Raw genomic sequence first — 55,984 nt, forward strand, 5'->3', positions numbered from 1 at the left:
CTCCCACCGCCGCCGAGGTGATGGCCGGGCGGAATCCGGAAGTCTCCTACCCCTGGATTCCCAGCTTCGGTGTCGACCTGGCGCTGCGCGCCGACGGAATCGGTGTCGTGTTCACCTATATCGCGCTGATCATCGGTTCGGTCGTGTTCATCTATTCGACGCGCTATCTCAGCCCCGGACGCAATACGAGCTTCTATTGGCTGATGGTGATCTTCACATTCTCCATGGTCGCCCTCGTGCTCACCAACGATGTGCTCGTGCTGTTCGTGTGCTGGGAGCTGACGTCCCTGGCGTCGTTCTTCCTCATCGCCCGGTCCGGATCCCCGGGGCAGGCACCGGCCCTGCGGACGATGTTCTTCACCTTCATCGGCGGCCTCAGTCTGCTGGTGGCCACCGGAGTGATCATCGCCGTGACCGGGACGACGAACCTCGCCGAAGCGATCAGCTCCCCGGTGTGGGCGGGCCAGCCCGAAGTCACGACGCTCGTGGCTCTGCTCGTCGGCGTCGCAGCCATGACGAAGTCGGCTCAGTTCCCGTTCCACCCATGGCTGCCCGATGCGATGGCCGCCGCCACCCCTGTTTCGGCCTATCTGCATGCCGCAGCCGTCGTCAAGGCCGGCATCTTCCTCATGCTCCGGTTCTCACCGACCTTCCACGCCACACCGGCATGGAACGTCCTGCTCGTGACGGCAGGACTCCTCACTGCCTGCCTGGGCGGCTGGTTCGCGCTCAATCAACATGACGTGAAGAAGCTCATGGCGTATTCGACCGTGTCCCAACTCGGTCTCATCACCGCGGTCATCGGCGTCGGCACCGAGGCCGCGATCGCCGCCGCCACCCTCCACGTCATCGCGCATGCACTGTTCAAGTCGGGTCTGTTCATGATGGTCGGCGTCGTCGACCACCTCGCCGGTACCAGAGACCTCGCACGGATTCCGAAACTCATACGCACCGCCCCTGCGGCGTTCACGGTGATGATCATCGGCTGTGCGTCCATGGCCGGGATTCCGCCGCTGTTGGGATTCGTGTCCAAGGAGGCTCTGTTCACTGCGCTGGGGGAGACCCCGGGCGGGCCCTGGGCCGGTTGGGTGGCTCTGTTCGTCGCCGTGGGTGCCTCGGTGCTCACCTTCGCCTATTGCGCGAAGACCGTCTGGGGCAGCTTCATCGACGGTCGCGAACCCGAGGAGCGCCGCATCCACCGCAGTTCACCCGTCATGCTCATCGCAGCGGCCCTGCCGATCCTGGCGTCGGTGCCGCTGAGCTTCGTCCTGTTCCTCCTCGACACCCCGCTCGACAACGTGGTGCGGGCGGCGGTGCCGACAGCCTCGGAACACGTGCACCTGGCGCTGTGGCACGGACTCAACATCGAACTGCTCGCCTCCGGACTCATCATCGTCATCGGCGTGTTCATCATCCTCCGCCGGTCACGAGTCTTCGTCTTCTTCCACAAGGCCACGCTGCCCTTCGACGGATCCGATGTCATCGACTCGCTGACCAAGACTCTCAAACGCCTGGGATACGGGCTCTCCGCCTTCGTCCGTCCCACGAACTCAGGGCCCTATCTCGCTCTGTCCCTGGGCGGACTGAGTGTGCTCGCCATCGGGGCCGTACCTGTCGTCTTCGCCGATCTGCCGCCGCTGCAGGAGAACCTCAGCCGTCCGGTGGACGTCATTCTGCTCATCCTCATCACCGTGGCTGTGCTCGTCCTCTGCACCTCGCACTCACGACTGACCACCGTTGTGGCGCTCTCGGCCATCGGCATCCTCGCCACCGTGCAGATCCTCGCTCTCGGCGCCCCCGACGTCACCCTGACACAGCTGCTCGTCGAAGCGATGACGATCATCGTCATCATGCTCGTGCTGCAAAAGCTGCCGCGGTCATTCTGGAAGTACCCGAAGCGCAAGCAGACCCCGCGTCTGCTCCTGGCGATCATCGTCGGCGCGAGCGTCGCCGGACTGACTCTGGCGCTCAACGGCCGTCGGGAACGCTCCGCCCTCGGCCAGTACTATCTCGACAAGGCTCCGGAGATCAGCGGCGGAGACAACATCGTCAATACCATCCTCGTTGAATTCCGTGCACTCGACACCCTCGGTGAGCTGACCGTCCTCGGCATGGCCGGAATCGCGATCGTTGCGGTGATGTCGACGGTCAAGGACAAGTTCATCGACCCGCCGGCCGAGAACATCCCGGAACCGCCCAGGCCCCCGTGGGTGTCGATCCGCCCCAAGGGCACAACCGCATATCGAGCTGTCCACGAGGCGTGGCCGAACGTCATCCCTCTGCAGCTGACCCTGAAGGTCCTCGGGCCGCTGCTGGCGCTGAGCTCCCTGCTCATCTTCTGGCGCGGTCACAACTCTCCGGGAGGCGGATTCATCGCCGCCCTCGTCGGTTCCGCCGTCATCGGTCTGGCCTACCTGTCCACGCCGAAGGACCGGGCGCTCGGTCCGCCGCGTGCGCCCCTCTACCTCATCGGCTCCGGAGTCGCCACGGCGGTGGTCGCAGGAGTCATCGGTCTCCTGTTCGCGGGTTCGTTCCTCCAGCCGATGCACACGGAATTCGCCGGTCAGCATTGGACAACATCGATGCTCTTCGACGTCGGCGTCTACTTGGCGGTGCTCGGGCTCATGCTGCTCTCGTTCAACCTCCTCGGTGTCTCGGACTCCGCGGCCACGCCGGCCGGAGACGATGTGCTCACCAACGGCATCATCCGCCGCGACGTCGAACGCACCCGCGAACGTGCCGATGAGCTGCTCTACGGTGAGCTGAGCGGTCCGATGGAGGCCATCCGCGGGGAACGCCCCGAACGCAGCCGCCGCCGCGGCGCCGAAGAGTCCGGGGAGGCGAAGGTGCGCGCGAATTCGACGCATATCCTCCACGGGGATCCACCGGCCGACGGGGATGAGGAGGAAGCATGATCTTGGCACTGACGATCGGCGTCCTCACCGCAGGCGGCGTCTACCTCATGATGCAGCGCTCCATGGTCCGGGGAGTCTTCGGACTCACCCTCATCTCCCATGCCGCGAACTTCATCCTGCTCTCGGCTGGAGTCGGCGCGTGGAGAGGCGAACCTCTGGCCGGGCGCGGTGACCTCGCCGAGGCGGCCGATCCGCTGCCTCAGGCCTTCGTCCTCACCGCCATCGTCATCACCTTGGCGGTGACGATCTTCATGCTCGCCCTGGCCGTGCTCGGCCACGACGACGACCAGAAACGCAATCCCGAGACAGGGGAGGAGCGCGACTCATGAACTCCGCACTGCTCCTCCTGCTCATCGGCATCCCGCTCCTGGCCTCCGCGGTGAGCGTGCTCATCACCTCGCGCACCTTCGACCGGCTGCTCCTGCTCGCTGTTCCTGTGCTTGTCGGCGGCAGCGGCATCGTTCTGCTCGGGGTGCACGCCTCGACCCCGGTGATCGCCCATTCGGTCGGTGACTATGTGCCCGGCCTGGCGATCGTGTTCGTCTCGGACACGTTCACCGCTCTCATGCTCGTGCTCACCTCGCTCGTGGCGGTCGTCAGCAGCCTGTTCCTCATCTCCACCGGAGAGGACCAGTACAGATTCGTCCCGGCTCTCATCCTGATGATGCTCACCGGCGTCTATGGTGCGCTGCTGACCGGTGATCTGTTCAACTTCTTCGTCTTCGTCGAAGTGATGATGCTGCCCGCCTATGCTCTCATCGCCGTCACCGGCACCTGGCGCAGGCTCGGCATCGGACGTCTCTACGTCATGGTCAACCTGCTCACCTCGACGATGCTGCTCATCGGCGTCGGCTTCGTCTACGGTGCCACCGGAACCGTCAACCTCGCCGTCCTGGCGGATCAGGGCAGTCCGACCGGGCAGGCCGGGATCGCGCTGGGCGTGGTGCTGCTCTCCCTGTTCATCAAGGCCGGCGGCGCGCCCTTCCACGGGTGGCTCGTCCGCACCTATCCGAACACCTCGGCGGGCATGATGTCGCTGTTCTCCGGCCTGCATTCGAAGGTCGGGCTCTATGCGATCTACCGCATCTACACCACCGTCTACGGTGAACCTGCCTCGTGGGCGACCGTCATCCTCATCGTCGCCGTGGCCAGCATCCTCATCGGCGCGATCTCCGGGTTCGGTCAGGTGCGGGTGCGCAATGTGCTCGGATTCCAGATGACTGCGGGCGTCGGCCACATCCTCATCGGCGTCACCCTGCTGACTTCGGCGGCCCTCGGCGCCGGTGCCTTCTACATGATGCACCACATGATCACGATGGCAGGCCTCCTGCTCATCATGGGTGCAGTCGAACAGACCTACGGCACCGGTTCCTTCCGCAAGCTCTCGGGACTCGCCTCACGGGAGCGGTGGGCGACCGTCCTCATGATCCTCGGACTCTTCTCCCTCGTCGGTCTGCCACCGACGTCGGGACTGTGGGGCAAGGTCGGACTCGTCAGGGCCTCCACGGACATCGGCGGCGGCTTCGGATGGGTCCTGGTCGCCGTCATCGTCGCGGGCGCACTGATCAGCCTGCTGGCGCTTCAGCGCACCTGGCGCAACACCTTCTGGGGACCGCCGATGCAGACGTACCGTCCGGACTCGGCTGAGACCGGGCGTGCCCCGGCCGAACCGATCATGCGCAGCGTGCGCATTCCGGCCAGTCTGCTGGTGCCCGCCACGATCATGATCGGGCTGTCCGTCGCGCTCTTCTGCTTCCCGGAGCCGCTGCTCGCCCTCACACACAGGGCAGCCGAAGGTCTGCTCGACCACAGCGACTACATCGAGGCGGTGATGGCACCGTGATGCGAATCATCCACGGCATCGCGTACGTCGGCTTCATCGTCTGGGCGATCATCACGGGTTCGGCGACCATCATCTCCCGACTCTTCCGCAGCGACTACGCCCAGCCGATGATCGTCGAACTGCCGATGCGCTGCGCCACCGACCTCGAAGTCACGCTCTTCGCGTCGTCGATCACCATCACTCCCGGCACCCTGGTGACGGCGATCGCCGCAGGCACGTCGACGACCCCGCCGGTGATCTTCGTCCATGCTCTGTTCGAGGAGTTGGAGGAATCCGCTCTCGACGGACTCATCGATATGGAATCCCGACTGCTGTCCATGACCCGCGGACGAGCACCGGGGCCACACACCGATCCGCAGGGAGGCCGTCCGTGATCGTCATCGCAAGCATCTGTGCGGTCATCCTCGCCGCCGCCATCATCATCGGCCTCATCCGCGTGCTCACCGCTCGCGATCAGGGCTCACGCGCGGTGGTCTCGGACCTCATCTACTTCTCGGCGATCGCCATCGTCACCATGCTCGGCATCACCGTGTCCTCATCGATCGTCCTCGATGTGATCTTCCTGTCGTCCATGGTGGGGATCCTCGCCACGATCGCTCTGTCCCGAATCCTCACGAGGGGGCACCGCTGATGAATGAAGCACTCGCCACGACCCTCGTCGGGATCTTCGGAATCACCGGCTCCCTGCTGCTGCTCGGCTCGGCTCTGGCGATGTTCAGGGTCCGTGATGCGCTGTCTCGGATCAATGTGTTCTCTCCGGCCACTGGACTGGGCATGCCGTTCATCGTCATCGCGGCCTTCATCTACGACCTCTACGCGTCCGGGTTCTCCTGGAGTTCGCTGATCATGGCGGTCATCGCCGTGCTGTGCCTGATCATCGTGTCCTCGGTTGCGAGCAACACCTTGGCCAGGTCGACGGTGCTGTCCGGACAGCCGGTGTTCCGGAAGACGTCACCGAATCGGCTGGCAGCGCCGCCTGAAGGGGTTGTCGACATCGACCCCGACGCCAAGGATTCCTGAGCCGACTCAGTCAGTTGGGTCTGCCCGGCCATTGATCACGTGAGCTCAGTCCCGTCCGGTCGTGCGCATCGTGATGTTGATCCTGCCCCCGCCGAGGTGGTTCAGTCGTCCCGCATCCGGTGCGGTTCCCGGCTGGATCGACCTGACCCCGTGGTAGGCGAAGCGGGCCGGGCCGCCGAAGACGAAGGCGTCACCCGAGGCCAGTCGCAGATCCTCGAAGGGACGGTTGCGGGTCTCCGTGTTGCCGAACCGGAAGAGGCAGGTATCGCCCAACGACAGTGAGACGACAGGGGCAGGATCGAATTCGTCCTTGTCTTGGTGCATGCCCATCTTCGCGTGCTCGTCGTAGTAGTTCACGAGGGCCACATCCGGGTGGTAGTCGGCGGGGTCGAATCCCCACGCGGCGGCGGTACCCGGGGCGAGATCCCGTGCGTCCTCGACGACCGCTGCTGCGGACTGCAGAACCTGGCGGCCCAGACGAGTCATCCAATCGGGGAAGGGCAGCACCACCTTGTCGTTGACGTCGACGGCGCGGCGGTCGTAGCGCCCGGGCTGCCAATGCCAGCCCAGCCCGATCGTCGTGACACTCATCGGATGCCCTGCGATCGTCGTCGCATGGGGAGGAACCGGACCGGACTGCCAATCGGCATAGCGGGCGATGATCCACTGCTGTGCCTCGTCGGTGAGGAAACCCGGTACCCAGACCGCGCCGGGGGCGACGATTCTCGGTCGGCGGTCGAAGGCCTCATCGGCGAAGAGCGAATCCATGTCTACCAGGATGCCAGAGCCGGTTCTAGAATGATCACGAGACCTGAGGAGTCGCGATGAACGCAGCCGATCCGCAATTGATCTTCCTCCACGGCGCCGGTGAGCGCGCCGACGTCTGGGACGACATCATCGCCGAACTGCCGGCCGATTGGTCGTGCGACGCCATCGACCTCGGCGCACTCGACGCGCTGATTCTCTCCGGTGGACAGGTGAGGCCGCCGAAGTGGATGATGCGCCTGCAATGGCAGATCTCCATTCGACTGCCGGAGCGGGCGTTCGTCGCATACGGTTCGACGAAGTCCGAGACCTTGGCCATGTACGCGGCGGTCGAAGCCGCCGATCTGCGGGACCGCCTCGGCGAGGTGGGGGTGCCGACTGCGGTGTGGTGCGGAACGCGGGACATCGCGAACAGGCCTGCGGCCAGGGAGCTGGCGGACGGCATCGACGGAGCCGAACTCCGGCTCGTCCCCGGGATGGGCCATGACTGGCACCGCAGTCATCCGGCGGCGTTCGCCGCGCACCTGCGCGAATTCCTCTCAGCCATGTCGGGACGCACGCCGCGGGGCCGGTGACATTCGGTCACCGGCCCCGCGGAGTCGACGATGGATCGCCGATCGGTCCGACTCGGACGTCCTCGGACTCAGAGTTCGCCGACTGGCACCTGTTCGTCGGCGAGACGGTCGGCGCTGACTTCTTTGCCGATGAGGGCGCGGAGCTCGTCTCCGTAGTCCCAGACATTGACGTTCATGGCCGCGGTGACCTTGCCGCCTCGGTGCCAGAATACGATGAATTCGCCGCTGGACTTGTCGCCGCGGATGACGACGTCGTCCTCGGATCCGCCTCGACCGACGTATTCCATGCCGAGGTCGAACTGGTCGGTGTAGAAATACGGCTGCCAGTTGTAGGACTTGGTCCCGCCGCTGATCGTCGAGGCCGCGACCTCGGCCTGGCGAACTGCATTGTCCCAGTGTTCGACGCGCAGGCGTTCACCGCTCAGGACGTTCTTCGCATTCGCGATATCGCCGATGGCCAGGATGCTGCCGTCAGAGGTGCGCATCTGTTCGTCGACGATCACGCCGTTCTCTGTCGTCAAACCCGCCGAGGAGGCCAGATCGACGGCGGGATCCGCGCCGATTCCGATGACGACGAGATCGGCGGGAACACTTCCGGCGGACGTTTCGACGGCCTCGACCGCGGAGTCACCGGTGAAGGCTGTCGTGTCCGCGTTCTTGAGGAAGTTCACTCCGTTCTTTCGGTGCAGGTTTTCGAAGTACTCTCCGAGTTCCTGCCCGAGGACACCGGAGAGCGGGGGAGCATCGGTGTGGAGGATGACCGTGACATCGCAGCCGTGGGACTTCGCTGCTGCCGCAACTTCGAGGCCGATCCAGCCGCCGCCGATGATCGCGACCTTCTTGCCCTCGCCGAACTGAGACCGGATGGCCACGGCATCCCCGGCGTCGCGGAGAGTGTGGATATTGCCCAGTTGAGCGCCGGGGGCATCGAGTGTGCGGGGCACCGATCCGGTCGCGAGGATCACCTGACCATAGGACAGATCTCCTCCGTCATCGAGGGTGAGAGTCTGAGCATCTGTGTCGATCGAGGTCACCGAGGTGCCGAAGAACGCCTCGACGTCGTGGGCCGAGTACCAGTCTTCTCCGCGGAGGGCCGAGTCGGCGGGATCCGAACCCTCGATCATTACCTTCTTCGACAGGTCCGGGCGGTAGTACGGAGCCGCGGGATCGGTGCCGACGAGCGCGATCCGAGCGGTGTAACCGGCATCCCGCAGCGATTCGACCACGGTGCCTCCTGCCAGGCCTGCGCCGATGACGACTGTTCCGAATTCTTCTGCCATTGTCGGTCCTTTCGTAGAGGGGACTCTGTTTCGACTGTACTCGCCGAGATCAAGTGGCTCCACCGGGCCCGCCCCAGGTGACACACTGTGCCTCACGAGGTCCCATACCGCTCGTGCGATTTTGATCAAGGGCAGGGGGCAGGCGTAAGCTGAAGTCGAAAAGGGGCTTTAGCTCAGTTGGTAGAGCGTTTCGTTCGCAATGAAAAGGTCAGGGGTTCGATTCCCCTAAGCTCCACACATTTCCCCGTTGATTCGCTCGACGCCGTATCTTGCTGTGTGGATCTCGTGCAATCGGGGCGCGCCTCTGTGGCAGGGGACGGTTCGAAGCGAGCAGAGTCAGGACGGACGTGGAATGAACACGAAGACGGCGATCATGACCGGCATCCTCGGCCTTGCCGGGATTGCCCACTTCTCCCGACCCCACCTCTTCGACTCCATCGTCCCGCCTCGGTTGGGCAATCCACGATTCTGGACCTACGCCAGCGGCATCGCCGAACTCGGTTGTGCAGGACTGTTGGCCATCCCGGCCACCCGGCGCCTCGGCGGTGTCGCTTCTGCCGCGCTCATGGTCGGCGTCTTCCCGGCCAACATCTACACAGTCGTCAAGCAATGGGACAATCCGAAGGGCCGAGCCATCGCCTGTGCGAGACTGCCTCTGCAGATCCCGCTCGTGTGGGCATCGGCGGCGATTGCCGCTGACACCGACTGATTCTCCACCTGCGCACCCGATCCTCCCGCTGCGATCAGTCCTGGGCTGACCGGTCGCGGCACCCCCTGCGCGCCGCCCGTCGTCCTCGCAGAACGAAGACCTGGCTGCGAGGTTCCGGATCATCTGTTGCAGGTCCTGACCAACCGTGACATATTCGACTCATGGTGGGGAATCTTCCAAGCAATGTCGAGACTTTGTCCGGAATGCACTTCTCTGCGGCCACAGCTGCCTTCCAGGTCGAAGGGGCGCGCAGCGCAGGTGGTCGCGGCCGCAGCATCTGGGATGACTTCGTTGACACTCCCGGCAACATCCTCGACGGCAGCGCTGCCGAACCCGGTCCCGACAGCTACCACCGCTTCGATGACGACGTTGCGATGCTTGCCGACCTCGGTGTCGACCGGTACCGGTTCTCCATCTCCTGGACCCGTGTCATTCCGAATGCTGGGACTGACGCCTCGGTGAATTCGGCTGGTCTCGACTACTACGACCGCCTTGTCGACGGACTGCTCGCCGCCGGGATCACACCGGAACCGACGCTCTACCACTGGGACCTGCCGGTCGCCCTGGAAGCGAAAGGCGGATGGCTCAATCGCGACACGGCTCACCGCTTCGGTGAATATGCGGAAGTGGTTGCCGGTCGCCTCGGTGACCGTGTCCGTCATTGGTACACGATCAACGAACCCGCATCGACATCGCTGCAGGGCTATGCGCTGGGGGAACTGGCACCCGGACATACTCTGCTCTTCGATTCCCTGCCCACCGTCCACCACCAGCTGCTGGCCCACGGGATCGCCGCTCCCATACTGCGCGGGCACGGCGCAGTTCAAGCGGTGCCGACGCTCAACCACAGTCTCGTCCTCCCCGCTTCCGAGTCTGCCGACGACCATGCCGCGGCCGACCTGCTCGATGTGATTCACAACCGCCTCTTCGCCGACCCGCTGCTGCTGGGCACCTATCCCGACCTCAGCGACTTCGGCGTCGAACTGCCCATCGCCGACGGCGATATGGACCTCATCTCCATACCGAACGAGGTCTACGGCTTCAACTACTACAATCCGACCACGGTCCGTGCCTCGGCAGGACCCGTGCCGTTCGAGATGGTGCCCACCCCCGGAGCGACCGTGACCGGGTTCGGTCCCATGTGGCCGATCCGCCCGGATACGATGCGCGACTTCCTCATCGACATGGCCCGGCGCTACGGGTCGGCGTTGCCCCCGACCATCATCACCGAGAACGGAGCTTCGTTCCCCGAACCCGACACCACCGATACGGAGATCGTTGATTCCGAGCGGATCGACTATCTGCGTGACCACCTCGGCGCGGTGATCGAAGCGAAGTCAGCAGGCGTGCGCATCGACGGATACACCGTCTGGTCGCTGCTGGACAATTTCGAATGGGCCGATGGATGGAGCCAGCGTTTCGGCCTCGTTCATGTCGATATGAACACCGGAACGCGGACACCGAAGGCGTCCTTTCGCTGGTATCGGGATCTCATCTCCGCGGTTCGGCCATGAGCGCGATCAGCCCTCCGCCTCACCCAGGCGGCTCCGTTTCGCGAGCACGTGTATCGGTTGGGTGGATGGTGTGGTTCACACTCGCCTGGTTGGCGATCTGGACGGTTCAGCTGACACCGATCCAACTCCTCCTGCCACTTCAGCTCGACACTCAGAGCGGACACTGGATCGACGGAGTCGTCTGGTCCGGACTCGTCCTCTCGGCCGGCGGCCTGGCAGGTATCGCTGCCGCCCCCGTGGCCGGTCGGCTCTCTGACCGCACCCGTTCGCGGTACGGTCGGAGACGTCCTTGGGCGATCGGAGGATCGGTGCTCGCCGCACTCGGTCTCGTCCTCACCGGCAGCGCGGAAGGACCCCTGCTGGTCGGGGCGGCGTGGGTGGTCACCTCGGTCGGCGTATCCGTGGCTTCTTCGGCGCTGACTGCACTCATCGCCGATCAGCTCGATGACCAGCGCGGTGCAGCGTCCGCTGCGGCCAGCTCGGCTCAAGCCGTCGGCGTCGTCGTCGGCGTCGCCGCGATCGTGCTGCTCGGCCTGAGCGCCGGCCCGTCCTATGCGGTGCTGGCCTGCTTCATCCTCGTCATCGGCACGGTCACTGCGCTGCTGCTGCCCGATCCGCCGCTGCCGCACGAAGCCGTGCTCGAGTTCCATGCTCGTCGTGAGCTCATTCGGCCACGGGTGTCCTCACTCGTCGACCCGCGCTTCACCCGGCTGCTCCTCAGCCGCTTCATCGTCAATGTCGGCAATTCGTTCGGAACGTCGCTGCTGCTGTTCTTCCTGCTCTACGGGATCATGATCCCCGCCGCCGACGCCGAGAACCGCCTGCTCATCCTCATCGTCATCTACACCGTCTTCGTGGTGGCCGCCTCGATCCTCGTCGGCATGGTCACGGACAGACGAGGCAGCCGACGCTTCTGGACAGTCGTCGCCGCACTCGTCCAGGCCTGTTCGGGAATCATCATCCTCATCAGCCCGAACTTCACCATGACAGCAGTGGCGGCCGGAGTCATGGGTGCCGGATATGGAGCCTATATGGCGGTCAGTCTCGCCCTGGCCACGGATCTGCTGCTCGACCCGGACGACCATGCTCGCGACCTCAGTCTCGTCAACAGTTCCGCGAACCTCGGCCAGCTGATCGGTCCGCTCCTGGGCGCCGGGCTCGTTGCCTTGGTCGGTGGGTTCTGGCTGCTCTTCGCGGCCGCCGCGGTCGTCTCCGTGCTTGGGGCAGGACTGACGCTGACTGTGCACCCCTCACGTGCCGTGCTGCGGGCTCCGCAGCCGGACTGATGCCCATCCGACTCGTCGGTCGGATGGGGCCTGGCTTAAGCCAGCCCGAGCAGCTTTCCGCTCTTCGACAACTCCGGGTCCGTGCAAGAGGACAGGTCGAAGCAGCAGGGACGACGTTTGCCGGACTCGAGCTTCGAAATTGCGACGTCGACACGGCGTGCACGTGTATCGGCGTTCTTCGTCGATTTGATCCAGCGCACCCATTCCCACCGGGCCATCGGCGTGAGACCGGCCCAGACATCGTCGAGATCACCGGCACTATCGAGAGCCGCACGGAGGTCCGAGGGAACCGTCACCTCCGGCCAGTTCTTCGTCGGAGTCAGGCCGACCTCGACCTCAGCTCCTTCTCTCTTCCCAAGCTTCTCCCACTGGTCGTCATCGAGACTGATCCAATGGCCGCGACGTCCGTCGGGTTCGATGACAGTGCTGAATTCGGTGCCATCGAGGGTGCCCGTGACTGCGACCTGTCCGCGTGAGGGCAGCTGATCGCTGGCGTCCTGAGGCAGGCGCAGAATCGGGCGGTCGTAGAGCAGCTCGGCGTTCGCAGTGAAAGTGACGTCGACAGTCGTGGCGGTCATGGTGACTCCTCCTAGAACGGATGCTCGGGCCGGAACACTCGGCTTCGACCGAAGCGATGACTTTCAGAATAGCCGCCCGAGCCTGGGCTGACTTCTCGATTTCTGATTTGTTCGAAAGCGTTGCGGACCGGTAGTTCTCGTCACTGCCGGTCCGCTGCGTCCGGTGTAGGAGCGGTCTTCTCCGCAACCGAGGGTGAAGGTTCAGCCGATCGCCCGACCGACCCAATCGGGGCGCTCCATGTCGATCTGTGAGATCCGTTCCGCCACGGTGTCCGGGAAGGGCACGACTCGGTCCGAGGTCTGATCGACGTGGAGGGCCATGATCTCTTCGGTCGATACGAGCCGGTCACCGACGTACATCTCATAGGCCAGGTGCAGCTTCTTCTCAGCGGCACTCACGAGGTGCGGGACGACGGTGATCCTGTCGCCGAGGGCCACCTCGTCGAGGTAGCGGATATGGGATTCGACGGTATACAGGGACGCTTTCGCACTATCCCGGTAGACGGCATCGAGGCCGAGCTGATCCATCACCTGATCGGTGGCGAAACCGAACACGAGGACGTAGAAGGCTTCGGACATGTGCCCGTTGTAATCGATCCACTCGGACACGACCTCGGCGCTGTACGTACCAAGTGTCGTCGCCGAGGCGGTCCGCGCCGTCGATGCAGATGCTGGGGGAGCAGCGGCAGAGGGTGGGGGAGAGACCGCCGGGCCTTCTGCCGACTCACCGTCAACGGAGCCTGCCGTGGTGGTGGCCAACTGGTCGGTGAGCCGGCGCAGGGCGATGATTCCGGCATCGCGATGCGCCACGAGGTCGGCGATGGAGCGGTCACCGGCCTCGATATCGCAGCCGGCCACGACATCATCACGCAGCCGTTGACTGAGCTCCGGAGCGGTCAGCCGCGTCCACGGAGACTTCAGTGAGGGGCCGAAATGATCGAGCATATGCGCCATTCCGCCCTCGCCGCCGGCGAGGTGGAAGGTGAGCATCGGCCCCTGGAACGGCCACCGCAGACCAGGGCCGTCGGTGATCGAGCGGTCGATCTGCTCGACCGTGGCCTCGCCCTGCTCGACCATGTACAGAGCCTCGCGCCACTGAGCCTCCTGCAGACGGTTGGCGATGAAGCCGGGGACTTCGCGGTCCATGCGGATGACGGACTTGCCGATATGACTGAAGAAGCCGGCGGCCCAGTCGACAGCAGCAGCCGACGTGGACCGGCCGCCGACGACCTCGACCAAGGGGATGAGGTAGGGCGGGTTGAACGGGTGGCCGACGACGAGTCGTTCGGGGTGGGCCGCCTCGGTGGCCATTTCGGTCATGCTGTACCCCGAGGTCGACGAGCTGATCACGATATTCGGCGGGCAAGCCGCGTCGATCTGGGCGAGCAGACCGCGCTTGAGCGCGAGGTCCTCGGGAGCGGACTCCTGGACGAACCCGGTGCCTGCGACCGCCTCGGCGAGGTCGGTGTGCATCGACCAAGCGGTGTGGTCGGCTGACTCGACCATGTCGAGTTCGGCCAGGGCCGGCCAGGCCGCTTCGAGGAGGCGCGCGAACTTCTCACCGGCGTCCGGAGCCGGGTCCCAGATCTTCACCCGGTAGCCCTGTGCGAGGAAGTATGCGGCCCATCCGCCGCCGATCGTTCCAGCGCCGACGCAGGTGACGGTGTCGATGGCGTCGAAGCCGGGGAACTCCGGCGTGTCGGGAATGGGCGCGGCGGCGGTGGAATCGTTCACAGATCGCCTCCGGTGATGGTCGGTGTCTGCACGCGCAGATCGAGGATCTCGCGGGCCTCGTCGGGGGTGGCGACTGATGCGCCGAGACCGGTGATGATGTCGACGGCACGAGCGGTGAGATCGGCGTTCGTGGCCTTGACGCCCTTGGACATGTAGAGGTTGTCCTCGAGCCCCACGCGGGCATGCCCACCGGCGAGCACGGAGTGGGCCACCCACGGCAGCTGGTTGGCACCGATGGCAAATGACGTGAACTGCGCACCTTTGGGCAGCATGTTCACCATTGCAGCCAACAGGCCAGGATCGGCCGGAGCACCGTAGGGGATGCCCATGCACAGCTGGTACAGGGGCGGGGCGTCGATGAGTCCCTCCTCGACCAGCACATTGGCGAACCACAGATTGCCGGTGTCGAAGATCTCCAATTCGGGACGCACTCCCAGAGTCTGGATGCGCTTCGACCCTTCGCGCAGCATGTCGGGGGTCGAGACGTAGAGGTTCGAACCTTCGCCGAAGTTGAGGCTGCCGCAGTCGATCGTGCAGATCTCGGGCAGCAGCTCCTCGACGTGGGGGAGTCGGTCCAAGGCGTTGATGAGATCGGTGCCCGGCATCGTGGTCAGCGGATCCTGCGGATCGATGACGAGGTCGCCGCCCATCCCGGCGGTGAGGTTGATGACCGGGTCGACGTCGGAGGCGCGGATGCGGCGAACCACTTCGCGGTAGTAGGCGACTTCGCGCGAACCCTGTTTCGTCTCGAGGTCGCGGACGTGGATGTGGACCACCGACGCCCCGGCGCGGGCCGCCGCAATGGCATCGTTCGCAATCTCTTCGGGGCTGACAGGAACGTGTTCGCTCTTGCCGGTGGTGTCTCCGGCTCCCGTGACGGCACAGGTGAGGATGACCTTGCGGTTCATGATGACTCCTTCAGTCGATCGGCGGTTGTAGCGGTTGTGGGTTCTGTAGGATGCATGATGGCGCGATCGAGGTAGGAGCGCAGACGCCGGGAGAAGGTCTCGGTGTCCATCACCCCGGTGAGCACCTTGATTCCGAGTCCGTCGAGGAGGGAAGTGAGCTCGTCGGCCATGGCACGTGGATCACCGGCTCGGAAGCAGCCGGTGCGCTGACCGTCCTCGAGCGTCGTCTGCACGGTGCGCGACCAGCGTTCGTATCTGAGCGGATAGTTCGACAGGGCCGAATCTTCGAGGGCCATTCGAGTCCACGTCTGCAGCCAGATCGACCATTCGCCGCGTTCCGTGCGTCCCAGTGGGGACTGCAGCTTCAGCAGACTTTCGAGTCTCTGCGCGGGGTCCGCGATGTCGTCGAGCCACGCGATCTGACGGTCGAAGGCGAGTTTGACCGAATATTCGAGAGCGGCATCGAAGAGCTCGGATTTGTTGGCGAAGTAGTAATGGATGCTCGGCGCCGAGACCCCGGACGCCGCCGCGATATCGGCGATGCGCACCGCGTCGAAGCCGTACCGGCCGAACAGCGTCCACGCCGCCTCGGCGATCGTGCGTCTCGGGTTGGCGTCGTCGTCGCTGACTGCCGCGGCTGCCGAGTTCGGCGGAAGCGCGGAGACCTGGGACTCGTCGCCGAGCAGCCACCGGACGGTCACACCTGTGGCGGTGGCCACGCCGAGGAGCTCATCGGCAGTGAAGCGGCGGCGACCTGACAGCGCCTTGGAGAGCTTCGTCTCGTCGATGCCGATCACAGAGGCGATCTTGCGCTGCTTCAATCCGGACCGCCGGATGGCGTCCCGGACGCGGAGTCCGGTGGCCTCGGACCCCTTGCCGATCGTGCCGCGGGAATGATCCCCGGCTTCGGTCGTCTGCCCTCCTGTCATGGTGCCGAACCTACCTCAGCAACAAGTCCGTTCGCAAGTAAATATGAATAAGAGTCAGAACTTGCGATTAGTGATCATGGAGAGGAATTCGTGTCGATCCGAACCGTCCGAGGCACCACAAATCGGTTCTATGCGGTTAGTCTCGTTATCGGTAGGCGATCCCCATCACCATCGACCGCGCCGAGGAGCACCCATGACCGACAGTATTCATTCCCGCATGCACGTCGTCTCCGATGAGACCCGAAACCTCGTGAATCTCGTGCTCGAGTACTCGCGTCGTCGGACTCTGGCCGAGGACACTCCGCTCGACCATCCGACCTCGGAAGCCGAGCTGCGTCGACTGGCCGGTCCCACCGTCACCGAGGAGGGGCTGGGATCAGCTCGGGCGCTGGCGATCTTCGAGCACATCTTTGCTCCGGCCTGTATCTCCACCGACCATCCGAAGTATCTGTCGTTCATCCCCAGCGCTCCCACGAAGGCGGCTGTCGCCTTCGACCTCGTCGTCTCCGCCAGTGCTCTCTACGGCGGTTCGTGGCTCGAAGGTGCCGGAGTGGTCCATGCAGAGAACGAAGTCCTGCGCTGGCTGGCGGGAGAGTTCGGGCTGCCCGCTGGAGCCGGGGGAGTCTTCGTCCAAGGAGGTACGATCGGCAACCTCTCAGCTCTCGTCGCCGCCCGTAGCGCACAGAAGGAGAAGCTCGGTGAGACTCGGCCGGGACGCTGGGTGATCGTGTGCAGCGCCGAAGCCCACTCCTCGGTCGCCTCCGCTGCCGAGGTCATGGATGTCGATGTCGCCCCGGTGGCCACCGGCGAGGACGGGATCCTGCGTCCCGACGGTGTGCGTGAGGCCCTGCTCGAACACGGGGACGCCGTGATCGCGGTGGTGGCCACCTCGGGGACGACGAACTTCGGCACCATCGACGACATCGCGGGCATCGCCGCTCTCAAGGAGGAATTCGACTTCTGGCTGCACATCGACGGTGCCTACGGTCTGGCCGCGATGCTCTCGCCGCAGGCACGCCACAAGTTCGCCGGGGTGGAGAAGGCCGATTCGCTCATCGTCGACCCCCACAAATGGCTCTTCGCCCCTTTCGACGCCTGTGCGCTCATCTACCGCGATCCGAATTCGGGGAGGCGAGCGCACACGCAGAAGGCCGAGTACCTCGATACGCTCACCGACGCTCAGGATTGGAGCCCCTCTGACTTCGCCATCCAGCTCACGCGGCGGCCGCGCGGTCTGCCGCTGTGGTATTCGCTGGCCAGCTATGGCGCCGAAACGTATCGGGAGGCGATCGGCCATTCGATCGATCTGGCGCGTGAGATCGCCACTGAGATCAAGCATCGTGAGCACCTGCGGCTCGTGCGCGAACCCGAACTCTCGGTCGTCGTGTTCGAACGCGACGGTTGGCAGCGGTCGGACTATGACGCATGGTCGGATCGTCTGCTCGAGGATCAGCGCGCCTTCGTCGTCCCGAGCTCGCACCAGGGGCGGCCGAATGCCAGGTTCGCGATCGTCAATCCGCTGACGACGTTCGACGATCTCACCGACATCCTCGATTCGATGGAGTGAATGGATGCGTTTGATCCGTCCTTCACTGAGGTCCTCGATCTTCTGAGGGCCCCGCAGAGGTGACGGTTGCTCAGTCTTCGGGGACATCCTCGGCGGCGGTCGTCGGCTTCGACCGGTGACGGAGTTCGACGGTGAAGGCGGGAAGCAGAGCCTGGGTGATCGGGCCGATCCCCAAGGCATAGAGGACTGTGCCGACCCCGACGACTCCGCCGAGGAGCCAGCCCACGGCGACGACGCTGACTTCGATGAGGGTGCGCACCAGTCGGATCGAGCGTCCGGTCACGCGGGAGAGACCGGTCATCAGCCCATCGCGGGGGCCCGGCCCGAATTGGGAGCCGATGTACATCGCCGAGGCGGCCCCGTTGAGGACGACGCCCGCGACCATGAGCGCGATGTTCCACCCGAGTTCTTCGGGCCGGGGCAGGAACAAGCGGGTGAGGTCGAGCGCCGGCCCGACGAGGAGGGCATTGAGAATCGTGCCGATCCCCGGCTGCTGGCGCAGCGGGATCCAGATGAGCAGTACGAGGAACGCGAGAATCGTGATGATGGTGCCGAAGGTCAGCGGCACGTGCTTCTGAATGCCAGAGTGGAGGACGTCCCACGGCATCATGCCCAAGCCCGCGTTGACCATCATCGCCATCGAGGCACCGAAGAGGTAGAGGCCGAGGAGCAGCTGGGGGAGACGCCGCCACAGCCGTCCGCCGCGCAGCTGTGCGATGGGACCGACGTTGGCCAGCTGACGCCTCGGGGCTCTCATCTTCGTCATGTGGTGGCTTTCTGAGGGGTGCGATCAGAGGGACAATTCCATCATGACCGAAATTGGTCTTGTGCGATATAGCCACTTCGTGGAAAGTGGTCCCATGAGGTCAGAACCATGAGCACACCGGTCCTGGGAGCCAAACGACTCATCGGCATCATCGGAGACGGACCGTGGAAGGCGCCCGCATACGAATCGCTGGCCGCCGCAGTGGCCGCGGCGATCACCGACGGACGACTCCCGGTCGGCACGAGGCTGCCGAGCGAACGCGAACTCGCAGCCGCCTCCGGTCTCTCGCGGACGACGACGGGACGGGCGTACGCTCAGCTGCGGGAACAGGAATACATTCTCACTCGCCGAGGCTCCGGCAGCATCGTTCAGCTGCCCAGCGTCCCGGGCGGCCGTATCGACCACCTGCTCTCACCTGCCGGCGGCGACGAGTCGGAGGTCGATCTCACGTGCACCGCTCCGGTCGCACCTCCGGATATCCTCGACGCCTACGACCGGGCACTGTCACGTTTGGGTGCCTACCTGCCCGGCACCGGGTACTATCCTTCCGGGCTGCCGGTGCTGCGGGAGATCATCGCCGATCGCTATACCCGGCGCGGCGCCCCGACCGACCCCGATCAGATCCTCATCACCTCCGGGGCACTCGGCGGTGCGGCCATCGCCGTCCGCGCCCTCCTCGACGTCGAACCGCATGAGTCCGCGCGCCTCGGCGGGGCACGGTCGGCCTCGCGGGTGCTCATCGAAAGCCCCACCTATCCGAATGCGATCGCCACACTCGAAGGCGCGGGCGCCGCTCTCGTGACCTACCCCCTCGAGTTCGGAACTCAGGGGCACCATTGGGACATCGACGCCATGGAGCAGCTGATGGGACAGACACGTCCGCGCAGCGCCTATCTCATCCCCGACTTCCACAATCCGACCGGCGCACTGCTGCCCGAAGCCCAGCGCAGTGAGCTCGCGGAGGCTCTTCGTCGGCATCGAGTCGTCCCCGTCTTCGACGAATCCCTCGTCGAACTGGAACTCGAGGACGGCAGGATGGCCACCCCGATGTCCGCGCTGATCACGGACGCGGTGACAGTGGGCAGTGTGAGCAAGATCTATTGGGGAGGCCTGCGCATCGGATGGATGCGCATTCCCCGCCACCGGATAGGTCATTTCGCGTCCTCCCGGCTCGGACTCGACCTGGGAGCACCGGTCCTCGAACAGCTCGTCACGGTCGAACTCATGAGCAATCACGATGCTGTCGTCGCCGACTGCCGCTCCCGACTCAGAGCCGCCCGAGACCTGCTCGCCGCACAGGTGAGGTCATGGCTGCCCGAGTGGAAGCTCATCGTCCCCTCCGGTGGAATGGCGCTGTGGGCAGAACTGCCGGAGGCACGTTCCGGGGTACTCTCGATCGCCGCCAGAAACCACGGTCTCCGCCTCGTCGCAGGGCCGAACTTCGCCCCCGCCGGTGGACTCGATCGGTGGGTGCGCCTGCCCTATACGGTGACGGAGAGCGAATTGCAGCAGGTGGGGCCGCGACTGGCCGCAGCCTGGGAGGAAGCCAAATCGATGACCGGACGTGGACCGACCGACCGGGCCCGCATCGTGGCGTGAACACCGCGGGCACGCAGGGAAAACCTGAGTACGATGACCGTATGGGAGACGACAGCGGACTCAGTCACGATGGGCAGTACTCGACGGCGACGACCGTCGGGGAGTTCCGAGCCAATATCGCCGAGGTGAAGCGCCGGATCGCCGCTGCCGCCGAGCGCGCCGGCCGGGACCGCGCCGACATCGAGCTGCTTCCAGTGAGCAAAACCGTACCCCAGGAACGCATCCGCCTCGCCGTCGCCGCCGGTTGTGCGAAGTTGGGTGAGAACAAGGTTCAGGAGGCCCACCGCAAATCCGAGGAGATGGCCGACCTCGACATCCATTGGGCAGTGATCGGGCACCTCCAGTCGAACAAAGCCAAGGACGTGGCGAAGTTCGCCAGCGAATTCCAGGCGCTCGACCGACTCAAGGTCGCCAGAGCCCTCGACCGTCGACTCGAAGCGGAAGGCCGCAGCCTCGACGTGTATGTCCAGGTCAACACCTCCTCTGAGGACTCCAAATTCGGCATGCCGCCGGAAGCGCTCCTCGACTTCCTCAAGGAGGTACGAGCCTGCGAGACTCTCAAGGTCCAGGGACTGATGACTTTGGCAGTCTTCTCCTCGGATATCGACCGTGTCCGTCCCTGCTTCCAGCTTCTGCGCGGTCTGCGCGACCAGGTTCGCGAAACCGATCCCGACCTTCTCGGCCCGGGGCGGCTGTCGATGGGCATGTCCGGTGACTTCGAAGTGGCCATCGAAGAGGGCGCAGACTGCGTCCGTGTGGGGCAGGCCATCTTCGGTCGACGAGCGCTGCCGGACTCCCACCACTGGCCCGAAGCCGACTGAACGGCCGACCGGCTGTGCCTCCTTCCCACCCGGAGTCCGGACGTGACAAGCCATCGGCTCAGACGAGTTCGGACGCCGTTCGCAGCCCCTCGACGCAGACGCTCTGGTGGTTCGGCGGTGCCGTGCTCGGCGTCATCCTCGGTGCGGGTATCTCCGGATTCGCCGCTCTGGCCGAAACCGCTCTGACGCCGTGCCTCATCGCTCTGCTCTTCCTCACGTTCCTCGACATCCCCTTCGAAACGGGATTGCGTGCGGTTCGCGATCTGCCTCTTCTTGCCGTGACGGCGGGGTTGAACTTCCTCATCGTCCCGCTGGTGGTCGCCGGTCTCATCACGGTCTTCGACATCGCTGATCCGCTGCTGCCGGCTGTGCTCATCGTGCTGCTGTGTCCCTGCATCGACTACGTCATCGCATTCACACGCGCGGCCGGAGGTGCCGCCGATCGGCTGCTGATGCTCACTCCTGTGCTCATGATCGCTCAGCTGCTGTTGCTGCCAGTGATGCTGTGGGCGGTCACTGGAGAGCGGCTGAGCATCGATCTGCCTGTTCGCCCGCTCGTCGGCGCACTGGTGCTGTTCATCATCATTCCTCTTATGGCTGCCGTCGTCGTTCGTCGACTTGCCCGTCATACGCCACGATTGGAGCGGCCCCTTGCCGCGAGCGCACGTCTGATGGATCCGGTCATGACGCTGACGCTGCTCGTCATCGCTGCCTCGGTCACCCCTAGGATCGCCGGTTCCGCCGGACAATTGGGTACCGTGGCTGTCGTCTTCTTCGTCTTCGCCGTCTTGATGACCATGATCGGATGGGGCGCCACCCGGGCTCTGCACGTCGGTCCGCAGCGATCGCGTGCTGTGATCCTCTCCGTCGTCACGCGCAATTCCCTGGTCATGCTTCCGATCGTTCGTGCGATCACCGGGGAGGGCATCGGCCCTGCAGGGGTCGTGACGCAGACCCTCATCGAGCTTCTTGTCCTGATCGTCCTCGTGCGCGTCCTGCCTCGTCTGGTGCCGGCCACTGCCGTGACCGAAAACCGCTAGTAATGGTTCTCCTCGGAGCGGACAATGGAACTATGCTCACCTCCGACCAGTGCTATCAGGCAGTCACCTCCCGCGACCGCCGCTTTGATGGAATGTTCTTCACCGCGGTGCGTACCACCGGGATATTCTGCCGTCCGTCGTGTCCGGCGAGGACTCCGCAGCGGGAGAACGTGGACTTCTTCGTGACCGCCGCGGCCGCAGCAGATGCCGGTTTTCGGGCCTGCCGACGGTGCCGCCCGGATGCCAGTCCGAATTCGCCGCAGTGGGACACTCGCGGAGACGTCGTGGCCCGAGCCATGCGCCTCATCCGCGACGGTGCCGTCGACCGCGGGGGAGTCGAAACCCTCGCCGCCGAACTCGGGTACAGTACTCGCCAACTCGGGCGCCTCATCCATGCCGAGCTCGGTGCCGGACCTCTGGCGCTGGCTCGCACCGAACGGGTGCGCACTGCCAGGACACTCATCGAGTCCACCGCGATGCCGATGAGCGAGATCGCCTTCGCCGCCGGCTTCTCCAGCATCCGACAGTTCAACGACACCTTCCGCACGATGTATTCGATCAGCCCACGACAGCTGCGCAGAGCCGGTGCCGGGCATTCGGTGGCCGACGAAGTCGTACTCCGGTTGGCGTATCGCCCGCCGTTCGACTTCGCGCATCTGCTCGGGTATCTCGAGGCAAGAGCCGTTGTCGGGATCGAAAACGTCTCGGACGGCGCTTACACCCGGTCGATGCGGCTGGCTCACGGTCCCGCCGTGATCACGGTGCGGCAAGGGCACGGGGACTTCGTTGACTGCCGTATCCGCCTGGCCGACACCCGCGACCTCGGCAGCGCCGTCGCACGAGTCCGGCGCCTCCTCGACCTCGATGCCGACCCCGAGGCGATCGCCCATACACTGCGGTCGGCGGGCCTGCGCAGCCTCGTCGACGACCATCCGGGGCTTCGTTCGCCGGGCCACAGCGACCCTGTCGAACTGGCTCTGCGGACAGTCCTTGGACAGCAGATCTCCTTGGCCGCCGCCCGCACCCATCTGGAACGCCTTGTCTCAGGCGCAGGAGAATCACTGCCGAAGGAGCTGAGCTTCGGCGGAGTCGACAGAGTCTTTCCCACCGCGGAGGCGATTGCCGCTGTCCCTGCATCCGAATGGGCGTTGCCTTCGAGTCGGATCAGGACGATTCAGACACTGTCGCAGGCGTTGGCCGACGGCAGTGTGGACCTCGGCACCGGCAGCGACCGCGAGGACGCGAGCCGGAACCTGCTGGCACTGCCCGGAATCGGTCCGTGGAGCAACGGCTATATCCGGATGCGCGCCCTCGGAGATCCCGACGTCTTCATGGACTCCGACCTCGGCGTGAAGAAGGCCCTCGCCGAACTCGATGAGAACTCAGCGGCATCTGCCGATTGGGAGCAGATCGCCATGAACTGCAGCCCCTGGCGCTCCTACCTCACCCACCTGCTGTGGGCACATCACGCCCGCAGCCCAGCAGCCTGACCGACCGACACAGTCGAACGAATGAATCGATCCATGACTCACCCACACGAAGGACACGCAGACATGACCACGCCGACAACGACCCAACCCGGCACCGCACGGAAGTTCACCGATGCCATGGAGCTGCCGACCGCCTCGGCGCCGGTATATACGACGATCCTCGACACGGACCTAGGACCGATCCTGCTCACCTCCGACGGAGTCCATCTCACTGGTCTCTATCTCGAGGTCTCCGAGGCGATCGACGCTCGACTCGACAGAACGTTCGGAGTCGAACCGACTCCGGAGGACGAGCTGGAGATCTTCCACCACGCCGAGGCACAGCTGGGGGAGTACTTCTCAGGCCGGCGCACACAGTTCGATCTGCCCTTGGCGGCAAAGGGAACGCAATTCCAACGCTCGGTGTGGCAGGCGCTGACGCAGATCCCGTTTGGCAGCACCGCAGGTTACGGTGAGCTGGCCGAAATGCTGGGAAGACCCGGCGCGGCACGTGCTGTGGGGGCCGCCAACGGAAAGAACCCCATCAGCATCATTGTGCCCTGCCACCGAGTCATCGGAGCAGACGGATCCCTGACCGGCTACGCATGGGGAGAAGAAAAGAAACGCCATCTCCTCACCCTAGAGACCCGCCCCTAATTGCTACCTGACGGCGGCCCAGCAACCTCGCGCCAGGTTGCTGGGCCGCCGTCAGGTAGCAAGAAGGGCGGGGATCCTTATTTGGATCCCCGCCCTTCAGCGGTGGAGGTAAGGGGATTCGAACCCTTTATTGGCCGGTTTCGGGCAGATTCTTGCGCTTTGGACGAGACGCAATTCCCGGAATCATGCGGATCGGTGCAAATCGGTGCGAACGCCCACTGGCGCGTCTGGGGCATGATGCCCCAGGCGCCCTGCTGTGCCGGCGGCGATGGGCACAACCCCATTTTCGCCCCGATCTGCGCCAGCGAAAGACAATTCGGAGAGTTTCTCACAGATTCGACCTGTTCTGGACAAATCTGCCACATACATACTTCGCATGAGCGAGAACACTGCAGCTGAGTCTATTCCGCGACCACTGGATATGCCCTACGTCTACACACCGGAGGAGGCCGCGACGCTCCTCCAGATCAACCTGCGCTTCCTCAAGGACAAGACGAACCGAGGAGAGTTCCCACACCTGCGGGTGAATCAGTCGACGATGCGGTTCACCTCGGAACACCTGGTGGCCATCATGAAGATGTTCGAAGTCACGCCTGCCGGCTACCGGCCTGCCAGCGAACCTGAGACGGTGTCATCCTCGGACTCCGAGTAGCCGGAGGCAGGCGAGGGCGATAGCCGGCAGGTCGGCGTGATTCCCGACGATGAGACCGACGAAGAGCGCGAAGATCGGGAACGTCGAGAAGAGCTGGCGGCGATGCCGCTCGAGTCGTTCCCCGGAGGCTCCCTGCGAGCCAAGCGCCGGATGCGGAAAATGCTCGACGCCTAAGTCAGTTCCGAGCGGCACAATGACGGCATGAGTGATGACTGGGGGACTGCGACCTGGCGGCCACTGGCGAACCGCGCTTTTCGGGTTCGAGACGGTGCATGTCACCGATCTTTGCAACTGCCTCAACTGGATGGATGAAGTGTCACTTGATGTGTTGAGATCGCGGATCGTCGGCTGCCCAGCACCCGACAGAATTGTGTAGCGATTTCATACTTTTGGGGGACGACCGCGGACTGCACTTGTAGATACGCTTAGTTCTGCTTGCGAGTTGTCTGAGCTCGGCATTCCCATCAAAGCTGGTTGGGGTACGACCGTCGCAAGCGCGAAACAAAGGAAATGCGTTGCTGATTTTATCCCCAAGTCAGTTCCACAACACACAAAGGGATCCCTATTGAAGATCAAGCTTGTCGCAAGCACTGCCGCAATTGCGCTGACTCTTACAGTCGGTGCAAGTCCTACGCGCGCCGATGAGCCGTCTACTACTGCCGAAACAGCATTTATGAATGCGTCAAGACTCAACGAGTCAGAGAGCATGGAATTCGACCCGCCTAACAACGGCAGGGAAGTTGCCGAAGGAACTGAAACAACTGTCGAACTGTCAAGTGAGGGAGCGAAATCCCTGACACTGCGAGCGAAGTCCGACGCAATAGCAGTCGAGCTCCCGATCCCTGAGTCGGTCGACCGTAGCGAGGGCGAGAGCGTCGGCACGGTGTTCGCTGATAACGACTACCCGGGTGCCACCGTCCTCGCTAAAGACGACGGCTCAGTGCAAATCGCAACCATTATCGACTCGAAGGATGCTCCGAGCGACTTTCAATACAAGATCGAGTCGGACTCCAAGCTGCGGCTGAACAAGGAGTCGGACGGATCCGTGTCGATACTCGGCATTGATGGCGATTGGATCGCTGGAGCGTCCGCGCCGTGGGCCGAAGATGCCTCCGGTGCTAGTGTGCCAACTCACTACACTGTCGACGGCAATATACTGACACAGCACGTGTCAGTCGGCCCGAATACGAAATTCCCGGTGGTGGCAGATCCGTACCTCGGAATGAAACTCATCAACAAGACGGTCTGGGCCAGAAAGAACAATAAGTACAGTCCAACACTGAAGGTGTACCCAACTATGTGGGGTCGGACGGCCAGCTCGATCGCTCGAGGGTACGCTTGGGAAGAGACGCGAGCGAAGACGAAACGCAAGGGTTGGCCGACCCAAACACTGCGTCGATGAGGAATCAGTTCTACTGCCACTACGACTTCGTTCGCATCCGAGCCCCACGCAAAGTGAGCTGGAATCTGGACTCTAAACTTCCCAACCGCGGATACGCGGGATTCATCAAGAAAGGCTGCAACTGATGTCCGTCATTGTCGAACCGAAGGTATCGTCGAGAGCGACGAAGTGGATCATAGCTACAATCGCTGCACTCGACGTCTTCTTCATGTGGACTTACTCACTGTGGGCCTACGCCGATACTTGGGCGATCAACCGAGCCGAAGAAGACGGCGTGGATCCGAATCTCTTGTGGCCCCATTCGCATCTGATGTTTATTGCGATCAATCTCTGCGCAGTGATTCTCTTGGTGGCGAACATTCTACTGATTCGCGCATGGTTCAGGGGAAGGCAAGCGTCTCGACTGTCGTCATAGCGGGCCATAAGTCTGTTCGCACCCATCTACCGTCGGTCGCAATAGTTGCAGAAGATTGACGCTTTGATGAGGTTGTGAGCACATGCTTGTACAGCAAGGCCGTCGGCCCCGGAGACCAGTGTCAGGCCGGGGTCGGAGTGGCCGAGCCTGTAGGCAACGAGTTTGGGATCCATGCCTGCGGAGATGAGCATACTGGCGTGGTTGTGGCGGAACGCGTGAGAGCGGACGTTTTCGTTGATCTCGCATTCTCTGAGCGCCGGTTTCAGATACCAGTCGGCGAAGTGAGCGAAGTGCATTCTTCCGCCGCGCTTCATCGTAAACAGGTGCTCGCTGGGTTTGCGACCGCCGACGCGGGAACGCAGAGCCTGGCCGAGTTCGGTATCGAGGATGATCTCGCGGTAGCCCGAGTCGGTCTTCGGCGGCCCGACGACGCGGGTGCGGCCTTGGCCGGACATGGCTTTGTCGATGTTGAGAAATGTCTGGTCGCCTCGACAGATGAGGTCTTCACACAAGAGCGCTTCGAGCTCTGACCAGCGGACTCCGGTGCCGCCGAAAGTCTGGATGACATCGGAGAAGTCGGGGTCGATGGTTTCGATGAGCCGGTCGATTTCGGGTCGAGTGATCATCGGGCGCACACGCTTGCGCACTGTCGGCAGCTTCGTGCCCGAGATGGGATTGAGGTCGACGATGCCGTCATCGACGGCGGTGTTATAGGCGCTGCGCAGAACGGCGAAGATGTTCTGAATCGTCTTGGCCGATAGGCGCTTTTCGTCTTTGAGGATTTTGAGGAATCGACGGGAGTCTCTGGCTGTCACATTCTCTGCCGGGGTGTCTCCGAAGACCGGCTCGATATGACGGGCAGCCATTGAGCGGTAATCGACGAGGGTCTGATGGTTTCCGCCGGAGTGGTATTCGATGAACTCGCTGACGATCTGGCTGACGGTCTGCTTCTTCGAGCCGATCTTGGCTCGGCTCCATTTCTCGCCGGCCTTGTCGCTGTCGCCGTCGGTCTGTTCGATGAGTTCCTGCCACATTCGCGCGTCGGATTCTTCGGTGAAGACGATGGACGATTTCTCAGTCTCGCCGGGTTTTCTCCATTCGACCCTGAATCGTGGGCCGGATTTCGTCGTGTACCTGCGGATATGGGCCATGCGTCTAATTTATCGTCAGCGCGACGCCCGGGAGACAAGGACGTCATCTTATGTGAGCTCGTGTCGGTCACACCGGGAGAGTTCCGACTCGAGACGGCGGTTGACTTCCATGCCCCAGGCGATGCCCCGCGGGTGGCACCGAATTTCTGCCGATCGCTTCCCTGATCCACCCGTGGGGAGCTACTTCATGCCCCAGATCGGGGGTTCCATGCCCCAAAATTCGCTTTTTATGCCCCAAACGGCCCCCTCACCCGACATAATGCCTGGTGAGAGGGCCGTTCTTCTGTGGAGGTAAGGGGATTCGAACCCCTGACCTTCTCCATGCCATGGAGACGCGCTACCAACTGCGCCATACCCCCCGCTTGCCTGATCAATATTACCCACGTGTGGGTGAGAGACCAAATCGGCGGAGAGTGACGCTTGCCACAAGGGTGGGAATGCTGGATCCCCGTGTTCGGGCACTGTTCGGGGATGACCCCGCGGCCCGAGTCCGATGAACTCGGGCCGCGGCGAGTCAGCTATCCGCCGAGGATTCTCCGCGGTGGATCAGATGAACGGCCGGACCTGGCTGAGGTAGCGCACGATATCCCGCTCGCGCAGTTCACGTACGCGCTGCTCGCGAGCGTGTTCGCGCAGACGAGCCTGCTGACGACGGGTTGCCTTCAGGCGGCGGGTCTCGGGTGTCGGGGCTGGGCGGCGTGCCCACCGGATGAGCTTCATTCCGGTGCTCAGGGCCCAGCGTCGTGGATAGGTGAATGGGAATGTGGTGGACACAATTATTCCTCGTGGTTTTCGGGCAGGGGATATCCGCAAATGGGCAGGAGATATCCCGGAATGACGGTCAGATAAACAATTGCCGAAAAAGCCGTGACTATAACAATGAATCGCCTGCACAAGGGTGCATATGACAAAGGCAGCTAATTGCCAATATGGCAATAGGTCATTGAAACGACAGATTCACTGAGATGGCAACGGAATACGATAGGCAATGAATCCGAACTGGTCGGCCGCACAGCGGAAGGCGCCAGGTGATACGGCGCTCATTCGCGAATGCAGCAGATCGGACCGAACTCAATGATGTCAGCGTGAAGCGGCCGGATCAGGTGCGGCAACTGGCGGTGCTCAGCACTGCAGGGATGCCGAAAGCGATCTGGACACAAGCTGGGCGTGAAGAATGCCGGATATCAGGCAACCGGTGGCTCAGAGGACAACGGTGGCCGGAAGCCAACCGGTGGAAAAGACGTGGGAGACGGCTGCGTCAGCCGACGAGTCCTTGTCCGCCAATCGGGCAGGCAGCGTATTCATGCCAAGGCGTTCGGAGGTCAGGGCCTGCAAGAAAATTCATCATCGTAACTGCTCTCCTTTCATGGTCGTGGATCTCGTGGGGACGGCGTCAACGTCCGCTATTGTCAAGGTGCAATCAGGGTGGTGTCTGCGAATCCGTAATTGCACTGTCGAATTTAGCACAGCTTTCATTGCGTGTGGGAGTTTTGTTCATTATTTTCTCAAATATTTTCACTTCTCCTGTTGGGGCGAGAAAGACGGTTCGTGAAAACTGTTGGTCGAAGCGCTGTTTGGGCCGACGTAGAATCGGAAGAGACGTGCATCAGTCGGACACGCAGCTTGAGGAGTTGAGGATGTCAGAGACCGCCACCACCAGACGTCTGGTCGTCGGATACATCGCCACGGATCGGGGTCGGGATGCGATCTCGCTGGCCATTTCGATCGCGCGTTCCATCGACGTCGAACTCGTGGTCACCATCGTCCGTCCGGAATCATCGACGATTCTCGCCGGCAGCGCCGTGCCCAAGGACGGGGCCGGGATCGTGGCCCAGCAGATCGACGATTGGCTGGACGAAGCCCTGGCACTCATCCCCGATGACATCCGCGCCAGAGGCTGCATCCACATCGCCTCGAACGAATCCAAGGGCCTCATGGAGGTCGCCGAGCAGGAAGGCGCACTGGGCATCATCATCGGTGCACGGGCCACCACACTGATGCGCCAACTGCGCATCGGCACGGTCGCTTCGTCGCTGCTGCACTCGTCGACGGTACCCGTCGTGCTCGCCCCGTCGGGCAGATCCGATATCGGGCCGATCTCGCGCGTGACCGCACTTTACGGGGCTCGCCCAGGTGCTTCGTCCCTCATCGGAGCGGCCATCGAATCGGCTGTCGGTCTCGGAGTCGATCTCAGACTGCTGTCCCTGATCGAGAACGACGGACTCTATGACGACGAGGTCGCCGAGATCACCGAATTCGCCGAACAGTACGGGGGAGCGGTGCTGGCGGACGACGCTTCGGAGATGCTGGCTTCTGGCCGTGCGACGGTGAGAACCAAGGCCGGAGCCGATATCGAAGAGGCCGCCGAGACCATCGACTGGCAGCCCGGCGACCTCGCCTTCATCGGATCGAGCCGCTTGGGTCACGGAGGCAAGGTCGCGATCGGTGCGAGGGCGCGCCGTCTGCTGCGTGTCCTGCCCGTTCCGGTGGTGGTCGTGCCCCGGCGTGCCGTGAGTCGACTGCACACCACCGAAACCGACTGAGGTGCGGATACGAGAATCACAGCGGACCGACATCCGGCTGGGCTCCCACCGCACGGCCGCGTGGCTCTATCCGGGTGACCGGCGTCGGCGTCCGCTGCTGATGGTGCATGGCTTCCGTGGGGACCATCATGGCATGGACCTCGTCGCCGGCAGCATCACCGACCGCGAGGTGGTCGTGCCCGACGTGCCCGGGTTCGGGCTCACGGCTCCGCTGGGCTCGGGTTCGTCGCTAGAGGCCTTCGTCGATCATCTCCTCGCTCTGCGCGCCGAGGTGGGCAGGCAGCGGGGCGTGACACCGATCCTGGTGGGGCACTCCTTCGGGGCGATCCTGGTCAGCCACCTAGCGGCTTCCCACCGGGACGTCGTCGACGAGCTCGTGCTCATCAATCCGATCACCAGCCCCGCCCTCGAAGGGCCCGCTCGTTTCCTCACCGCGGTCACCCGCGCCTACTACGCCCTCGGCGCGCGGCTGCCCGAGCGAGTCGGTCGCTCCCTGCTGAGCAACTCCGTGATCGTCCGCGCCATGAGCGTGGCCATGGCCACGACCCGCGATCCCGGCCTGCGGTCGTACATCCATGATCAGCATTCGCGGCACTTCTCGTCGTTCGCCGACCGCACGTCCCTGTCAGAGGCCTTCGCGACGTCCGTCGCGCACACCGTCACCGAGGTGGCCGACCACCTGAGTATGCCCACGCTCGTCATCGCCGGCGATCAGGACGCCATCGCCCCGATCGGACCGACCCGCGCATTCGTGGAGAAGCTCCCCGACGTCGAATTCGCGGAATTGGGCGGGGTGGGCCACCTCGTGCACTATGAGCGCTCGGAGGAAGCCGCCTCGGCGATCATGGATTTCTGTCACCGGCGAATCGACAGGTGATTCGGCGTGTGACAGGGCGAAAGCAAAGACGGTGAATTGAGGAAGGGCCGCTGCGCATCAGCGCAACGGCCCTTCTTATGCCGTGTTGGAGATCAGCGGCGACCGTCGCGCGCCCAACGGTAGACGATCGGCACGAGGAACGCGAAGCTCGATGCGAGCAGGCCGCCCCAGAACACCCAGAATTCGGTTCCCTCAGGGGAGGAGAACGAGGCTCCGAAAAGGTAGAGACCGAACAAGAAGAGCGCGAAGGCAAAGACGAAGACGATGACATCGGCGAACGATGCTGAATTGCGGGTTCTCTTCGGGGCGGCGATATCGGACATGGTCTCCTCCGGCGATGTTTCTGGTGGTCAGCTGACTCTCAGCAACAGTCTACATCGCGTAGAGGACTTTGCTCATCTCCGGTCGTGTTCGGCGCTTCGCTCCGGGACCAGCCAACCGAGCAGAGCCGAGACGATCGAGACGATGATCGCGGCGAAGATGGCGGAGAAGAAGAACGAATCGATGGTGAACTCGAAAGGGGTGAACCCGCTGAGCCAACTCGTCAGCGCCAACATGATCGCGTTGATGACGATGGAGAACAGCCCCAGGGTCAGACACGTGATCGGAGCCGAGACAAAGCTGAGGATCGGTTTGATGAAAGCGTTCGCCAACCCGAAGATGAGGCCGATGACGAGGTAGGAGATGATCATCGCCGGAATGGCTCCGGCCTGCTCCTCGACGACCCGGTTCCCTGTGATCGTCACACCCGGCAGGATCCAGGCCGCCACCCAGATCGCACAGGCGTTGACGATGACGCGAGACAAGAAGTTCATAGCCGTCATCCTCGCAGACCGATCTGCGTTCTTTCTGAGTCGCGGATGGGAATGAGGTCCGTGCCATGGTGATCAAACTCAACGTCACTTGGTGCACTGGCACTCGAATCGGATCGCCAAACACAGTAGCCTGAAGGTGAACCCCTCGGTTCGACTTTCTCAGACCAACAGCGTGCACCTACCGAGTGATTTGATCCAGGTCACCACGGCGGCACGACCTCCCGGACGAGCGGTAGCAGAAACTGGATTGATATGACAGACAGCGACAAACCCGCCTCGGCTAGGCACACGGCCCTGCAGCAGACCTCACCGACTCTGTTCTCGGCCGTCGGACGCAGCTATTTCCCGATCGCCTTCGTCGCCCGCATGCCTTTCGCCATGATCGTCGTCGGGGTGCTCACCCTCGTTGTGGCCGGCCGCGGATCGCTCAGCTTGGGCGGGATCAATTCCGCCATGGTCGGCTTGGGCACGGCTCTGTTCGGATCCTTCATCGGGGCGGCCGCCGACCGGTGGGGTCAGCGCCACGTTCTGCTCATCGCCGGGATCCTCAACTGCCTGGCGCTGACCTTCATGGCGTGGGTCGTCTTCAGCCCGCTGCCGGATTTCGTCGTGTTCATCGCAGCCTTTGCGATCGGTGCCACCTCACCTCAGGTCGCGCCGATGTCGCGGTCTCGCATCGTCGACATCGTCATGTCTGTGCTGCCCTTGGCGAGGCGGCCGAAGGTGCTCAATGCCACGATGGCCTACGAATCCGCAGCCGATGAGGTCATCTTCGTCTTCGGACCTTTCCTCGTCGGACTCTTGGCGACCTTGTTCACCCCGGTCGCGCCCATCGTCGGGGCGATCGTGATGACGCTCATCTTCGTCTCCGCCTTTGCACTCCATCCGACGGGTCGGGCGCGTTCGACGGGGACGTCGAGCACGCTCGGCGAGCGTGCTCCGGCCAAGGACATGTTCACCGCCGGTGTCTTCGTCATCATCCTCGGCGTCTTCGGCGTCGGAATGGTGTTCGGCTCCACCCTCACCGCTCTGACCGCGCTGACCAACGACATCGGCCGACCGGAGGAAGCCGGTCTCATCTACGGAGTCATGGGCATCGGCTCTGCGGTGCTGGCGATCTCGGTGGCGCTGTTCCCCTCTGCGTTCGCGCTGTGGGCCCGGCTGCTGTGTTTCGCGCCGGTTCTGGTGGCGGGTTCGGTCATCCTCGCGTCGACGGAGTCGATGCCTATCATCGTCATGGCGCTGCTGCTCATGGGCACGGGAATCGGCCCGAGCCTCGTCACCCTCTTCAGCCTCGCTGCCGAACGTGCGCCGCTCGGTCGGTCGGCGACGGTGATGTCGATGGCGGGGTCGGCGATCATCGTCGGCCAATCGGTGTCCTCGGCGATCAACGGAATCCTCGCCGAGGATCAGGGAACGGCCGTGGCGATGGCCGTCCCGGTGGCCGCCTCGGCGATCGTGCTATGTGCCGGTGTTCTCAATCTGTTCGTCGGGAGGCGCCGCGATCGGAACGCTGGCAAGCGGTCACGTCAGCGCGTCAACGGAGCCGAAGAAGAGATCTGAATCACTCCGATTTTCCGCTCTTTGGGACGGCGTGTCCCAGGCATTGCCAGGTGTGACCGGGACATGACCGAGGAGTAGGATGTCCGCTGGTCCATCGTGAAATGCGCCACGGATCGTGGCCTCTCACACCACTACGGAAAGCACACAATGTCTTCAAGCACCTCGACGACCGAGGCCGTCCGCAGCGATACCCGCTTCTTCGGACACCCTCTGCCGCTCATGCAGCTGTTCAGCCTGGAACTGTGGGAGCGATTCTCCTACTACGGTATGAATGGCATCCTCGCCCTCTACCTCTATTTCAGCGTCACCGACGGCGGCATGGGGATGGAGCAGGGTACGGCATTTGGGATCGTCGGTGCGTACGGCGGCGCGGTCTTCCTCGCCACGATCCTCGGCGCCTGGGTCGCCGACCGCCTCGCCGGAGCGGAGAAGGTCCTCTTCTACTCCGCCGTCATCATCATGGTCGGTCACATCTGCCTGGCGTTCATCCCCGGCTTCGGGGGAGTGGCGGTCGGCCTCATCCTCGTCGCGCTCGGATCCGGCGGTCTCAAGGCGAACGCCTCGGCACTGGTCGGTGAACTCTACGAAGAGAAGGACCCGCGCCGTGACGCCGGTTTCACCATCTTCTACATGGGCGTGAACATCGGAGCCTTGTTCGGACCGCTCATCACCGGTCTGCTGCAGTCGAACATCGGCTTTCACTACGGATTCGGGGCCGCCGCGGTGGGCATGGCACTCGGTCTCGTCATCTACCTCACCGGCCGCAAGAATCTGCCGCCGGAGTCGCGCGTCGCGGTCAACCCGCTGCCGAAGAACAAGCTCTACCTCTTCATCGTGGCCGTCGTGGTCGTCATTCTGCTCGCCGTCATTCTGTGGATGACGAAGATCGCCAACCCCGAGAACCTCGATTGGTGGATCGCCGGAATCTCTGCCGGTGCGGCCGCCTGCTACTTCATCGTCATGTACACCTCACCGCAGACGAATGGCGACGAGCGCTCCCGCGTCCTCGCCTATATCCCTTTCTTCATCACCGTCGTCATCTTCTGGTCGATGTACCAGCAGATCTTCGGAGTGCTGACCGGCTACTCGGATACCCAGCTCAACCGTTCGATCTTCGGATGGGAGATGCCGATCAACTGGATCCAGCTGATCCCTGCGTTCTTCGTCATCGTCTTCGCCCCGCTGTTCGCGACGATGTGGATGAAGCTCGGACCCAAGCAGATCTCGACACCGGTCAAGGCCGGACTGTCTCTCGTGCTCATCGGCATCGGCTTCCTCATGTTCCTGCCCTTCGCTGAGGCCGGGCAAAATGAGACTCCGCTGCTGTGGGTGGCTCTCACATTGGCCGTGTTCGTCTTCGGTGAGCTGCTCATCTCGCCGGTGGGCCTGTCGTTCTCGACGAAGGTCGCACCGAAGGTATTCCAGTCGCAGATGATTGCCGTCTTCTTCCTCGCCTCGGGTGTGGGTACGGCGCTGTCCGGTGTGCTCGGCGGGTACTTCGACACCGCCAACCAGACGCCGTACTGGCTGTCGGTCGGCGGATCGTCGGTCGTGCTCGGCCTGCTCGCGCTGACGCTGACGAAGCCGATGCTGGGGCTGCTGCGCGGAATCCGCTGATTCAGTAGCTTCGCGCATAGTCAGTGCAGCCCGAAGGCCCCCGTGAGTCGGTGACTCACGGGGGCCTTCGGCGTTCCCTGGGGGCATCCCTCACCCGAAGTGTCGATTCAGAGTATTGCAGCACGAGGGTGTGGTCGGACGGGTGAGGGATGCGGTGCCACCGGCAGGTTATGCGAGTTCGGGTGACAGATGCCGGGCATCGAGAGGCTGCCTGCAGCAGTCAGACGCCGATGAAGATGGGCAGTGCGTCAGGGTGGTGGGCGTGGACGATCGTGAGGAACACGAGCGCGTCGAAGAGCAGATGCACCGTGACCGTATACGGCAGCGATTTCGTGCGAGTGAAGATGAAGGCCTGCACGAGCGCGAAGGGGATCGTCAGCAGCGGACCGATCGACCGGTAGCCGAGCTCCCAGAGGAACGAGACGAAGATGATCGTGGTGAATACGTTCGCTGTCCAGAACGAGAAGTGTTTGCGCAGGAGGGCGAATACCGTGCAGATGAAGAACAGTTCGTCCCAGATGCCCACGGCGTTGACCCCGAAGAACAGTCGGATGATCTCCGACCAGTTCGTCAGCGGAGGCCAGTTGAGGTAGACCCCGGTGCGCATGAAGTACTGCGGCAGCACTGCCCAGGCGACCACAACGACGAAGACCAGCCAGGCCCACTCCAGCCGCGACCAGGGCTGGCCGCGACGCAGCGGAAACTGGATCGTCTTGTCCTCGAACACGTAACGAGTCACGAGCCAAGGGCCGATGACGACGGCCGAGAGCACAACGCCCATGCGTGCGATGTTCGACCACGAGATATCGGCTTCGACCGATATCGCCGAGATGAGAGCGAGACACGCGGCGATGATGCTGAGGTCTCTGGCGAAACTCCGATTGACACTCCACGCGATGATCAGGGCCGCGAGCATCGGTGCGTATCCGAAGGCGCGGACCTGCGGAAACGTCGTTCCCAGGCCGAAGAGCACAACCGCCGAGACCGCCAGCGAGGCAGCCGCAGCGGCCTCCCAGCTGAGCGGTTTCAACTGCGAAAATTCGATGGTTACTGCTCGGTCAGAGTCCACGCTCCACACTGTAGACGAACCCGGCCCGAGCCGCACCGGAACTTCGACCAGTGCCGCACCGAATCATCGCGTCCGGCTGTGCCGAATCACCAGTAGGATCGGAGCGAGGGAAGGACATCATTGGACCCAGAGGACTACTCCGAGCTCATCGCCGAACTGGCACCGAATCTCCACACCGAGACGACGCCGGTACGCAGCGCCGTCGGGCGCACCACGGCCTCGGACATCAGCGCTCCGCGATCGGTGCCCGACTTCGCCGCCTCGGCGATGGATGGATTCGCCCTCGACGGCGCCGCCCTCAACTCCGCCCGCAATGGCCGACCTATCCGAGTCGTCGGCGACACTCCCGCCGGACATTCCTCCGTCACTCTCCAGACGGGATGTGCCGTGCGCGTGATGACCGGCGCTCCCGTTCCCACCGACGCCGAGGCGGTCGTCCCTGTCGAGCTGACCGACGCTCGACAGACCGGGCCGGCTCCCGAAGCCATCCGAATCGATTCCCTCCCCGCCGCTGTCCCGCCCGGGTGGAACATCCGCTCGATCGGTGAGGACATTCGTCGTGGCGACATCGTCCTGACCGCCGGGGAGCGGATCACCTCGGCCGGAGTCGGCGTGCTGGCGATGCTCGGCATCACCGAGATCGAAGTTCTCCGCAGACCCCGCATCGGTCTGATCGTCACCGGGGACGAAATCCAGGGTGCCGACCAGACAGGTGAGAGCCGCACCGAGGCGGCCGCCTCCTCGATCTTCAACTCGAACCTGCCGATGCTCGCCGCCGCAGTCCGCGGCTTCGGTGCCGAACCCATCGAAGCCACGTGCAGCGACGACGCCGACGAGCTGCGCGGTGTGCTCACGACGATGAGCGCCGAGGCCGACCTCGTGGTGACAACCGGAGGTATCAGCGCCGGTGCCTTCGAAGTCGTCCGTCAGGTCCTGGAACCCGACCATTCGACATTCCGCAGACTGGCTATGCGACCCGGATCGCCTCAGGGATTCGGACGCTGCGGCACTCTGCCGCTCATCCATCTGCCCGGCACTCCACAGGGAGCCTTCGTCGCCTTCCACCTCTTCGTCGGCTCGCTGCTGACCGGGAAGAGCCTGCGACGGAGATGGCGGAAGGGAATTCTCGCAGGACCCGATCTGCGAACACACGGAAACGCCGTCACCTTCCGTCCCGGCACCTTCACCGAATCAGGGGAGATCCTCCCCGCCGACCGGTCCAGGCTTCCGAACTTCGCTACGGCCGATGTGATCATCAGAATCCCGCGCGGCACGGATACCCCGCATGGTTCGGCAGAACTGTGCGCAGGCACAGCCGTCGACTACCTCGAGTGCTGACGCCTTCCCTTCCTTCCGGATTAGGATGGGGCCATGTCCACTTCACGCCTGAGCACCGCCGACCGGACCCGCTACGCCCGGCAGATCCGACTGTCCGGATTCGGCGAAAGCGCGCAGGCCGCACTGCTCGACTCGCACGTTCTCGTCATCGGCGCCGGGGGACTCGGTGCCCCGATTCTCAGCTACCTCGCGGCCGTCGGAATCGGCACGATCACTGTGATCGATCCCGATATCGTCGAGCTGAGCAATCTGCATCGCCAGGTGATCCACACCGAGGCGGCCATCGGCACTCGTAAGATCGATTCAGCTCAGCAGCGGATGAACGGGATCAATTCGTCGATCGAGGTCCGCACGATTCCGCAGCTGCTCACTCCGGACAACGCTCTCGAACTCTTTGACGGCGTCGACATCGTCGTCGACGGCAGCGACAACTTCGCCACCCGCTACCTCGCCAATGATGCCTGTGAGATTCTCGGAATCCCACTCGTCTGGGGGACGATCCTCGGCTTCGACGGCCAGGTCGCCGTCTTCGACGCCGAACGCGGCGCCACCCTGCGCGACCTCTACCCCGAGGTTCCCGCTCCGGGCAGTGTGCCCGACTGCTCGGTCGCCGGAGTCCTCGGACCACTGTGCGGAAGCATCGGATCCGCGATGGCGATGGAGGCCATCAAGGTGCTCACCGGAATCGGCACACCGCTCTGCAACAGCGTGGCGATCCACAGCAGCCTCGACACCAGCTGGGAGACGGTCCCGGTCCGGCCGATCCCCGGCAGGCCTCCGGTGACAGACCTCGAGCAGCATCGCGGCGACTACGCCCAGCACACTTTCGACTCTCCTAAGACCGACGACGACACCGCAGAGAGTGCAAAAGGCTCGACCACAGGGGAGAACCTTCTGGGCCCGGCCGCCGTCACCTGGGCGGACGTCGAGGCCGACACCATCCTCGTCGACATCCGCGATGACGATGAGGTCGCCTCGGGGATGGTTCCCGGTGCCATTCACATTCCGATGGACGAGCTGCTCGCCGATCCCAGCCGCCTGCCGACTCCCGACACAGCGGACACATCCGCCATTTCTGACGCCGCCACAGCACGGCCGCACGGGATCGCACTGTACTGCCGGTCGGGGGTGCGCTCGGCGAAGACCGCTGCGCGGCTGCGCTCTCACGGCATCGCGGTGACCTCGGTCAACGGCGGATATCTCGCCTATCTGTCCCAGCCGGCTCCACAGCAGAGCTGACAAGGCTTCAACCGATCTCGCCGCTCAAGGTCTCACCCGCCGGCGAACGGCGGGAGGACATCGACGGTGTCACCGTCGGACAGTTTCACGGACCGATCGGTGGCGGCCACGGAGTTGACGAGGAAGCTCGAGCGCGACAGCACGGTCGCGGCTTGGGGGTCGGCCGCCTCGGCGAGAGTCGTGACGAGCTCATCGACGGACCCGGCACGGATCTGTGATTCGCGGGCGCCGAAGGCCTCCCGGGCTGCGGCGAAGAACCGAACGGTGATGGTGGGCACTTATCCTCCGATGGCGCTCATGGGTCGTTGTGGCTGCTCGAACGAATCCGTGTCCATCCCATGACCGGCGAGCTTCTTCCAGTGCGCACCCTTCCACAGGTTCGCAATCGATTCGTCGGAGGCGCCATCGCGCATCGCCGCGAGCAGATCGACCTCGGTGCGCGAGAACAGGCAGGTGCGCACACGTCCCTCCGCGGTCAGGCGAGTGCGAGTGCAGTCTGCGCAGAAGGGACGCGTGACCGAAGCGATGATGCCGACAGTGCCGAGGACCGTATCGGGACGGCGTCGATCGGCGACGAGGAACTTCTCGGCCGGGGCCCCGTTCCGCGGGGCCGAATCCGGGGTGAGCACGAATCGGGGTTCGAGGAGGGCGAAGATATCGGCAGCGGTGATCATCGACGTCCGCTCCCAGGAATGTCCGGCGTCCAGGGGCATCTGTTCGATGAACCGCAGGCTGAGATCCTGCTCGAGACACCACTGCAGAAGATCAGGAGCCTGTGCATCATTGACTCCCGGCAACAGCACGGCGTTGATCTTCACAGGGTTGAGACCGGCGGCTTTCGCCCCGTCGATGCCCTCGAGCACACGTTTGAGGAGCGGGCGCCGGGTCATGGTCGCGAAGGTCTCCGGATCGATCGTGTCGAGAGAGACGTTGATGCGATCCAGTCCCGCCTCTTTCAGTCTCGCGGCGCGTTTGTCCAGACCGATCGCGTTCGTCGTCAGTGCGATGTTCGGTCGCGGCTCCAGTGCCGCGACGCCGGCGATGATCTCGTTGATGTCCTTGCGGGTCAGGGGTTCGCCGCCGGTGAAACGGACCTGGTCGACGCCGAACTTCTCCACTGCGATGCGGACGAAGCGGACGATCTCGTCACCGGACATTGCGGAGTCGCGGGACATGAACTCGACGCCTTCTTCCGGCATGCAGTAGGTGCAGCGCAGATTGCAGAAGTCCGTGAGGGAGATGCGGAGGTCGCGAGCGCGGCGATCGAAGGTGTCGAGCAGCGAGTCCTCCTTATGAGCGGTGAACTCCTCGCCCGGGTCGACTGTCGGAGTTCTCAGCACCGGCATGGGCAGGCCGATCTTCTCCATTGCGTCATCCTCCTTGAAAAGCTTGTCGATATCATCGTCCCATGACTACTGCGAAGATGCATCGTGAGCGCGTATCCGAGATCATATCGCCGCTGACCGGTCCGGTGAACCTGCCGCTGGGTTCCCTCTTGGATGCGCCGAGGCGACTGACCGCCGATGTGGAGTCGCCGATCGATGTGCCCGGCTTCGACAACTCGAGCATGGACGGCTATGCCCTGGCCGCCGCCACCGTGGAAGAGATGGGCGGAAGCCCGATTCCGGTACACGGCCGCGTCGCCGCAGGAGCCCGTGGCGATGCAGTGCAGCCAGGCACCGCGGCGGAGATCATGACCGGAGCACCGCTGCCGAAAGGCACCGATATGGTCATCAAGATCGAAGACACGGCACCGGGTCGCTTCGGTGCCGAATCCATCACCCTCGACGCCGGTGCAGAACCACGCCCGGGAACATTCGTCCGCCCCCGCGGTTCCGACGTGAGCGCCGGTCAGACCGTGCTGAGCGCGGGCACCATGCTGACACCGGCCCACCTCGGTGTGGCCGCCGCGTGTGGAGTGAGTGAACTGCCCGTGCTCGGCCTGCCGCGTGTCCTCGTCGTGAGCACGGGTGATGAGATCGCCGCCGAGGCGGCCGCCGGGATCAACGACGCGAATTCCGTGACGCTCAACGCCGGGTTGCGCCGCCTCGGCGTCGACACCGAGGTCGCGTTCGTCCCCGACGACCCGCAGCAGCTGCTCGACCGAGTCCGCGACAGCGACGCTCAGCTGGTCATCTCGACCGGCGGCATCTCGAAGGGAGCGCACGAAGTCGTCAAACTCGCTGCCGATCTCGATGCGGACTCTTCGATGACCTTCGAACCGATCGCCATGCAGCCGGGGGGACCGCAGGGCTGCGGACGCCTGGCCGACCACGCGTGGGTGGCACTGCCCGGCAACCCGGTGAGCACACTCATCAGCTTCGAGCTCTTCATCCGCCCCGCCCTGCTCGGTCTCACCGATCATGAGGCACCCCGGGAAGTCGCACACCACCGACTGGCTCACGGATTCGACGAAGCCCCTCCGGCCGGAAAGCTGCAGGTCCGCCGCGCCAGACTGACTGAGGCTGGCCTCGAGTTCGTCGGCGACTCCCGATCCCACCTGCTCCACAGCTATGCCGAAGCCAGCCACCTCGTCTTCGTCTCACCCGAGGACGCAGGCGCAGGCGATCCGTTCTCAGCTGTGGGAGATAGGCTGATGACGTGGAAGATCGCATGAAACTCAGCCACGTCGACGCATCTGGGACCGCCCAGATGGTCGATGTCGGCGACAAGGACGTCACGAAGCGCCGGGCAGTCGCCTCCGGCCTCATCACCACTCGGTCCGAGGTCATCGCCCTCATCGCCGAGGCGGGACTGCCCAAGGGCGACGCCCTGCCCGTGGCCCGCATCGCGGCAGTGATGGGCGCCAAGCGCACCAGCGACCTCATCCCGCTGTGCCATCCGCTGCCGCTGACGGGAATCGAAGTGGAGTTCGAACTCCGCGAGGACGCGGTGGCCATCACCGCCGCGGTCAAGACCGTGTCGAAGACCGGCGTCGAAATGGAAGCGCTGACGGCTGTGACCACGGCGGCGCTGACGATCTTCGACATGATCAAAGCCGTCGACAGCCAAGCCGTGATCGGCGACATCAAGGTCATCGAGAAGACCGGCGGAAAGAGCGGCGATTGGACACGAGAGTCATGAGCACCGGAACCGTCGTGACCACGGGAGTCGTCGAGACCCCGATTTCGACCCAGGAACTCGAACCCGAAGTCCTCACCGACACCTGCGGTGCCGCCGTCAGCTTCTCCGGTGTCATCCGCGACCACGACGAAGGCCGCGGAGTGAGCCGACTGCACTACGAATCCCACCCCCTGGCTCCAACTCAGATCGCCGAGGTGGCGGCCGACATCGCTGCCCGTCATCCCGCGGTCAGGCTCTCCGTCGTCCACCGCGTCGGCGACCTCGAGATCGGCGACGTGGCCCTGGCCGCGGTCGTCGCCTCCGCTCACCGGCAGGATTCCTTCCGCGCCTGCTCCGAGCTCATCGACGAGGTCAAGGCCCGGGTCGCGATCTGGAAACACCAGCACTTCAGCGATGGCACGGACGAATGGGTAGGAGCCCTCGAATGACTCGACTGCGTATCAGCGATGCGGCACGCTTCCTCGGAGTCAGCGATGACACGGTGCGACGGTGGGTCGCCGATGGCCGCCTCTCCCAACACAAAGACGCGTCGAACCGGGCCGTCGTCGAAGGCAGTGAGCTCGCCGCTCTCACCCAATCATCGTCCGGTGCTCTGCCCGACCCCAGCGGCGTCGTGAGCTCCTCGCGCAACCGCTTCGCCGGACTCGTCACAGACGTGAGCATCGACGGAGTGATGGCCCAGGTCAGCATGCAGTGCGGTCCCTTCCGCGTGGTATCGCTGATGTCGGCCGAAGCCTGTCGCGAACTCGAGCTCGAACCGGGAAGCCTCGCGACCGCCTCGGTGAAGGCGACGATGGTGTCGATCGACACCGTCCCGGGTTCATGAAGGGCAGCCAACTCTTCCGCGCTGAACGACACCTCCGAGTCTCATAATCGGAACTGAAGTCGACACGGAACCGCATCTGCGGGTTCAATGGGGGTATGAAGAAAACCCTGCTGGGGCTCTGCACCGTCGCAGCCCTGACCCTGACCGCCTGCTCCTCCGGACCCGACACGGGGGCGGAAGCGGACCAACCGGAAGAGATCACCGTCTTCGCCGCCGCTTCGCTCACCGAAGTCTTCGAAGACATCGCCGATGAGTTCACGGCCGCCGATCCGAACGCACCCGAGGTGAAGTTCTCCTTCGCCGGATCGTCCGACCTGGTCTCCCAGATCTCCGAAGGCGCCCCCGCCGACGTCATCGCCACCGCTGATGAGAAGACGATGGACACGCTGGACAACGATGACCTGCTCGCAGGCGAGCCTGAGATGTTCGCTTCGAACACGCTCACCCTGGCCGTGGCCGACGGCAATCCGAAGGCGATCAAGAGCTCCAAGGACTTCTCCGGCAACGACCTCGTCGTCTGCGCGCCCCAGGTGCCCTGCGGAGCCGCGACGGAGAAGTGGGCCGAGACCAATGACGTCGAACTCGATCCGGTCAGCGAAGAGAACTCGGTCACCGATGTCCTCGGCAAGGTCGGCGCAGGACAGGCCGATGCGGGAATCGTCTACGTCACTGATATCGCCCGCGGCGACGGCAAGGTCGAACAGGTCGATCTCGACGGCGCAGACAAGGTCATCAACAAGTACCCGGCCGCCACCGTCAAGGCCAGCGAGAACCAGGACCAAGCCGATGCCTTCGTGAAGTTCCTCGGCTCCGATACAGCCCAGAAGCTGCTGCGCGACGCCGGTTTCGCCGCAGGCTGACAATGCCCGCGCCCTCCCCGAACCGACCGGAGACGTCCCCGCCCCGCCGATCGAGGCGGCTCAGATCGGATCCGCTCATCCCCGGCTGGCTGTGGCTGCCCGCCGTCATCGGCATCGTCTTCCTGCTCCTGCCGATCATCGGCATGCTCACCCGGGTCGACCCGCAGAGTCTGCTCGCCGTGATCACGGCCGAGGAATCCCGTCTGGCGATGAAGCTGTCGCTGCTGAGCTCGGTGACCTCGGCTCTCATCAGCGTCCTCATCGGCTTTCCCCTCGGGTACCTGCTCGCCACCCGGACGTTCCCCGGCCAGCGCATCGTACGCACCCTCATCCTGCTGCCCCTCGTACTGCCGCCGGTGGTCAGCGGTCTCGCACTGCTCTACACCTGGGGCCGGTCGGCCCTGCTCGGCGGCGGACTCGAAGCGGTGGGGCTCAGCCTCGCCTACACCACCTCAGCGGTGATCATGGCGCAGGTCTTCGTGTCCCTGCCCTTTATGGTCATGTCCGTCGAGACCGCCACCGCTGGGCTCGGCCGCCGCTATGAGCTCACCGCCGCCGAACTCGGCGCGAAACCCAACCGCGTGTTCTTCACCGTCACCCTGCCGCTCCTCCGACACGGGATCATCACGGGTGCCGTGCTGTGCTTCGCCCGCTCGCTCGGCGAGTTCGGGGCGACGCTGACCTTCGCCGGGTCGCTGTCCGGCGTCACCCGAACGATGCCGCTGCAGATCTATCTCGTGCGCGAATCCGACCCGCAGGCAGCCATCGGCCTCTCGCTCCTGCTCATCGTCATCGCCGTGCTCATCATCATCCTCGCCTACCGGTCCCCGCACGCTCCCCGCCTGAAGTCCCCGCGCAGTTCCCCGACACCCACTCCCGTCGACACGGTCCCGGCTGCCGCCCCCGCCGAGGCTGCCCCGCGCTCCTCGACGGATGTATCCGAACGTGGGGGAGCGGAGAGCACAGACGCGCAATCCGCGGACCCCGAGCAGGGCATCAGTGCCGAAATCCGACTCAGTGCCCGTGGAATCGCACTGGATCTCACTTCCCCTCGGCCGGGAACCACCGCGATCATCGGTCGCAACGGGGCCGGAAAATCCACCCTGTTCCAAGTCCTCACCGGAGCCCTCGTGCCCGACTCCGGACGACTCCGCATCGGGGAGGACACGGTGTTCGATATCGCCGCGGGCCTGTGGCCACCCGTCCACGAACGCGGCATCGTCCATCTCGCGCAGAACCCGCTCCTGTTCCCGCACCTCAACGTCATCGAGAACGCCAGCTTCGGTCTGCGGGCTTTGGGCGCGTCTCGCGGCGCCGCACATGAACGCGCGAAGGCGATGCTCGACCGCCTCGGCGTGGGGCAATGCGCGAACCGCAGACCGGACGCCGTCTCCGGCGGGCAGGCCGCCCGAATCGCCCTGGCTCGTGCTCTCGTCGTCGAACCGAAGCTGCTGCTGCTCGACGAGCCTCTCGCCTCCCTCGACGTGGATGTGGCAGTCGAGACCCGGCACGTGGTGGCCCGACTGCTCAAGGGGCGCAGTGCACTGCTCGTCACTCATGACGTCGACGATGTCACCGCCTTGGCCGACTCCCTGGTTCTGGTCGAGAACGGAAGCGTCGCCCACTCGGCTCCCATCGGGCAGGTCGACCCCGAATCCGCAGGTGAGGCCGCTGAATTCCTCACCAGCTTTTGCATGCGGGACCGTGACGGAATAGTGTGCAATCAGTCACAGTGAAAATTGGCATGCAAGGGAGCACACCGCAGTGTCCGAATTGTCTTACTCGTCGGGAACTTCGACGGAACCGCTGCTCGGGATCACCATCGCCGAGCACATCAAACGCACCGCAGACGAGAATTCCGAAGCGCTGGCCTTGGTCGATCGGCATTCGAAGCGGAGGTGGACGTACTCCGACTTCGATCGTGATACCGACGCACTGGCCATCGGCCTCCTCGAACGTGGGGTGAAGAAGGGCGACCGCGTCGGCATCTGGGCGCAGAACGTCGGCGAATGGGCGCTCGTCCAGTACGCCACGGCGAAGATCGGGGCGATCCTCGTCAACGTCAACCCCGCCTACCGCAGCCACGAACTCGAGTTCGTCGTCGAACAGTCCGGAATGAGCCTGATGATCTCACAGATCGTCGCACCTCCGCACTCGGACTTCCATGCCATCGCCACCGAGGTGGCGGCCAAGATCCCCGGCCTCGACCTCGTCTTCCTCGACACTGTCACCGAGGACCTCATCGGCGATGTCACGGTGGGCGAGCGCGAATCCTTCGCCCACCTCATCGGGCAGGGTCGCGAGATGCTCGACGACGAAGGGGCCAAGTACGCGGTGCGGCTGCAGCAGCTCATCGACGACCTCTCGGTCGATGACCCGATCAACATTCAATACACGTCCGGAACGACCGGATTCCCCAAAGGCGTGACGCTCAGCCATCACAACATCCTCAACAACGGCTTCTTCATCGGCGAGATGCTCTCGTACACCCCCGCCGACACCGTGGTCGTTCCCGTGCCGTACTACCACTGCTTCGGCATGGTCATCGGCAACCTGGCCGCACTCAGCCATGGCGCAGCGATCGTGCTTCCGGCTCCCGCCTTCGACCCGGTGGCGACGATGCGGGCGGTCACCGAAGAGCAGGCCACATCACTCTACGGTGTGCCGACGATGTTCATCGCGGAACTCGAGCATCCGCAGTTCGCGGAATTCGACTTCTCCTCGCTGCGCACCGGCGTCATGGCCGGCTCGCCCTGCCCGGTCAATACGATGCGTCGAGTCATCGACGATATGAACATGTCCGAAGTCGCCATCTGCTACGGCATGACGGAGACCGCGCCGGTGTCGATGATGACGCGAGTGGATGACTCACTGGAGAAGCGCACCGAGACGGTCGGCCGAGTCATGCCCCACCTGGAGATCAAGATCGTCGACCCCGTCACCGGACAGACCGTTCCGCGCGGCCAGAAGGGCGAATTCTGCACTCGCGGATACGCTGTCATGCTCGGCTACTGGAATCAGCCGGACAAGACGGCCGAAACCATCGATGCGGCTCGCTGGATCCACACCGGCGACCTGGCCATCATGGACGACGACGGGTACGTCGACATCTCCGGACGGATCAAGGACATGGTCATCCGCGGAGGCGAGAACATCTATCCGCGCGAGGTCGAGGAATTCCTCTACCATCATCCCGCGATCCGCGACGTCCAGGTCGTCGGCGTCTCCGATGAGAAGTACGGCGAGGAGCTCATGGCGTGGGTGATCCTCAAGGACGGGTTCGATTCGCTCACTGCCGACGAGGTCCGTGAGTTCTGCTCCGCCAGACTCGCTCATTTCAAGATCCCTCGCTATGTCGAAGTCCGTGAGTCGTTTCCGATGACCGTGTCGGGCAAGATCCGCAAGATCGAGCTGCGCAGAGAAGGCGAGAAGCTCGCTCACACGGCCGACGCCTGAGGGCTGCGAGCGCGTCCCGGCAGGAACTGCAGTCGGGGGAGTGCTCGAGGTCACAAGTCGGTTGCAGTTCTGTCTGCCCGGGGCGTGCCGTTCTTCTGCCCGCCCATATTCACTAGGATCACAACATATGAGAGCTGAATCACCACCACTGGTGTCCTTGAGCAATGTCGAGAAGCACTACGGCGACTTCCACGCGCTGAAGAACGTCAATCTCGATATCGCCGAACGCGAGGTCGTCGTCGTCATCGGCCCCTCCGGCTCGGGCAAATCGACCCTGTGCCGGACGATCAATCGGCTGGAGACCATCACCTCCGGCAGCATCACGATCGATGGCAGGGAACTGCCCGCCGAAGGCGCTGCCCTGGCTCAGTTGCGCTCCGACGTCGGCATGGTGTTCCAGGCCTTCAACCTCTTCGCCCACAAGACGATCCTCGAGAACGTCACTCTGGGGCCGATCAAGGTGCGCAGGATCCCGAAGGCCGAGGCGGACAAGCAGGCGATGGCGCTGCTCGAACGTGTCGGTGTCGCCCACCAGGCCGACAAGTATCCGGCTCAGCTCTCCGGTGGTCAGCAGCAGCGTGTTGCGATTGCCCGGTCTCTGGCGATGAAGCCGAAGGTGATGCTCTTCGACGAGCCCACCTCGGCGTTGGACCCGGAGATGATCAACGAAGTCCTCGACGTCATGGTCGGACTCGCCGAGGAGGGAATGACCATGGTCGTGGTCACACACGAGATGGGCTTCGCCCGCAAAGCCGCCCATCGCGTGGTGTTCATGGCCGACGGGGAGATCGTCGAAGTCGCCGAACCCGAGGAGTTCTTCACGAATCCCCAGAGCGCCCGAGCCAAAGACTTCCTGTCGAAGATCCTGACCAACTGACACCACCGCTTTCAATCAGCACCACCTCACTCACAAGGAGAGACCATGAAGAAGCTCAGACTGGCGGTCGCCGCGGTGGCCATCGGAATGCTGGCACTCAGCGGCTGCGGCCAGGGCGGAACCCCGGACGCACCTGCCGACGGCGACGGAGCCAAGGCAGAAGCACCCGAATACACGGTCAACGAGAGCGCGGACATCGCCGACTCGAAGACGTGGAAGGCGGCGAAGGACGCCGGCGAGATCACCATCGGCGTGAAGTACGATCAGCCGGGCCTCGGCAACGTCTCGGCCGGATCGAAGACGCCCGAGGGCTTCGACATCGAGATCGCGAAGATGGTCGCCGCACAGCTCGGATTCAAGCCCGACCAGATCAAGTACACGGAGACCGTCTCGGCCAACCGTGAGCCGTTCCTGCAGCAGGGCAACGTCGACATGGTCGTCGCCACCTACACGATCAACGACGAGCGCAAGAAGGTCGTCGATTTCGCCGGGCCGTACTACGTCGCCGGTCAGGATCTGCTCGTTGCCGAGGACTCCGATATCGCCGGTCCTGAGGACCTCGACGGCAAGAAGGTCTGCTCCGTCGACGGTTCGACCCCGGCGCAGAACATCAAGGACAAGTACAAGAAGGCCGAACTCGTCACCTACGATGCCTACTCGAAGTGCGTCACCGACCTGCAGTCGGGATCCGTCGACGCGGTGACCACCGATGACGCGATCCTGCGCGGCTATGCCAAGCAGTACGAAGGCGAATTCAAGGTCGTCGGCAAGCCCTTCACCGAGGAGCCCTACGGCGTCGGTCTGCCCAAGGACGACAAGGCCCTGCGGAACGCGGTCAACGATGCTCTGGAGAAGGGCATGGACGACGGCGACTGGAAGAAGGCATTCGAATACACCCTCGGATCCACCGACGGTGTCGATATGCCCAAGGTCGACCGCTACTGACCCAGTCCACAGATTGACATGATGCGAGGGCACCGACTGCGGTGCCCTCGCATCGATTAAGGAATCTGCCATGGATTTCCTGGAGCTTCTCCAGATGTTCCTCTCCGGCGCGTGGGGAACGATCAAACTCTTCACCGTCGCCCTGATCGGATCGATGATCCTCGGCACGGTCCTCGCCGCCATGCGTGTCTCACCGACCCCGGTGCTGCGCATCGCCGCATCGACGTACATCAACGTCGTCCGGAACACTCCGCTGACGCTCGTGATGTTCTTCTGTGCGTTCGGACTGCCGTTCCTCGACATCCGATTCGGGTCGACGAGTTCATTCAACTCCTTCGTCTACGCCACGATCGCTCTCATCGCCTACACCGCGTGCTTCGTGGCGGAGACGCTGAAGTCGGGAATCTCGACGATTCCCGTCGGACAGGCCGAAGCCGCCCGCGCAGTGGGCCTGAGCTTCGGACAGACCTTGAGCGAAGTGGTTCTGCCGCAGGCCTTCCGAACGGTCATCCCGCCCCTGGGCAGTGTGATCATCGCGATGCTCAAGAACACCTCGATCGCCTCGGCGTTCAACAACCGAGAGCTGATCTCCGCGATGCGCAATGCCATCGAAATCCGCGGTGACCTCGTCATCCCGATTCTGTTCGGCACCGCATTGGCCTATCTGATCCTGGCTCTGCTGCTCGGCCGTGTCTTCGACTACCTGGAGAAGAAGCTGGTGATTCTGCGATGAGCGCACCCACTCAAGTGCTGTTCGACGAACCGGGGCCGAAGTCGCGCCGGAACAACGTCATCCTCTCGATCGTGTCGCTGATCGTGCTGTTGGCACTCATGGCGTTTGTGGTCTGGAAGTTCGCCGACGCCGGTCAGCTCGAACCTGAGAAGTGGTATCCGTTCACCTTCGCGCAGATTCAGACCGTCCTGCTCCAAGGCATGCTCGCGACCCTCAAGGTCGCGGTCGTGGCTTCGGTCCTCGCGTTGGTGGTCGGAGTGGTCTTCGCTCTCCTGCGCTTGTCGAGCAAGAAGGTCATCTCGGTTCCCGGAACGATCGTCCTCGAATTCTTCCGCGGCGTGCCCGTGCTGCTGCTCATCTTCGCGATGTTCCTCCTCTTCGGCAACGAGATCGGTGCCTTCTGGTCGGTCGTCTTCGGCCTGACCCTCTACAACGGAATGGTGCTGGCCGAGATCATCCGCGCAGGTATCCTCGCCGTCCCCACCGGGCAGCGTGAAGCGGCCATGGCGATCGGGCTGCGCTCTGGACAGGTGATGAGCCTGGTGCTCATGCCGCAGGCGCTGCGAGCGATGATGCCGACGATCATCGCCCAGATCGTCGTGCTCCTGAAGGATTCGGCCCTGGGCTTCATCGTCACGTATCAGGACCTGCTCTACCAGGTGAACCTCATCGGCCGCGAGTACAACAACCTGCTGCCGACGTTCATCGTCGGTGCGGCCCTGTTCATCATCATCAATATGATCGTCGCCGGGTTCGCCCGCTGGCTCGAATCCCGACTCCAGCGCAAGACCACCGCCGACACCGAGGCCGACGGCCTGACCTCGAAGATCGTCGACTGATTCCGCGGTTGAGAACAGGGCCCGGTCGACAGCGACCGGGCCCTGTTCGACCATGTATCGTTCACATAGGAGTCGGCCATGAAGGAGTGCATCAATGCCACAGCCTCAACTCAGCCCCACACCGGTTCGAGTGGTGAAGAACATCGACCGCGAACGGTACGAGCTGTTCACCGATGAGACCCCGGGAGAGTTCATCGGGTTCCTCGCCTACCAGGTCATCGATGACCACACCCTGGAACTCCAGCATACGATCATCTCCGAAGGCTTCTCCCGACGAGGCTTCGCCCGTACCCTCGTCACCCAGGTGCTCGACCTCATCCGGGCCGACGGGTCGACCATCCTGCCGACCTGCTCGTACGTCCAGGACTACCTCGAGCGGTTCCCGCAGTACGGCGATCTTGTGGCCCATCAGTGACGGAGAGACATCGAGGCGGCGGAGCGGGCCGTTTCGCTCCGAGCCCGAGCGGTGACCTCCACATCGGCAATATCCGTTCCGGACTGCTCAGCTATGTGCGTGCCCGGCAGACGGGCCGGCGGTTCCTGTGGCGGATCGAAGACCTCGATCGGGTGAAGGCCGGCGCGGCCGACTCACAGCTTCAGGTCTTCGCCGAACTCGGCGTCGTCCCAGACGACGTGCCGCTGGTCCAATCCGAACGTACTGCCGAATACGCCGCCGCGATTGCGAAGCTGGAGGCGGACGGACTCGTCTACGAATGCTATTGCTCACGCAAGGACATCGCTCAGGCCCCGAGCGCACCGCACGCACCACCCGGAGCGTACCCGGGGACCTGTCGCCGTCTCGGGGAGGAGGAGCGCCAGTCCGCCCGACTGAGGCTCGAAGCGAACAACCGGCAGCCGGCGCTGCGTCTGCGCGCGGACAATCGAGTCCACAGCATCGACGATGTGCTGCTCGGCCGGGTGGAGGCGGTCGTCGACGATCTCGTGCTGCGGCGAGGTGACGGTGTCTTCGCCTACAATCTCACCGTCGTCGTCGATGATGCAGCGACCGGAATCGACGAGATCCTGCGCGGCGACGATCTCGCTTCTTCGGCACCCAGGCAGGCATATCTGGCACGGCTGGTTGGTCTGGCCGAACCGGGCTGGGTGCATGTTCCACTGGTGCTCAACGAGGGCGGTCAGCGGTTGGCCAAACGTGATGGAGCGGTGACTTATCAGCAGCTGCGCGGCCTCGGATGGACCAACGCGGACCTCTTCGCCTGGATGCAGCAGTCGCTGGGATTCGCCGGAGACGGTGGCCCGTGGAGATCCGTCGACGATATGGTCAGCGGCGTCGATTTCGCTCGGATGGCGACGACGCCGACGGTCTTCAGCCCGCCCGCGGGTCCCTAGCGCCGATTCCGCTCAGGCCGGCGCCTCGTCAGGCCACTTCTTCGTCAGGCGGCGGAGGAGTCGACGGCGTCTCGGATGACTCCGTCGTAGATCGCTTCGAACGTGTCGAGAGTGTATTCGATATCGTGTTTGGCCACGACGTCGAGCGACGCCTTGGACATGGCATCGAGTTCATCATCGGGCATCCGGCAGATGCGGGTGAACCGGTCAGCCAGCGCATCTGTGTCGCGCGGCGGGAACAGATATCCGTTGACTTCGTTGCGGACGAGGTGAGGCAGAGCTACCGCATCGGCGAGGACCACGGGTTTGCGCGACGCCAGCGCCTCCAGCGTAGCGATGGACTGCAGCTCAGCGGTCGAGGGCATGCAGAAGAAGGTGCACCGCTGGTAGGCCTCCATGAGTGCCTTGTCACTGATCTTCCCGAGCACATGCACACGATCGGCGATGCCGAGTTCGACAGCCAGCTGCTTCAGCGGTTCCTCCTGGTCACCGCCGCCGACGATATCGGCTTCGAGCCCCAGCGCGGGATCGGTCTTCGCCACGGCCTCGACGATGTCGGCGGCGTGCTTCTCCGAGGAGAGTCGGCCGACGAAGAGAACTCGTGGGGGAACGGCCCGCGACGTTGCGCAGTCGAGTTCGCGCAGATGAGCAAAGCGTTCCAGGTCGATCCCGCAGGACACCGCCCTGATGGGCGAGGAGAACCCGTTCTCGGTGAGCAGATCGGCGGCCAGCTGCGTCGGAACCGTGATGAAATCGGCGGATTGGAACTTCCGGCGCAGATCCCACCAGGCGATGGCGGTGCCGCCGTCGAGAACGGCCTTCGGAGCTTTGAGATAGGGGCGGACATTGTCGGGCATGAAGTGGTTCGTGGCCACGACAGGGATTCCGCGCCTGATCGATTCGGAGAACGCATAGCGGCCGATGACGAAGTGCGCCTGAGTATGCACGACATCGGGGCGGACGCTGTCGAGAAGACGCGAGAGCTCGGGCTTCGTCTCCCACGGCATGCAGATCATCCACGTCGGGTGCAGGGGCCACCTGTGAGCGGTGAGTCGGTGAACGGTGACCCCGTTCTCGACACTGACCGAGGGTTTACCCGTGGCCGAGGGGCATGCGACGTGGACATCATTGCCACGTGCGGCGAGACCTTCGGCCAACCGTTCGGCGAATTTCGCGGCACCGTTGACTTCGGGGGCGTACGTCTCCGCCGGGATGAGGATGCGGCGTTTCGGGGTGGGACGGTGCGCAGACAGGATTCAGCTCTCCTCGGTGTCGGTCATGGTGTCGGAACGGCGGGCGTTCCTGCGCTGAGCTTCTCGATCTCTGACATCGGGATGATACCGCGACAATACAACGACGGCTGCGCAGGCGACCAATCCGGTGAGCGAGATGAGGATGATGAGCCAGACGGGGGAGTGAGCCGCCTCACCGAGGACGACGGTGCCGAGGATCACGGCACCGATCGGGTCGATGACTGTCAGGCCGGCGATGACCATTTCCGGCGGGCCCGCCGCATAGGAATTCTGGACGAACAGGGACCCCAGGGCCACTGCCGCCAGCAGCGCTGCGACATTGATCCAGGTGACCTGGTCGAGGCCGGCCTGGAGGAACTGGACGCTGACCAGGTGAGCGTTCGTCGCCACACAGGCGAACAGCAGGCCGGCGGCGATGATGAGCACGAGCTGAGGGGCGTGGCGGAAGGCCAGAACGATCACCAGGCCGATCACCACCGCGACGGCAGTGATCCAGAACAGCGGCATCGCATCGGCTCCGAGGTGGACCTCCGACTGTGCCGTGGTGGCGGAGAGCGCGACGAAGAGCGTCACCCCGGCGGTGCACCAGACGACTGACTGGACGAGTCGCCTGTTGACCTTGAGCCCGCGGTGGCGGACGCCGAGCAGCACCGAGACGATGAGCGAGAACGCTCCGATCGGCTGCACGACCATCACCGGTGCCAGTGCCAGGGCCACGAAATTGCCGGCCGTTCCCGCACCGAGGATGATCAGCCCGAGCAGCCACCGACGATTGCGCAGCAGTTCGGTGAAATGGGCCCAGCTGAGTCCGTTGTGGGAGTCATCCTGCCCGGCGACAGCATCGTGCTGATACAAGGCGCCATAGGCCAGTGCCACGGCCGCGAGGACGGCGAGGGCGATTGCCACTATGGTCACGATGAGTCTTCCGGTATCGACGGTGTGGATGTGGGGAGCGGATCGCTTCGAGTCTATCGCGCGAGGCGGCGGCGAAGATGGCCGCAGACTGTGTTTGTCCTGACTGTAAGGCAACCCTGCGGCGACAGGTGGGGAAACCCTCAGCGCTGTGGCCGAAGCACCCTCAGCGCTGTGAGCTAAAGCACTCGTCACGGTTTTGTTCGCCGGCCCGGGGGTTTGCTAAGCTGGAACACACGTCCGCAGGAAACTGCGGCATTCCTCCGTAGCTCAGTTGGCAGAGCATTCGACTGTTAATCGAAGGGTCGCTGGTTCGAGCCCAGCCGGGGGAGCAGCAAAGGCCCCGTCCGATCGGACGGGGCCTTCGTCGTAGATCGACACCACGCTCGGTGCCGTCGTCGCGGCTGGGGAATAGGCTCAGCACGCGGAGAGTTCATCTGGCATGAAGTCTTTCGGATTCCTGAGTTTCGGTCACTACGACAACGACGGCGACCTCGACGCCGGGCGGATGCTGCGCGATGCGGTGGAGATTTCTGTCGGTGCCGACGAACTCGGCGTCAACGGCGCCTACTTCCGAGTCCACCATTTCGCGACCCAGGCGGCCTCGCCCATCCCGCTGCTGGCGATGATCGCCGCGAAGACCAGCAACATCGAGGTCGGCACCGGGGTCATCGACATGAGATATGAGAACCCGCTCTACCTCGCCGAGGAGGCCGCCGCCCTCGATCTGCTCTCCGACCAGCGAGTCGCGCTGGGTATCAGTCGCGGATCCCCGGAGCCGGCCCTGCGCGGTTGGGAAGCCTTCGGCTACGAGGATCCCATCGAGCCGAAGGCCGCGAACATGGCCAGAGAGAAGTTCGATCGGTTCCTCCGCGCCATCCGCGGCGAGGAACTTGCCCCGGCCGATCCGCAGCAGTTCGGTCCGGGGAAGCGCCTGCGCATCGAACCTCATTCGCCCGGACTCGATCGACGCATCTGGTGGGGAGCCGGGTCCGCCTCCACCGCAGAATGGGCTGCACAGCAGGGCGTGAACCTGATGAGTTCGACTCTGCTCACCGAGGCGACAGGCGCCGCATTCGGAGACCTGCAGGCCGAACAGATCGCCAGGTACCGTCAGGCATGGAGCGCCGAGGGGCACGGATGGACTCCACGAGTGTCCGTCAGCCGCAGCATCTTCCCGATCACCACCGACCTCGACGACCTCTACTTCGGTCGGCGTGGGTCGGGCCAAGGGGATCAGATCGGCATCATCGACGACACGCGGTCGACGTTCGGCCGCACCTACGCGGGCGAACCGGACAAGCTGATCGACGAGCTCAAGGCCGACGCGGCGATCGCGGCAGCCGACACCCTCATGCTCACCATCCCCAGCCAGCTCGGAGTCGACTACAACCTGCACATCCTCGACTCCTTTGCGAAGCACGTCGCACCGGCACTGGGCTGGGTTTCTGCCGGACAGAGCTGAGACACGGGGCCGAACCGAACTGCATGAACGTAGGATGAGACGAGGCAGAGACGATGAATAGCTGAGGGGGCCGCTTGAGCGAGAGCACGAAGATGACGCAGACGCAGAAGCGCATCCTCCTCATCGGTCTCGTTCCCCTCTTCATGTCCCTGCTGTCGGTATCCAGCATCAACGTCGTCCTGCCCTCGATCGCTGCTGATATCGATGCCTCCACTTCGGCGCTGCAATGGGTGCTCACCGGTTATGCGCTGTCCTTCGGTGTGGTCCTCGTCGCCGCCGGACGTGCCGGAGACGTCTTCGGGCGCGGACAGCTCTTCGTCATCGGAGTCGGCCTCTTCGGGCTGTCCTCCCTGGTGGCCGGAATCGCCCCGGACCCGCTGACGCTCAACATCTCCCGAGTGACCATGGGGCTGGGCTCGGGATTCCTCAACCCGCAGGTCGTGGGCCTGCTGCAGCAGTACTTCCAGGGGCCGCCACGCGGTCGTGCATTCGGGCTGATGGGTACCACCGTCGGTTTGTCGGTGGCCATCGGCCCTGTGCTCGGCGGTGCCCTCATCGCACTGTTCGGCAGCGACCTCGGCTGGAGAGCGACCTTCCTGGTCAATGTGCCCTTCGCCATCGCCTCTCTCATCCTCGCCCGAGCCTGGCTGCCTGCCGGCGCATGGCGACCCGCCGCCGACCAGGATGCGAAGAACTCCGATGGCGGCAAGGATCTCGACCCCGTGGGG

At 63.9% G+C, this 55,984-nt stretch carries 57 protein-coding genes and 3 tRNA genes (2 of these 60 running past the window's edge); 43 read left to right on the plus strand and 17 right to left on the minus strand.

What is annotated here, in order from left to right; all coding sequences use genetic code 11:
* The 6 genes in view from AC3CD9_RS05010 to AC3CD9_RS05035 are tightly spaced (each overlapping or abutting the next) and all read left to right on the plus strand, a layout consistent with a single transcriptional unit that may run on beyond the window.
* Nucleotides 1-2,915 carry the 3' portion of a DUF4040 family protein gene (locus AC3CD9_RS05010; RefSeq protein WP_488366604.1) on the plus strand. Its footprint begins 124 nt before the window's first position, so 2,915 of the gene's 3,039 nt are visible here — the last part of the coding sequence; its start codon lies off the left edge, out of view; it ends in the stop codon at nt 2,913-2,915.
* The gene (locus tag AC3CD9_RS05015) at nt 2,912-3,244 is read left to right on the plus strand and encodes a sodium:proton antiporter (protein ID WP_039210769.1); all 333 of its coding nucleotides are present in this window, start codon (nt 2,912-2,914) and stop codon (nt 3,242-3,244) included. The genes AC3CD9_RS05010 and AC3CD9_RS05015 overlap by 4 nt, the downstream gene beginning before the upstream one ends.
* Nucleotides 3,241-4,758, plus strand: a complete 1,518-nt coding sequence (locus tag AC3CD9_RS05020; protein WP_488366606.1) for a monovalent cation/H+ antiporter subunit D family protein — start codon at nt 3,241-3,243, stop codon at nt 4,756-4,758. Before AC3CD9_RS05015 ends, AC3CD9_RS05020 begins: the two co-directional genes overlap by 4 nt.
* A complete protein-coding gene (locus AC3CD9_RS05025) occupies nt 4,758-5,132 on the plus strand; it encodes a Na+/H+ antiporter subunit E (protein WP_488366607.1) in 375 nt (124 codons plus the stop codon). The genes AC3CD9_RS05020 and AC3CD9_RS05025 overlap by 1 nt, the downstream gene beginning before the upstream one ends.
* Complete coding sequence (locus AC3CD9_RS05030; RefSeq protein WP_139467051.1) at nt 5,129-5,389, plus strand: monovalent cation/H+ antiporter complex subunit F; 261 nt, start codon at nt 5,129-5,131, stop codon at nt 5,387-5,389. The genes AC3CD9_RS05025 and AC3CD9_RS05030 overlap by 4 nt, the downstream gene beginning before the upstream one ends.
* Nucleotides 5,389-5,778, plus strand: coding sequence for a cation:proton antiporter (locus tag AC3CD9_RS05035; RefSeq protein ID WP_488366609.1), 390 nt, complete (start codon nt 5,389-5,391; stop codon nt 5,776-5,778). The genes AC3CD9_RS05030 and AC3CD9_RS05035 overlap by 1 nt, the downstream gene beginning before the upstream one ends.
* Before the next feature lie 45 nt (nt 5,779-5,823).
* Here AC3CD9_RS05035 and AC3CD9_RS05040 read toward each other — a convergent pair whose 3' ends face one another.
* The gene (locus AC3CD9_RS05040; protein ID WP_488366610.1) at nt 5,824-6,546 is read right to left on the minus strand and encodes an alpha-ketoglutarate-dependent dioxygenase AlkB family protein; all 723 of its coding nucleotides are present in this window, start codon (nt 6,544-6,546) and stop codon (nt 5,824-5,826) included.
* 56 nt (nt 6,547-6,602) lie between these two features.
* Here AC3CD9_RS05040 and AC3CD9_RS05045 point away from each other — a divergent pair, with 56 nt between their 5' ends.
* The gene (locus AC3CD9_RS05045; protein ID WP_488366612.1) at nt 6,603-7,118 is read left to right on the plus strand and encodes an alpha/beta fold hydrolase; all 516 of its coding nucleotides are present in this window, start codon (nt 6,603-6,605) and stop codon (nt 7,116-7,118) included.
* Nucleotides 7,119-7,186: 68 nt separating this feature from the next.
* Here AC3CD9_RS05045 and AC3CD9_RS05050 read toward each other — a convergent pair whose 3' ends face one another.
* Nucleotides 7,187-8,398, minus strand: coding sequence for an NAD(P)/FAD-dependent oxidoreductase (locus AC3CD9_RS05050; protein WP_488366613.1), 1,212 nt, complete (start codon nt 8,396-8,398; stop codon nt 7,187-7,189).
* Between the two features lie 162 nt (nt 8,399-8,560).
* On the opposite strand from AC3CD9_RS05050, the gene AC3CD9_RS05055 reads away from it, so the two are divergent.
* The 4 genes from AC3CD9_RS05055 (at nt 8,561) to AC3CD9_RS05070 (ending at nt 11,907) form a co-directional block, all read left to right on the plus strand.
* A tRNA-Ala gene (locus AC3CD9_RS05055) sits at nt 8,561-8,633 on the plus strand.
* A gap of 117 nt (nt 8,634-8,750) precedes the next feature.
* Nucleotides 8,751-9,107 carry a DoxX family protein gene (locus AC3CD9_RS05060; RefSeq protein WP_488366615.1) on the plus strand — a complete coding sequence of 119 codons (357 nt, stop codon included), beginning with the start codon at nt 8,751-8,753 and terminating at the stop codon, nt 9,105-9,107.
* Between the two features lie 161 nt (nt 9,108-9,268).
* Nucleotides 9,269-10,621 carry a GH1 family beta-glucosidase gene (locus AC3CD9_RS05065; RefSeq protein WP_488366616.1) on the plus strand — a complete coding sequence of 451 codons (1,353 nt, stop codon included), beginning with the start codon at nt 9,269-9,271 and terminating at the stop codon, nt 10,619-10,621.
* A gap of 65 nt (nt 10,622-10,686) precedes the next feature.
* Entirely contained in the window at nt 10,687-11,907 is a 1,221-nt protein-coding gene (locus tag AC3CD9_RS05070) for an MFS transporter (protein ID WP_488366617.1), read from the plus strand.
* Nucleotides 11,908-11,942: 35 nt separating this feature from the next.
* On the opposite strand, the gene AC3CD9_RS05075 is transcribed toward AC3CD9_RS05070, so the two are convergent.
* The 4 genes from AC3CD9_RS05075 to AC3CD9_RS05090 all read right to left on the minus strand — a co-directional run bounded on the left by AC3CD9_RS05075 (nt 11,943) and on the right by AC3CD9_RS05090 (nt 16,056).
* Nucleotides 11,943-12,485: a YdeI/OmpD-associated family protein gene (locus tag AC3CD9_RS05075; RefSeq protein WP_488366618.1), complete on the minus strand. Its 543-nt coding sequence runs from the start codon at nt 12,483-12,485 to the stop codon at nt 11,943-11,945.
* A 201-nt stretch (nt 12,486-12,686) separates the two neighbouring features.
* Entirely contained in the window at nt 12,687-14,219 is a 1,533-nt protein-coding gene (locus tag AC3CD9_RS05080; RefSeq protein ID WP_488366619.1) for a 3-hydroxyacyl-CoA dehydrogenase NAD-binding domain-containing protein, read from the minus strand.
* Nucleotides 14,216-15,127 (minus strand): beta-keto acid cleavage family enzyme, encoded by a 912-nt coding sequence (locus AC3CD9_RS05085; RefSeq protein ID WP_488366620.1) that lies wholly within the window; start codon nt 15,125-15,127, stop codon nt 14,216-14,218. Before AC3CD9_RS05085 ends, AC3CD9_RS05080 begins: the two co-directional genes overlap by 4 nt.
* The gene (locus tag AC3CD9_RS05090) at nt 15,124-16,056 is read right to left on the minus strand and encodes a TetR family transcriptional regulator C-terminal domain-containing protein (RefSeq protein WP_488366621.1); all 933 of its coding nucleotides are present in this window, start codon (nt 16,054-16,056) and stop codon (nt 15,124-15,126) included. The genes AC3CD9_RS05085 and AC3CD9_RS05090 overlap by 4 nt, the downstream gene beginning before the upstream one ends.
* A 193-nt stretch (nt 16,057-16,249) precedes the next feature.
* Here AC3CD9_RS05090 and AC3CD9_RS05095 point away from each other — a divergent pair, with 193 nt between their 5' ends.
* Complete coding sequence (locus AC3CD9_RS05095) at nt 16,250-17,623, plus strand: pyridoxal phosphate-dependent decarboxylase family protein (protein WP_488366622.1); 1,374 nt, start codon at nt 16,250-16,252, stop codon at nt 17,621-17,623.
* 70 nt (nt 17,624-17,693) lie between these two features.
* Here the strand turns inward: AC3CD9_RS05095 and yczE are convergent, their stop codons facing one another.
* On the minus strand, nt 17,694-18,389 hold the full coding sequence (gene yczE / locus AC3CD9_RS05100; RefSeq protein WP_488366624.1) for a membrane protein YczE: 696 nt from the start codon (nt 18,387-18,389) through the stop codon (nt 17,694-17,696).
* 108 nt (nt 18,390-18,497) lie between these two features.
* Between yczE and yczR the strand changes: the two genes are divergently transcribed.
* The 9 genes from yczR (at nt 18,498) to AC3CD9_RS05145 (ending at nt 26,154) form a co-directional block, all read left to right on the plus strand.
* Nucleotides 18,498-19,988: a MocR-like transcription factor YczR gene (gene yczR / locus AC3CD9_RS05105; protein WP_488366626.1), complete on the plus strand. Its 1,491-nt coding sequence runs from the start codon at nt 18,498-18,500 to the stop codon at nt 19,986-19,988.
* A 41-nt stretch (nt 19,989-20,029) separates the two neighbouring features.
* Nucleotides 20,030-20,809, plus strand: a complete 780-nt coding sequence (locus AC3CD9_RS05110) for a YggS family pyridoxal phosphate-dependent enzyme (protein ID WP_488366627.1) — start codon at nt 20,030-20,032, stop codon at nt 20,807-20,809.
* A 14-nt stretch (nt 20,810-20,823) separates the two neighbouring features.
* Nucleotides 20,824-21,849, plus strand: a complete 1,026-nt coding sequence (locus AC3CD9_RS05115; RefSeq protein ID WP_488366628.1) for an arsenic resistance protein — start codon at nt 20,824-20,826, stop codon at nt 21,847-21,849.
* 32 nt (nt 21,850-21,881) lie between these two features.
* Nucleotides 21,882-23,339, plus strand: a complete 1,458-nt coding sequence (locus AC3CD9_RS05120; RefSeq protein WP_488366630.1) for an AlkA N-terminal domain-containing protein — start codon at nt 21,882-21,884, stop codon at nt 23,337-23,339.
* Nucleotides 23,340-23,402: 63 nt separating this feature from the next.
* Nucleotides 23,403-23,975 (plus strand): methylated-DNA--[protein]-cysteine S-methyltransferase, encoded by a 573-nt coding sequence (locus AC3CD9_RS05125; RefSeq protein WP_488366631.1) that lies wholly within the window; start codon nt 23,403-23,405, stop codon nt 23,973-23,975.
* 376 nt (nt 23,976-24,351) lie between these two features.
* Nucleotides 24,352-24,627: a helix-turn-helix domain-containing protein gene (locus AC3CD9_RS05130; protein WP_488366632.1), complete on the plus strand. Its 276-nt coding sequence runs from the start codon at nt 24,352-24,354 to the stop codon at nt 24,625-24,627.
* Between the two features lie 36 nt (nt 24,628-24,663).
* Complete coding sequence (locus AC3CD9_RS05135) at nt 24,664-24,801, plus strand: hypothetical protein (RefSeq protein ID WP_488366633.1); 138 nt, start codon at nt 24,664-24,666, stop codon at nt 24,799-24,801.
* Between the two features lie 391 nt (nt 24,802-25,192).
* Entirely contained in the window at nt 25,193-26,029 is an 837-nt protein-coding gene (locus AC3CD9_RS05140) for a hypothetical protein (RefSeq protein WP_488366634.1), read from the plus strand.
* Nucleotides 26,026-26,154, plus strand: a complete 129-nt coding sequence (locus tag AC3CD9_RS05145) for a DUF2599 domain-containing protein (RefSeq protein WP_488366635.1) — start codon at nt 26,026-26,028, stop codon at nt 26,152-26,154. Before AC3CD9_RS05140 ends, AC3CD9_RS05145 begins: the two co-directional genes overlap by 4 nt.
* Nucleotides 26,155-26,470: 316 nt before the next feature.
* On the opposite strand, the gene AC3CD9_RS05150 is transcribed toward AC3CD9_RS05145, so the two are convergent.
* From AC3CD9_RS05150 to AC3CD9_RS05160, 3 genes are all read right to left on the minus strand, one after another.
* A complete protein-coding gene (locus tag AC3CD9_RS05150; protein ID WP_488366636.1) occupies nt 26,471-27,595 on the minus strand; it encodes a tyrosine-type recombinase/integrase in 1,125 nt (374 codons plus the stop codon).
* A gap of 286 nt (nt 27,596-27,881) precedes the next feature.
* A tRNA-Ala gene (locus AC3CD9_RS05155) sits at nt 27,882-27,954 on the minus strand.
* Nucleotides 27,955-28,141: 187 nt separating this feature from the next.
* Nucleotides 28,142-28,369: a hypothetical protein gene (locus tag AC3CD9_RS05160; RefSeq protein WP_488366637.1), complete on the minus strand. Its 228-nt coding sequence runs from the start codon at nt 28,367-28,369 to the stop codon at nt 28,142-28,144.
* Nucleotides 28,370-29,232: 863 nt separating this feature from the next.
* Here AC3CD9_RS05160 and AC3CD9_RS05165 point away from each other — a divergent pair.
* Both AC3CD9_RS05165 and AC3CD9_RS05170 read left to right on the plus strand, forming a co-directional pair.
* Nucleotides 29,233-30,138: a universal stress protein gene (locus AC3CD9_RS05165; protein WP_488366638.1), complete on the plus strand. Its 906-nt coding sequence runs from the start codon at nt 29,233-29,235 to the stop codon at nt 30,136-30,138.
* Nucleotide 30,139: 1 nt separating this feature from the next.
* Nucleotides 30,140-31,015, plus strand: a complete 876-nt coding sequence (locus tag AC3CD9_RS05170; RefSeq protein WP_488366639.1) for an alpha/beta fold hydrolase — start codon at nt 30,140-30,142, stop codon at nt 31,013-31,015.
* 92 nt (nt 31,016-31,107) lie between these two features.
* Here AC3CD9_RS05170 and AC3CD9_RS05175 read toward each other — a convergent pair whose 3' ends face one another.
* Both AC3CD9_RS05175 and AC3CD9_RS05180 read right to left on the minus strand, forming a co-directional pair.
* Complete coding sequence (locus AC3CD9_RS05175) at nt 31,108-31,338, minus strand: hypothetical protein (protein ID WP_101546743.1); 231 nt, start codon at nt 31,336-31,338, stop codon at nt 31,108-31,110.
* Nucleotides 31,339-31,410: 72 nt separating this feature from the next.
* Nucleotides 31,411-31,830, minus strand: a complete 420-nt coding sequence (locus tag AC3CD9_RS05180; protein ID WP_039210811.1) for a phage holin family protein — start codon at nt 31,828-31,830, stop codon at nt 31,411-31,413.
* 252 nt (nt 31,831-32,082) lie between these two features.
* Between AC3CD9_RS05180 and AC3CD9_RS05185 the strand changes: the two genes are divergently transcribed.
* Nucleotides 32,083-33,393 carry an MFS transporter gene (locus AC3CD9_RS05185; protein WP_488366640.1) on the plus strand — a complete coding sequence of 437 codons (1,311 nt, stop codon included), beginning with the start codon at nt 32,083-32,085 and terminating at the stop codon, nt 33,391-33,393.
* Nucleotides 33,394-33,540: 147 nt separating this feature from the next.
* The gene (locus AC3CD9_RS05190; protein ID WP_488366641.1) at nt 33,541-35,010 is read left to right on the plus strand and encodes a peptide MFS transporter; all 1,470 of its coding nucleotides are present in this window, start codon (nt 33,541-33,543) and stop codon (nt 35,008-35,010) included.
* 220 nt (nt 35,011-35,230) lie between these two features.
* Here AC3CD9_RS05190 and AC3CD9_RS05195 read toward each other — a convergent pair whose 3' ends face one another.
* The gene (locus AC3CD9_RS05195; RefSeq protein WP_488366642.1) at nt 35,231-36,040 is read right to left on the minus strand and encodes a CPBP family intramembrane glutamic endopeptidase; all 810 of its coding nucleotides are present in this window, start codon (nt 36,038-36,040) and stop codon (nt 35,231-35,233) included.
* A 159-nt stretch (nt 36,041-36,199) separates the two neighbouring features.
* On the opposite strand from AC3CD9_RS05195, the gene AC3CD9_RS05200 reads away from it, so the two are divergent.
* Both AC3CD9_RS05200 and AC3CD9_RS05205 read left to right on the plus strand, forming a co-directional pair.
* Nucleotides 36,200-37,417, plus strand: coding sequence for a molybdopterin molybdotransferase MoeA (locus tag AC3CD9_RS05200; RefSeq protein ID WP_488366643.1), 1,218 nt, complete (start codon nt 36,200-36,202; stop codon nt 37,415-37,417).
* A 33-nt stretch (nt 37,418-37,450) separates the two neighbouring features.
* Nucleotides 37,451-38,656 (plus strand): ThiF family adenylyltransferase, encoded by a 1,206-nt coding sequence (locus AC3CD9_RS05205; protein ID WP_488366644.1) that lies wholly within the window; start codon nt 37,451-37,453, stop codon nt 38,654-38,656.
* Between the two features lie 32 nt (nt 38,657-38,688).
* Here the strand turns inward: AC3CD9_RS05205 and AC3CD9_RS05210 are convergent, their stop codons facing one another.
* Complete coding sequence (locus AC3CD9_RS05210) at nt 38,689-38,934, minus strand: MoaD/ThiS family protein (RefSeq protein ID WP_434595194.1); 246 nt, start codon at nt 38,932-38,934, stop codon at nt 38,689-38,691.
* On the minus strand, nt 38,935-40,023 hold the full coding sequence (gene moaA, locus AC3CD9_RS05215) for a GTP 3',8-cyclase MoaA (RefSeq protein ID WP_488366645.1): 1,089 nt from the start codon (nt 40,021-40,023) through the stop codon (nt 38,935-38,937).
* Nucleotides 40,024-40,064: 41 nt separating this feature from the next.
* Here moaA and AC3CD9_RS05220 point away from each other — a divergent pair, with 41 nt between their 5' ends.
* The 13 genes from AC3CD9_RS05220 (at nt 40,065) to gluQRS (ending at nt 51,626) form a co-directional block, all read left to right on the plus strand.
* Complete coding sequence (locus AC3CD9_RS05220) at nt 40,065-41,273, plus strand: molybdopterin molybdotransferase MoeA (RefSeq protein ID WP_488366646.1); 1,209 nt, start codon at nt 40,065-40,067, stop codon at nt 41,271-41,273.
* The gene (gene moaC / locus AC3CD9_RS05225; protein ID WP_488366647.1) at nt 41,270-41,740 is read left to right on the plus strand and encodes a cyclic pyranopterin monophosphate synthase MoaC; all 471 of its coding nucleotides are present in this window, start codon (nt 41,270-41,272) and stop codon (nt 41,738-41,740) included. The genes AC3CD9_RS05220 and moaC overlap by 4 nt, the downstream gene beginning before the upstream one ends.
* Nucleotides 41,737-42,168: a molybdenum cofactor biosynthesis protein MoaE gene (locus AC3CD9_RS05230; RefSeq protein WP_488366648.1), complete on the plus strand. Its 432-nt coding sequence runs from the start codon at nt 41,737-41,739 to the stop codon at nt 42,166-42,168. Before moaC ends, AC3CD9_RS05230 begins: the two co-directional genes overlap by 4 nt.
* A complete protein-coding gene (locus tag AC3CD9_RS05235) occupies nt 42,165-42,566 on the plus strand; it encodes a TOBE domain-containing protein (protein WP_488366649.1) in 402 nt (133 codons plus the stop codon). Before AC3CD9_RS05230 ends, AC3CD9_RS05235 begins: the two co-directional genes overlap by 4 nt.
* A gap of 95 nt (nt 42,567-42,661) precedes the next feature.
* Entirely contained in the window at nt 42,662-43,426 is a 765-nt protein-coding gene (modA, locus tag AC3CD9_RS05240; protein ID WP_488366650.1) for a molybdate ABC transporter substrate-binding protein, read from the plus strand.
* A gap of 2 nt (nt 43,427-43,428) precedes the next feature.
* Nucleotides 43,429-45,162, plus strand: coding sequence for an ABC transporter permease (locus tag AC3CD9_RS05245; protein WP_488366651.1), 1,734 nt, complete (start codon nt 43,429-43,431; stop codon nt 45,160-45,162).
* A gap of 28 nt (nt 45,163-45,190) precedes the next feature.
* Nucleotides 45,191-46,882 (plus strand): AMP-binding protein, encoded by a 1,692-nt coding sequence (locus AC3CD9_RS05250; RefSeq protein ID WP_488366652.1) that lies wholly within the window; start codon nt 45,191-45,193, stop codon nt 46,880-46,882.
* A gap of 127 nt (nt 46,883-47,009) precedes the next feature.
* Nucleotides 47,010-47,759 carry an amino acid ABC transporter ATP-binding protein gene (locus tag AC3CD9_RS05255; protein WP_488366653.1) on the plus strand — a complete coding sequence of 250 codons (750 nt, stop codon included), beginning with the start codon at nt 47,010-47,012 and terminating at the stop codon, nt 47,757-47,759.
* Between the two features lie 45 nt (nt 47,760-47,804).
* The gene (locus AC3CD9_RS05260; RefSeq protein ID WP_488366654.1) at nt 47,805-48,704 is read left to right on the plus strand and encodes a glutamate ABC transporter substrate-binding protein; all 900 of its coding nucleotides are present in this window, start codon (nt 47,805-47,807) and stop codon (nt 48,702-48,704) included.
* Between the two features lie 70 nt (nt 48,705-48,774).
* A complete protein-coding gene (locus AC3CD9_RS05265; RefSeq protein WP_488366655.1) occupies nt 48,775-49,437 on the plus strand; it encodes an amino acid ABC transporter permease in 663 nt (220 codons plus the stop codon).
* Nucleotides 49,434-50,276 carry an amino acid ABC transporter permease gene (locus AC3CD9_RS05270; protein WP_488366656.1) on the plus strand — a complete coding sequence of 281 codons (843 nt, stop codon included), beginning with the start codon at nt 49,434-49,436 and terminating at the stop codon, nt 50,274-50,276. The genes AC3CD9_RS05265 and AC3CD9_RS05270 overlap by 4 nt, the downstream gene beginning before the upstream one ends.
* A 94-nt stretch (nt 50,277-50,370) precedes the next feature.
* Nucleotides 50,371-50,691 (plus strand): GNAT family N-acetyltransferase, encoded by a 321-nt coding sequence (locus AC3CD9_RS05275; RefSeq protein ID WP_488366657.1) that lies wholly within the window; start codon nt 50,371-50,373, stop codon nt 50,689-50,691.
* Nucleotides 50,688-51,626 (plus strand): tRNA glutamyl-Q(34) synthetase GluQRS, encoded by a 939-nt coding sequence (gene gluQRS, locus AC3CD9_RS05280; protein ID WP_488366658.1) that lies wholly within the window; start codon nt 50,688-50,690, stop codon nt 51,624-51,626. Before AC3CD9_RS05275 ends, gluQRS begins: the two co-directional genes overlap by 4 nt.
* Before the next feature lie 44 nt (nt 51,627-51,670).
* Here gluQRS and AC3CD9_RS05285 read toward each other — a convergent pair whose 3' ends face one another.
* Nucleotides 51,671-52,882 (minus strand): glycosyltransferase, encoded by a 1,212-nt coding sequence (locus tag AC3CD9_RS05285; RefSeq protein WP_488367503.1) that lies wholly within the window; start codon nt 52,880-52,882, stop codon nt 51,671-51,673.
* Nucleotides 52,883-53,794, minus strand: a complete 912-nt coding sequence (locus tag AC3CD9_RS05290; protein WP_488366659.1) for a DMT family transporter — start codon at nt 53,792-53,794, stop codon at nt 52,883-52,885.
* Nucleotides 53,795-54,050: 256 nt separating this feature from the next.
* Here AC3CD9_RS05290 and AC3CD9_RS05295 point away from each other — a divergent pair.
* The 3 genes from AC3CD9_RS05295 to AC3CD9_RS05305 form a co-directional block, all read left to right on the plus strand.
* Nucleotides 54,051-54,123: transfer RNA gene (locus AC3CD9_RS05295), tRNA-Asn, on the plus strand.
* 110 nt (nt 54,124-54,233) lie between these two features.
* A complete protein-coding gene (locus tag AC3CD9_RS05300; RefSeq protein ID WP_488366660.1) occupies nt 54,234-55,256 on the plus strand; it encodes an LLM class flavin-dependent oxidoreductase in 1,023 nt (340 codons plus the stop codon).
* A 74-nt stretch (nt 55,257-55,330) separates the two neighbouring features.
* On the plus strand, nt 55,331-55,984 hold the 5' portion of the coding sequence (locus AC3CD9_RS05305) for an MFS transporter (protein ID WP_488366662.1). The gene runs 786 nt beyond the window's last position; only the first 654 of its 1,440 coding nucleotides appear in the window; it begins with the start codon at nt 55,331-55,333; its stop codon lies beyond the right edge, outside the window.

This window comes from Brevibacterium sp. MGP-B1, from assembly GCF_057766545.1.

What these genes read in the sequence shown, in the direction of transcription:
- AC3CD9_RS05015 (WP_039210769.1), top strand. Translation starts at nt 2,912, where the DNA reads ATGATCTTGGCACTGACGATCGGCGTCCTCACCGCAGGCGGCGTCTAC.
- AC3CD9_RS05020 (WP_488366606.1), top strand. Translation starts at nt 3,241, where the DNA reads ATGAACTCCGCACTGCTCCTCCTGCTCATCGGCATCCCGCTCCTGGCC.
- AC3CD9_RS05025 (WP_488366607.1), top strand. Translation starts at nt 4,758, where the DNA reads ATGCGAATCATCCACGGCATCGCGTACGTCGGCTTCATCGTCTGGGCG.
- AC3CD9_RS05035 (WP_488366609.1), top strand. Translation starts at nt 5,389, where the DNA reads ATGAATGAAGCACTCGCCACGACCCTCGTCGGGATCTTCGGAATCACC.
- AC3CD9_RS05040 (WP_488366610.1), bottom strand. Translation starts at nt 6,546, where the DNA reads ATGGATTCGCTCTTCGCCGATGAGGCCTTCGACCGCCGACCGAGAATC.
- AC3CD9_RS05045 (WP_488366612.1), top strand. Translation starts at nt 6,603, where the DNA reads ATGAACGCAGCCGATCCGCAATTGATCTTCCTCCACGGCGCCGGTGAG.
- AC3CD9_RS05050 (WP_488366613.1), bottom strand. Translation starts at nt 8,398, where the DNA reads ATGGCAGAAGAATTCGGAACAGTCGTCATCGGCGCAGGCCTGGCAGGA.
- AC3CD9_RS05060 (WP_488366615.1), top strand. Translation starts at nt 8,751, where the DNA reads ATGAACACGAAGACGGCGATCATGACCGGCATCCTCGGCCTTGCCGGG.
- AC3CD9_RS05065 (WP_488366616.1), top strand. Translation starts at nt 9,269, where the DNA reads ATGGTGGGGAATCTTCCAAGCAATGTCGAGACTTTGTCCGGAATGCAC.
- AC3CD9_RS05070 (WP_488366617.1), top strand. Translation starts at nt 10,687, where the DNA reads ATGGTGTGGTTCACACTCGCCTGGTTGGCGATCTGGACGGTTCAGCTG.
- AC3CD9_RS05075 (WP_488366618.1), bottom strand. Translation starts at nt 12,485, where the DNA reads ATGACCGCCACGACTGTCGACGTCACTTTCACTGCGAACGCCGAGCTG.
- AC3CD9_RS05085 (WP_488366620.1), bottom strand. Translation starts at nt 15,127, where the DNA reads ATGAACCGCAAGGTCATCCTCACCTGTGCCGTCACGGGAGCCGGAGAC.
- AC3CD9_RS05090 (WP_488366621.1), bottom strand. Translation starts at nt 16,056, where the DNA reads ATGACAGGAGGGCAGACGACCGAAGCCGGGGATCATTCCCGCGGCACG.
- AC3CD9_RS05095 (WP_488366622.1), top strand. Translation starts at nt 16,250, where the DNA reads ATGACCGACAGTATTCATTCCCGCATGCACGTCGTCTCCGATGAGACC.
- yczE (WP_488366624.1), bottom strand. Translation starts at nt 18,389, where the DNA reads ATGACGAAGATGAGAGCCCCGAGGCGTCAGCTGGCCAACGTCGGTCCC.
- yczR (WP_488366626.1), top strand. Translation starts at nt 18,498, where the DNA reads ATGAGCACACCGGTCCTGGGAGCCAAACGACTCATCGGCATCATCGGA.
- AC3CD9_RS05110 (WP_488366627.1), top strand. Translation starts at nt 20,030, where the DNA reads ATGGGAGACGACAGCGGACTCAGTCACGATGGGCAGTACTCGACGGCG.
- AC3CD9_RS05120 (WP_488366630.1), top strand. Translation starts at nt 21,882, where the DNA reads ATGCTCACCTCCGACCAGTGCTATCAGGCAGTCACCTCCCGCGACCGC.
- AC3CD9_RS05125 (WP_488366631.1), top strand. Translation starts at nt 23,403, where the DNA reads ATGACCACGCCGACAACGACCCAACCCGGCACCGCACGGAAGTTCACC.
- AC3CD9_RS05130 (WP_488366632.1), top strand. Translation starts at nt 24,352, where the DNA reads ATGAGCGAGAACACTGCAGCTGAGTCTATTCCGCGACCACTGGATATG.
- AC3CD9_RS05145 (WP_488366635.1), top strand. Translation starts at nt 26,026, where the DNA reads ATGAGGAATCAGTTCTACTGCCACTACGACTTCGTTCGCATCCGAGCC.
- AC3CD9_RS05150 (WP_488366636.1), bottom strand. Translation starts at nt 27,595, where the DNA reads ATGGCCCATATCCGCAGGTACACGACGAAATCCGGCCCACGATTCAGG.
- AC3CD9_RS05165 (WP_488366638.1), top strand. Translation starts at nt 29,233, where the DNA reads ATGTCAGAGACCGCCACCACCAGACGTCTGGTCGTCGGATACATCGCC.
- AC3CD9_RS05175 (WP_101546743.1), bottom strand. Translation starts at nt 31,338, where the DNA reads ATGTCCGATATCGCCGCCCCGAAGAGAACCCGCAATTCAGCATCGTTC.
- AC3CD9_RS05180 (WP_039210811.1), bottom strand. Translation starts at nt 31,830, where the DNA reads ATGAACTTCTTGTCTCGCGTCATCGTCAACGCCTGTGCGATCTGGGTG.
- AC3CD9_RS05185 (WP_488366640.1), top strand. Translation starts at nt 32,083, where the DNA reads ATGACAGACAGCGACAAACCCGCCTCGGCTAGGCACACGGCCCTGCAG.
- AC3CD9_RS05190 (WP_488366641.1), top strand. Translation starts at nt 33,541, where the DNA reads ATGTCTTCAAGCACCTCGACGACCGAGGCCGTCCGCAGCGATACCCGC.
- AC3CD9_RS05205 (WP_488366644.1), top strand. Translation starts at nt 37,451, where the DNA reads ATGTCCACTTCACGCCTGAGCACCGCCGACCGGACCCGCTACGCCCGG.
- moaA (WP_488366645.1), bottom strand. Translation starts at nt 40,023, where the DNA reads ATGGAGAAGATCGGCCTGCCCATGCCGGTGCTGAGAACTCCGACAGTC.
- AC3CD9_RS05220 (WP_488366646.1), top strand. Translation starts at nt 40,065, where the DNA reads ATGACTACTGCGAAGATGCATCGTGAGCGCGTATCCGAGATCATATCG.
- moaC (WP_488366647.1), top strand. Translation starts at nt 41,270, where the DNA reads ATGAAACTCAGCCACGTCGACGCATCTGGGACCGCCCAGATGGTCGAT.
- AC3CD9_RS05230 (WP_488366648.1), top strand. Translation starts at nt 41,737, where the DNA reads ATGAGCACCGGAACCGTCGTGACCACGGGAGTCGTCGAGACCCCGATT.
- AC3CD9_RS05235 (WP_488366649.1), top strand. Translation starts at nt 42,165, where the DNA reads ATGACTCGACTGCGTATCAGCGATGCGGCACGCTTCCTCGGAGTCAGC.
- modA (WP_488366650.1), top strand. Translation starts at nt 42,662, where the DNA reads ATGAAGAAAACCCTGCTGGGGCTCTGCACCGTCGCAGCCCTGACCCTG.
- AC3CD9_RS05245 (WP_488366651.1), top strand. Translation starts at nt 43,429, where the DNA reads ATGCCCGCGCCCTCCCCGAACCGACCGGAGACGTCCCCGCCCCGCCGA.
- AC3CD9_RS05255 (WP_488366653.1), top strand. Translation starts at nt 47,010, where the DNA reads ATGAGAGCTGAATCACCACCACTGGTGTCCTTGAGCAATGTCGAGAAG.
- AC3CD9_RS05260 (WP_488366654.1), top strand. Translation starts at nt 47,805, where the DNA reads ATGAAGAAGCTCAGACTGGCGGTCGCCGCGGTGGCCATCGGAATGCTG.
- AC3CD9_RS05265 (WP_488366655.1), top strand. Translation starts at nt 48,775, where the DNA reads ATGGATTTCCTGGAGCTTCTCCAGATGTTCCTCTCCGGCGCGTGGGGA.
- AC3CD9_RS05270 (WP_488366656.1), top strand. Translation starts at nt 49,434, where the DNA reads ATGAGCGCACCCACTCAAGTGCTGTTCGACGAACCGGGGCCGAAGTCG.
- AC3CD9_RS05275 (WP_488366657.1), top strand. Translation starts at nt 50,371, where the DNA reads ATGCCACAGCCTCAACTCAGCCCCACACCGGTTCGAGTGGTGAAGAAC.
- AC3CD9_RS05300 (WP_488366660.1), top strand. Translation starts at nt 54,234, where the DNA reads ATGAAGTCTTTCGGATTCCTGAGTTTCGGTCACTACGACAACGACGGC.